Origin of the sequence: Actinomadura rudentiformis (genome assembly GCF_008923185.1) — a bacterium.
GTDB lineage: Bacteria > Actinomycetota > Actinomycetes > Streptosporangiales > Streptosporangiaceae > Spirillospora > Spirillospora rudentiformis.
The window spans coordinates 1-57,671 of sequence record NZ_WBMT01000032.1 but is presented as its reverse complement, the minus strand read 5'-3'; the positions used below and the strand labels follow the sequence as shown (position 1 = coordinate 57,671).

The window sequence follows — 57,671 nt, the reverse complement described above, 5'->3', positions numbered from 1 at the left end:
GACCACACGATGTACGCCGAAGAACGGCAGCAGGCGATCCTCGGGCAGGCGCGCGCCAACGGACGCGTCGACGTGGTCGCCCTCGCCGAGGAGTTCGGCGTGACGACCGAGACGATCCGGCGCGACCTGACCGTGCTCGAGCGCGCCGGGACGGTCCGGCGCGTCCACGGCGGCGCCATCCCGGTGGAACGGCTGGGCTTCGAACCGGCACTGGCGGCCCGCGACGCCGTCCTCACCGAGGAGAAGGAGCGGATCGCCAAGGCCGCGCTGAACGAGCTGCCCGCCGACGGCTCGGTCATCATCGACGCAGGGACGACCACCGCCCGCCTGGTCCAGCTGATGCCCGCCGACCGCGAGCTCACCGTCATCGTCAACTCGCCCCCGCACGCCACCACGCTGGCCACCCGCCCCAACCTGAACGTCATCATGCTGGGCGGCCGGGTCCGCGGCCGCACGCTGGCGACCGTCGACGACTGGGTCCTGCGGCCGCTCGCCGACCTGTGGGTGGACGTCGCGTTCATCGCCACCAACGGCTGCTCGGCGCCGCACGGGCTGACCACGTCCGACCAGGCCGAGGCCGCCGTCAAGCGCGCCATGATCACCTCGTCCCGGCGACGGATCCTGCTCGCCGACCACACCAAGATGGGCAACGACTACCTGGTGCGCTTCGGGACGCTCGACGAGATCGACGTCGTCATCACCGACACCGGTCTGGACACCGAGCTCGCCGCCGGGATCGCCGCCGCGGGCCCGGAGGTCGTCCGGGTCTGATCAGCCGCGGTGCGGGATGCCGTGGAGGATCTGCTCGCGGAGAATGTCGGCATGGCCGCAGTGCTGCGTCAGTTCACGCAGCATGTGGAGGTAGACCCAGCGCAGCGGCAGCGGGCCCCGGCGGTTGCCGTGGACGAGGTCGTCCAGCGCCAGCTCCGCCGTGGCCTGCCGGGACTCCGCGCAGGCCTCCTGGTGGGCGCGCTGGACGGAGGCGATCGTGTCGCCGTCGTCGAGATCGAACGACTCGTCGGGGGTCGCGGGAATGCCGATCTCAGCACGGGACCGGCATCTGATCGCCTCGTCGAACCAGACCCTCTCCACGAACGTGGCGTGCTTGACCAGACCCAGCAGCGTGGTCTTGGACGACACCAGCGACCGGCGCGCCTGCTCCTCTGTCAGCCCGTTGAGGCTGTCGTGCATCGCGGATCGATACTCCTCGAGGAACACCTCGAACTGATCGCGCAGCGCCGCGTTCAGGACGGCGGGCTGCGCCGACGGCGGGATGACCATGACCGCAACGATAGTTGGCCAGGTCTAGATGATCAGGCCCAGGGCGAGGACGAAGACCAGCCCGCTCACGGAGATGATCGTCTCCATGATCGACCAGGTCTTGATGTTCTGCCCGACGCTCAGCCCGAAGTACTCCTTGACCAGCCAGAATCCGGCGTCGTTGACGTGCGAGAAGAACAGCGAGCCCGCACCGATGGCGAGCACCAGCAGCGAGGTCTCGCCGCTGTCGAGAGTGGTGACCAGCGGCGCCATGATGCCCGACGCCGTGACGGTCGCGACGGTCGCCGACCCCGTCGCGAGCCGGATCAGCACCGCGACCACCCAGGCCAGCAGCAGCACCGACATGCCGCTGTCGTCCACCCAGTCGGCGACGAGCTTGCCGATCCCGGTGTCGACCAGTGTCTGCTTGAAGCCGCCGCCCGCGGCCACGATGAGCAGGATGCCGGCGATGGGCGGCAGGGATCGCTCCAGCGACGTCGAGATCTGCCCGCGGTCCATGCCTGATCCGAGGCCGAGGGTGAACGTCGCCACGATGACGGCGATGAGCAGCGCCACCAGCGGAGTGCCCAAGTTGTCGAGCACGGTGCGGACCCTGGCGCCCTCGTCGGCGAAGATGTCGGCCAGCGCCTTGCCCATCATGAGCACGACGGGCAGCAGCACCGTGAGGAGGGTGAGGCGGAACGAGGGCCGGGAACGTTCGGGTGCGTCCGCCGTGGACGCGTCCCCACCCGACGCCTGCGAGTCGGTGTCTCCGGCCTGCGCGGGCACCTTCTCCCTGGTCTCGTACAGCTCCGGCGCGGGCACGTTCACCCAGCGGGCGGCATAACGCGCGAACAGCGGCCCGGACAACGCGATGGTGGGCAGCGCGACCAGCACACCCAGGCCCAGGGTGACGCCGAGGTCGGCTTTGAGCGCGTCGATGGCCACCAGCGGGCCCGGGTGCGGGGGCACCAGCCCGTGCATGGCCGACAGCCCGGCCAGCGCGGGTATCCCGACCTGGATCAGCGACAGCCCGGACCGCCGGGCGACCAGGAAGATCACCGGCATCAGCAGCACCAGGCCGATCTCGAAGAACATCGGCAGGCCGATCAGCGCGCCGACCAGGGCCATCGCCCACGGAAGCGAACGCCGGCCGGCCCGGCCCACGATGGTGTCGACGATCTGGTCGGCGCCGCCGCTGTCGGCCAGCAGTTTCCCGAACATCGCACCGAGCGCGATGAGCGCGCCGACGCTGGCCGCGGTGCTGCCGAACCCGTCGCCGAAGGCGCCGACGGTGTCGGCCATCGGCAGCCCCGCGACGAGGCCGACGGTCAGCGAGCCGAGGGTCAGGCTCAGGAACGGGTGCACCTTGAGCCAGGAGATGAGCGCGACGATCAATCCGATGCCGAGGAGCGCGGCCAGGACGAGCTGGCCGCCGCCGGCGATGGGCTGTTCCGGTGGTGCGAGGGCGAGGAGATTCATTGGCCGGCCTCCGGGATGCCGATGGTGGAGTGCGTCATGGCGAGGTAGGTGTCCGCGAGGTCGTCGGGAGAGGCGTCGAGGTCGAGCACGACCCCGCGCTCGTCGGGTTCGAGGGGTTCGAGGGTCCGGTACTGCGAATCCACCAGCGAGGCGGGCATGAAGTGACCGGGGCGGCTCGCCACACGCCGCCGCACGACGTCACGTTGACCGTGCAGGTGTACGAAGCCGACACCGGGCGCACATTCCCGCAACAGGTCGCGATATGCGCGCTTGAGCGCCGAACAGCCGACCACGCCGCCGCGCCCGGTGTGGTCGGCGAGCCAGGCGCCGATGGCGCGCAGCCAGGGGAGCCGGTCCGTGTCGTCGAGCGGAATGCCGGCCGACATCTTGGCGATGTTGGCCGGGCCGTGGAAGTCGTCGGCGTCGGCGAACGGCACCCGCAACCGCCGCCCGAGCGTGGCGCCGAAGGTCGTCTTGCCGGAGCCCGAGACGCCCATGACGACAAGGAGCGGAGCGGCCGGCGTGGGATGGGGGGTGGGAGACATCACTGAGAGCCCTTCAGATGACGTTTGGGTGAGTGTGACATGAATCATCTTCTCTATACAAGCACCAAGGCCCATTAGTCAGATCTTTCGCTGCGCAATGCCTCGCAAGCTGCCCAAATGTGTGATGATTGGGGACCGTGGCGGACAACGACGGGCTGCACGGCAGCGTCCTCGACCAGCTCGGCCTGCTGATCACCTCGGGAGAGTTCCCGCCGGGCCGGGTGCTGCGGATCGAGCAGCTGGAGTCCCGCTTCGGGGTGTCCCGTTCGGTGATCCGCGAGGCGATCCGGGTGCTGGAGGCCATGGGCATGGTCAGCAGCCGCCGCCGGGTCGGGATCACCGTCGCCCCGCGCGCGGGCTGGAACCTGTTCGACCCCCAGATCATCGGCTGGCGGCTCGAGGGCGAAGGCCGTGACGAGCAACTGCGGTCACTGAGCGAGCTGCGCCGCGGCATCGAGCCCGTCGCCGCCGCCCTCGCCGCCCGCCGCGCGACGCCCGCCCAGTGCGGCATCCTGACCGGCGCGGTCATGCAGATGGCGGTGCACGGCAGGTCGGGGGACCTGGAGGCCTACCTCGACGCCGACATCGTCTTCCACCGCACGCTCCTGGAGGCGTCCGGCAACGAGATGCTGGGGGTGCTGGGCGACGTCGTGGCCTCCGTGCTGACCGGCCGCACCCACCACCATCTGATGCCCTCACGTCCCGAGCCGAAAGCGATCAGCTGGCACGCCGAAGTCGCGCAGGCCGTGCAAGCCGGAGACGCGGCGTCCGCCGAACGCGCCATGCGCGACATCGTCGAAGAAGCGACGCAGGCGATGCTGAGCGGCGACGCCCTGGACACGGGTGGTGAATGAGCACGGGTGGTGAATGAGCACGGGTGGCGCGTGTTCAGCGGCTGCGGCATGCTCGCGACCCCCGGCCCATGTGAACCCAGAGAGGCTGACATTCGTGGTTTCTATGAAGGCGGGGGGTGTCACCGGCTCCTGGAGGGTTCACGACCATGCGCGGTCTCCGTGCGGTTCTTGCCTCGACCACATCCGTTCTCACGCTCCTAGGGATGGCCGATCCCGTCCAAGCGGAACCCGCAGCCGCGGAGCTTCCCACCCCGGCCCAGGCGATGGAGGTGTTCCGCGACCGGTGGGGGCCGTCCGACTTCGCGTTGAAGGGCACGAGCAGCTGGGTCCCGCACTCGATGTGGCACCGGGTCGCACCGCAGTACATCTTCAACCCGGGAACGAACGAGTTCACCACCGAGCCGATCATCAACCGGGAGCCCAAGCCCTTCGATTCCACGCTCTTCCAGCGCACGGTGCACGGACGCACCGAGTACCAGACGGTTCAGACGGCCCACGAGCCGGATGGATCGGCCAGCATCAACTACTTCCCGGTCTTCCACGGAACGCCGAAGGAGTACACGGTCTACGGCTCCGTCGGCGTCCACGCGCCTCCCGAAACCCAGATCGTGACGAACTGCCGCGACCGTGTGAAGGGCGGGCAGCACTTCCAGCTCTGCAGGAACATGCGGCGGGACGGCTTCATCTTCTACCACGTGCAGGTGAGGGACGGGGAGCCCGAGACCGACCTGCCCACCCAGCAGGAACTGCTCGGCGCGCACCGCGACCAATGGGGGCGGGCGGGCTTCGAGCCCACCGGGATCAGCGGCTGGATGCCCGCCGGAACGTGGCGCGCGGAGCTGGCGCTGGTCTTCGCCGATGGCGAGAACGAGCTGACCGGCACCCCCACGCCGCGCACGCCCGGCGAGGGTGGCACGGTGGTGGTCGACTGGCTGTTCCAACGGCGCACCGTGACCGGTAAGCCCGACCAGTACCAGGTCATCCAGCGGGTGAACGACGGCCAGCGGTTCGACTACTTCCCGCCCTTCTTCAGGGGCACGCCTCCCGAGGTGGTCTTCCAGTTCGAGAACCCGCGGACGTACCCCGACCCGCGTACGAACGAGCGTGAGGAGACCCGGATCCTGCACGTGAACGGCACGGACTTCCTGGTCAACCGCGTCGTCCACGCGGGCGGCCGCGTCAACTACTGGGTGGCCCGCCAAACCGCCTGACGCGTCCCGGGTGCGGCGTTCCCACTTTGGCGGTCTTCAGGCGGCGTGCTTCATCGGGTTGCGCATGGACGCCGCGTACACGGAATCGGCTCCAGCGCGCGTTCATGCCCTGCCCGACGTAGAACGGCTCCTCCTCTCCCCATGACTCTGGGGGTCGACTGCGGTAGGTCGTCGTGATCGGTGCCCTGTCGCTCACCTCTCAAAGGGCGCAGTACGGCCGGAAGCGGACATGGCCTTGAGCAACCTCTGATGCGGCAGAGGATTGTGGGTGCCACCGGGTTCCCGTTCAAAGAGAGGGAAGTGCAATGCGCCGTCGCTCCCCGGCCCTCCCCCGCAGCCGTACGAGCGTGATGGTGGTGAGCTTGGCCCTGGCGGCCACCGGGATGGCGCTCCCCAACGCCGCGCAGGCCGACCAGCCCGCCGCGGCTGCGCCCGGCGCCCCCGGCAAGGCAGCGACCTGGGCGGCGGGCGACAAGGACGGCTTCGGTACGGCCAAGAACACCAAGAGCAAGGTCTGGTACACCCTCAACAACGGCGCCCTGACCGAGGTGTTCTTCCCGCGCATCGACACGCCCGCCACCCGCGACACCCAGCTGGTGGTTTCGGACGGCGCCACGTTCACCGATCGGGAGGACCGCGACACGGTGTCCCGGGTACGGCTCATCGACTCGCGCAGCCTGGTCTACCAGCAGGTCAACACGGCCAAGTCCGGCAGATACCGGATCACCAAGACCTACGTGACCGATCCGGGCCGGTCGGCGGTGCTGGCCGACGTCCGGTTCGAGTCGCTCACGGGCCGGCCGTACTCCGTCTACGTCCTGCATGACGCCGGCCTGGGCCTCAACGCCAACGACGACACCGGCCGTACCGGACGCGGTGGTCTGGTGGCCACCGACGGCGTGATCAGCAGCGCGGTCCTCGCGTCCCCTGGCTTCACCAAGACCTCCAGCGGCTATGCCGACCGCAGTGACGGCTGGACGGATCTGCAGGACCACCGCATGGACTGGTCCTACAGCGCAGCCCAACCTGGAAACGTGGTGCAGATGGGCCGGACCCAACTCACCGGCCTGCGCGGGGCGCAACAGCTGACTCTGTCCTTGGGGTTCGATGGCCGACCTGAGACCGCGCTGGCGGCAGCCCGCGCCTCCCTGGGGCGCGGCGTTTCCTCGGCACGGTCGGCCTACTCGGCTGAGTGGCACGAGTACCTTTCCTCCCTCCGCCCCGCCCCCAAGGCGGCCAAGGCCTGGCGTCCGGCTTACCTCGCCTCAGTGATGTTCCTGGCGGCGCACGAGGACAAGACGTTCCGAGGCGGGTTCGTCGCCGCGCCCTCCCGGCCCTGGGCCTGGGCGAACGAGCTGCAACATCTGCCGGTCTACATCGCGGTGTGGTCCCGCGACCAGTACCAGATCGCGACGGCGCTGCTCGCGGCCGGTGACCGGGCCGCCGCCAACCGGGCCCTGGACCACCTGTGGGCCGTGCAGCAGCGTCCGGACGGATCGTTCCCGCAGAACTCGCGGCTCGACGGCGAGCCGGTCTTCGGCGGGCTGCAGATGGACGAGGTGGCCTTCCCCATCGTGCTGTCCCACCAGCTCGGCCGGACCGGGCGAGCCGAGTGGACACGGGTCCGCCGGTCCGCCGGCTTCCTCCTCGCCCGGGGACCCCGTACCGACCAGGAGCGATGGGAGAACATCGGCGGCTACTCGCCCGCCACCATCGCCGCGGAGATCGCAGGGCTGGTCGGCGCGGCCGACATCGCCCGCCGCAACAAGGAACCCGATCTGGCCGCCCGCTATCTGCGCACGGCCGACCAGTGGCAGCGCGACCTCGATCGCTGGACGCTGACGCGCAACGGGCCGCTGGCTCGCGAGCCCTACTACCTGCGGATCACCGACAACGGCGACGCGAACTCCGGCGCGCAGATCCAGATCGCCGACGGCGGCCCTCTGGTCGACCAGCGCAGGGTGGTCGACCCGAGCTTCCTGGAGATGGTCCGCCTGGGAGTCAAGTCCGCCAAGGACCCCGGCGTCCTGTCGACCCTGCGGGTGATCGACGAGCGGCTGATGTACCGGACGCCGAACGGCCCGTTCTGGCACCGGTCGAGCTTCGACGGCTATGGCGAACGGCGGGACGGCACCCAGTGGGAGCCGGTGCCGCCCGGATCCGGGGAAACGATAGGACGAGGCTGGCCGCTGCTGACAGGCGAGCGAGGCGAGTACGCCCTGGCCGCACGCCGGCCGGCCCAGCGCTACCTCGACACCATGGGCCGGGTGGCCAGGGACTCCGGTAGCCAGGTCATCGCCGAGCAGGTGTGGGACCACAACCCACCGGCAGGGCGCTTCACACCGGGCGAGAACACCTTCTCCGCCACCCCACTGGCCTGGTCGCACGCACAGTTCATCCGCCTCGCGCATTCAATCGACGCCGGCCGCCCGGTGGAAACCCCCCGCGTAGTCGCTTGCCGCTACAAGACGACCCTCTGCTGAGACCTGATTCCCTGCCCCTGGCCGAGTGGAAGAGGCGTCTCGGACTCTTGAGGGAGGGACTCTTGTGTGAGCCCGAGACGCCTTGACGGTCAGACCTTCCCGGCGGCGAAGCTGGCGGCTTGGTTGGCGTTATCGCCGTAGCTCAGGTGCGCGAGGATGTTGGCGCCCCCGCCGCAGATGGGATCGCCGTTCGCGCAGATGTCGAGGGTACGGCTCTCGTACGTGCCCGTGATGCGGCGCCCAATGGCCCTGATGGGATTGCCGAAGACCAGGATGGCGGCGACGCGGGGCTGGATCGAGGAGGGGATGGTCTTGGTGATGGGGCCGCCGACGAGGGCGCCGTCGCTGCTGATCCCGATGGAGTTGGCCACCACGTTGGCGCCCTGGGAGTAGCCGACGAGGATGAACCTCTGGTTCGGGCAGGACGAGGCTTGGGCCGTCACGTGGTTGACGAGATCGGTGTTGCCCTGGGAGGCCGAGCCCGGGAGCACGCTGGCCGGGTAGTTCACCGGGTAGCTCGTGAAGCTCCTGTTCCGGATCCTGCTCCTGAGCGCGGAGTAGACGGGGTCGCCGACGATCCAGCCGAGGGTGCCCGGCTCACCGGTGCCGCGGGCGCTGACCACGTCGAGGTCGGTGCACGGGGCGGCGGCCGAGGCGAGCGTCGCAGAGGGGGGCGCGGCAGAGGCGGGGGCGGCCGGGGTGATGACGACGCCGCCGACGGCGACGCAGGTCACGGCGACGAGCTTGGCGGTGAACCGGCGCCGGGTGACGACGCGAGGGGAGAAACGCATGGGGGGCCTTCTTTCTCGCGGACGGCGTCCGCGATCGGGTGCTGTGATGGTCAGCCTTTGCAGAGGCCCCGGAAACGCGCTTTTCTATAAAATTCGGCGGCATTCCACTCAGTCAGGTGATTGGCCCCATAGGCGACTTTATGGCAGCAGAACGGCCGCCACCTGATGGGTGGCGGCTGTTCTCGCGAAAGACCCTATGTGTAGTCGTCGAAGAAAACGGTGACGGTATTGGAATTCGACGGCCAGTTCGGTACGACGATTCTTGCGGTCTGACCGTTCCCGCCTCTTTGCCGGGTCTCCATCGTCACGGTGCCGTTCGGCGGATTCGCGGAGGGCATGAAGATGTCGACGCCGCTCATGAACGGGAGCGCGGGGAACAGCCCGATCGACACCGAGGTATTGGTGGCGCGGTCGGACCTCCAGTCGTAGGCGAAGAGCCCGATCGCCCGCTTGCTGCGCGGGGTGGTGGTCGCGTTCAGCACGCTGGTGCCGTTGATGGTGAGCGTGTCGCCGCCGGCGCCCTGGTCGCCCCACCACTCCTTGTTCCGGTAGGCGAGAAGGGCGACGTGCCGCTGGTTGCGCTCGATGAGCCAGTCCACCAAGCTCCCGGGCTCGCTGGTGAGCAGCCTGATGCCCAGGTCGGTACGGCGGAACGGCTGGAAGTACAGGTGTTGCACCTGGGTGCTGCCGGTCCTGCTGATGAGGAATTCGTAGTGCGCCGTGCCGCTGCCGTTGAACGGGCCGAACGAGCCGTCCCCGGAGAGCTGGTACGTGGCCACCGGCTGGCTGCTGGTGCGGCGCCCGGTGGCCGGATTGACCGTGAACACGTCAAGCCGCGCGTTGGTGGCGCCCACGTTGTACGGGAACAGGACCGCCCGGCCGCCCAGCTGGATCTGCCCGGACTCCGGCACGACATCGGTGGTCTGCGGGTCCGTCCCGGTGAAGAACCTGTAGACCGCCCTGAACGTGGCGACGGAGGACGTCGTCTCCACGTGCGCCTCGTTGGGCTGGTACACGTTGGTCGCACCGGTGATCGAACGGCTCTGGCCGCCCTCTCCCCAGATCGCCATGGTGGGGACGCCGCCGGGCAGGGAGGTGGCGGTCCCGCCGTCGATGTTGACGTAGTGCGCCACGTTCGCCGCGCGTGCCGCCGAGCTGTTCAGGTACTCCTGGGAGATGGCGGTGCCCAGCGAGTGCCCCAGGAGGTCGACCTTGTCGGCGCCGGTGGCGGCCTTCAACCGGGCGATGCGCTGGTCGAGGGCGGTGTGGACCTGCTCTCTGGTGTTGTTGGCGAACGTCGAGTCGTACTCCAGGAACTCGATGTGCGTGGCCGGGTAGCCATTACTCGCAAATCGTTTGGCCTGGGTTTGGAACTGGCTGCCGGAGCCAAAGAAACCGTGTACGAAAATCATCGGGCGCGGTTCGGCCTTGGCATTCGGCGCACCGGACGTGGCCGCTGCGGACGCCGCCGGGAGCATCCCGAACAGCAGGGCCACGGCGGCCAGCAATCCCAATAGTCGTTTCATGAGACGCGTTTCCTCCGATCAGGGAACGGGCAGGACCCGCACCGCATCGGACGGCGTCCCCCACGCGCCGCCGCCACAGCGGCCGGGCGTTCTCATCGCAAGCTACGAGCCGATGACGAGGCCACCTATAGGGCTTTGTATAAAGTCGCGCGCCTTCGCTTTGCGGTGGCCGCATAGCACGCGGGAACGGGCCGCTTGACCTTCTGGCTCGTCGCGGGGCGGCTCGACCGTCTAGCCCGTCGCGGGCGACTCGAGATGGCTTGCGAGGGCGAGCGAGGGTGCCCGCGCGGGCCGGGTCGACATGAGGCCGAACTCCACGGCTGCATGCAGGATGAGCAGGAGTTCCGTCCGGTGCTCCGGATCGTGGATCTCCTCGCCCATCAGTTCCCTGAGCCGGCGGATCCGGTAGCGAACGGTCTGGTCGTGCACCGTCAGCCGTTCGGCCGTGTCGACGGCGTTGTCCCGGCACTTCATGTACTCCAGCAGGGTGCGCGCGAACACGGCCCGCTGGCGCGGTGGCAGCTCGTCCAGCGGGCCGAGCCGCGCGTCCACCGCGAAGGTCAGCAGTTCCTCCCCCTGGGCGACGATGTGCGCGGCGACATGGTCCATGCAGCGCGCGACCCCGCGTTCGGCGATCACCTCGCGGTCGATGAGCGCGAGCGTCCGCCTCGCCCAGCGGAACGAGACCGCGCCCCGGTGCGGCGGCACGGCGGGGCCGATCGCCGCCCGCACGCCCGAGGACAGGGCCAGCACCTCCTCGGTGGCCTCGACGGCGGACGCGGGCACGACCAGGAAGGGCTCGGGACCGTACCATCCGGCCAAAACCGTGGCCGGCAAAGCGGGCACCTCCCGATCCGCCGGCTTCCGCACGGCGACCACGGCGATGGCGGGCGGCACCGGCCATCCTGCGGAGGCGGCCAGCTCGGCGATCGCCTCCCGGCTCCCGGGGGGATCCGACACGAGCACGTCGCACAACCGGCCACGGAGACGTTCGCGTTCGGTGGCGATGCGCTCGTTGGCGTCGGCGAACCCCTGGGAAACGGCTCCGGCGAGCTTCTCCAGCAGCACGAACAGCGACTCGATCAGCTGGCCCAACGTCCAGAACGGCCAGCCGAGCCGTTTGGCGGCCTCGATGAAACGACGGCACGCCACCTGACCGCCCACGCGCATGGCCGTGTGGAGCCGTTCGATGCTCCGGCCCTGCTGCGCCTCGTACATTCCGGTCGCCACGTAGATTTCGGACAGCCGCTTCCAGTCCATCTCCGCATGGCCGAGTGAATCGATGAAAGAACGCGCCGTCTCCGTGACCACCCAGTGCAGCCGACGGCTGAAAGCGCTGTCGGCCGGACGCGCGTACTCGGGCACCACAAACTGAATCTCAAGTGCGATTTCCACAGCGCAGGCCTGCAGGTCGGCCCGCAACTGCTCGGCCACCTCGTCCATGGTCATGGTCGACGACCCGTCGTCATCGCGGAAAGGACCTCTCAGCCATTCTGTCTCCGTTGGAATGGGCCCGCTAGCCTGCTGCCGCGTCGGCGAACGGGGCATCGTCCTGTCGTGTTCCCGCGGGAAGAACGGGGTCCTCGGGTGGGCTGATGCGCACCCAGGAATGGAGCAGGAGCATCAGCTCCGTTCGATGAGCGGAGTCGAACGGCAGATCGCCGAGTATCTCCTCCAGCCGCCGGATGCGGTAGCGCACGGTTTGCTCGTGCACCAGCAGCTGTTCCGCGGCCGCGACGGCGTTGTCCCTGTTCTCCATGTAGACCAGCAGCGTCCGGGCGAGCGGCTCCCGGCGCTGGGGCGGCAGTTCGAGCAGCGGCGCCAGCCGGACGCGCAGCGCGACGTCGATCAGTTCCTCGCACATCGCGCCGGCCAGCGTGGGGATGTGGTCGACGCAGCGGACCGGCTCCTTGGCGGAGAACACCCCGCGTTCGACCAGCGCCAGCGCGTGCCGCGCCCACCGCAGCGACATGCCGGCTCGGGTGACGGCCACCGTCGGGCCGATCGCCGCCATGTGGCCGCGAGCGAGCGAGGCGAGCAGGCGCTCCTGGCCGGGGCCCTCGGGATCGGGAACGATCAGGTAGGGATCGGGGCCGTGCCAGTCCGCGAGGATCTGCGGCGACAACACCGGCACCGGCCGCGTGCCCGTCCGCCGTATCGCCACGAGCGCGAGGGACCGGGGCACCTCCCAGCCCGCCCCGTACGCCAGATCGCTGATCGCCTCCATGCTGGCGTGCGGCTCCATGATCAGCAGGTCCCGCAGCCGGTGCCTGGCCCGCTCGCGCTCGGTGGCCATGGCCTGCTCGGCGCGGGCGTAGCCGTGGCCCGCCGCGCCGGCGACCTTCTCCAGGAACACGAACAGCGAGTCGGTGATCTGCCCGAGCGTCTCCAGGGGCCAGTCCAGGCGCTGGGCGTCCTTGATGAACCGGCGGCACGCGACCTGACCGCCGACGCGGATCGAGGTCTGAAGGCCCTCCAGGCCGCGGCCCTTGCGCGCCTCGTAGGCGCCGATGCCCGCGAAGATGTCGGACACGGCCTCCCACGGCGGGTCGGGCCGGCCGATGGCGTCGATGAACGCGCTCACGCTCTGTTCCGCCGCCCAGCGCATCCGTTGCCCGTACCGGCTGTCCTTGGGACGCGCGTACTCGGGCACCTGTCTCTTGATCTCACGGATGATCTCCGCCGCGGCGGCCTCCAGGTAAGGCCGCAGGGGGACGGCTAGATCGGGCGACACCCGCGACAACGGGACGCTCCCGGCTGCCCTGGCAACGTGCGCAACCACACTGTCCTCCAGAAGCTCGTCCCCCGATACCTACGACTGGCCCTAGCTCCTTAAGCCCTGGCCCTGACTCCCCCTAGCCCTTTCCTTCGTCCTGGCCCTGGCCCCTCAGGCCAGGCCCGGGCTCTCAAGCCCGGCCCTGGCTCCTCAGGGTCGCTGGCTCCTCAGGGTCTGCTTCCGCTCGACACTTTCCTAGCGAGACTCAGACAAAGACTGACCCGCGACTCATCAGCCAGCATCCAAAGTGCGTTCCGCCGCCGAGTCATTTCCCTCGGCGGGCAGCCGCCGGGCCAGTACCCGGTAGGTGTTGGACCGGGGCCCGCGCTTGATCAGCGGTGCCAGCAGCTGGTCCGCCGAAGCCGCCACGAACATGGCGGGGCCCGCGGCCAGGTACACGCCGGTTCGCAGGGCACGCCGCAGCCGGACGTGCCTCTCGGGTTGCCACGGCTTGGCGGGGTCGGGCACGACGCGGTGCGCCAGCATCATCACGATCATGAGGAAGTCCACCGGCTGGTGCGCCGGCCCGCGTTCGACGGCCACGGTCTCCAGACCGCGGTCCGCCAGGGCGGCGACGAGGTTGTCCAGCGGAACGAAGTTCAGATGCTGCGGCTGGAACCAGGCGTGCCACCAGCGCCCGGCCACCCGGCCGATGATCCATTCCGGGTCGGGGACCTCGATGAGCAGGTGCCCGCCCGGCGGCAGCACCGTGGCCGCGGCGTCCAGCTCCGCGTACGGGTCGACGGTGTGCTCCAGATAGTGGTGCATGCTGACCACGTCGTAGGCCCCGGCCAGCTTGTCGGCCAGGTCGGGGAAGAAGCCGAGGTGACCGCCGTCGATCCAGCCTCGTTCCTCGGCCTCCTTGATGCTCACGCTCATGTCGAGCGCGTCGAACCTCGTCTCCGGCCAGACGTCCCGGGCGGCGTTGCAGAAGTGGCCATGGCCTCCGCCGACGTCCAGCCACGCCTCGGGCTTGGCGTGACCGCGGAGCATCCGCGCCCGATCCCGGTAGTGCGGAGCCGCCAGCCGGAACCCGCGTTCGACCTCCGGGCCGCCGGGGCCGTCGTAGAAGTCGCGGTAGTGGAACTCCAGGCCGGCCGAGCTCAGCCGGGGGTTCTGGAAGACGTGCCCGCAGTCCTGGCACTTGTCGAGGATGAAGACACCCGGACGGTGATGCTGGTGATCCCCGCTGGTGACGAGCCGGCGCAGGGACGTGCCGCCACACCAGGGGCAGTCCATGCGGCGCGGCTCAACGAAGCTGTCCGCCTTCTCTGCCAGCTCGGCCGCGTACTCGCGGCGGAGGCGGGGCAGCTCGGGGTCGGGCTCTTCCCTCTCGGCGGCGACGCGGGCCCAGCGGGCCAGCGCCGTCACCGGGCGCGTGAGCGAGAACGCGTGCAGGTCGTGCGGACGGAGCGGTGTCCTGAACGTGGCGAGGAAGGGCTGTGCGCTGGTGGCGGCGAGCACCGCCGCAGCCGCCGCGGCGTCCCCCTTGCGCCGGCTTGCGAACGCCCAGGCGACGCCGCTGCTGAGCAGGGCCAACCCGAGGAGGTTGCCGGTCAGGTATTCGGGCAGGTCGCTCGGCCAGCGCCCGCGCAGGATCGCACGGCGGTCCGCGGGCGGGCAGGCCACCGGAGCGATCCTCTCGGCCACGGCCAGGTCGGTGCCGACGGGCGCAAACGTCTTGAGCTTGACCGAGAGTTCCTCCAGCTCGGCCGCACTGAGGCCGGCGAACCGGTCGACCTTTGCGCGTTCCGCCACGTCCGCCGTCACGAGGATGGCGTGCCCTCCCCCGACGCCGCGCGCCAGCCGGGCGCCGCGGTAGGTGTCGGGCTCCACGCGCCGGGCCAGTTCCATGGCGCGCGCGCAGTCGAGACCGGCGGGGACGAGGTCGAGCACCTGCAACCGCTGGGTGGTGGCGTACGCGCTGGCGGCCCGGCGGGTCTCGTCGTCCAGCACGACGCCGGCGGCGGTGACGAAGTGGTGGTCCTCGGCGACGGGCTTGTCCGAAGGCGGCAGGGGCCGCAGCCGGGCTGCCCGCGTCCGGCGCCACACGGCATCGGCGGTAAGACCGAACGCTGTGGTCAGCAGAATCGATCGAAGTCGCATCAGGATCCCTTCGCAGCGGGGGGCGGGAACCGGATCGGATCCCGAGATCCGCTAGCGATGATCGACTACCGCACCACTTCCGGACACGTCTCCAGCGTCAAATTCCGTCCCGCCCACACTCACCCAACTGAGTAGTCGGCGATCATAGGACCATACGGGGTCGGGAACTTTGCTCGCCGACAAACACACACGGGCAGATTAAGCAATTTCTGCATAGTGCGGTTCACCGTCCGGACGCTCGCTGACCGTGGTAATTCGCTCACAGAAAGAGTCGGCCGGTATAAACAATTCGTTCGCAAAGAATTACGCGGTGCCACATATGTGGTCGCCACCAGGCGCGGTGCGCCTGGTGGCGAAAGAGCTGCGGACTTCCCGTCAGGAGGCGGGGAACTTCTGGGTCAGCCAGGCGCTGAGCTGGGCGCGGGCCGCGGTGAGCTGGGCCGAGGTGGGCGGCGTCCCGGTGCCGGTGTTGACGATCAGTGCGACGTGGACGCCGGAGGACGGCGGGGCGGTGAGCCGCAGCCGCTTCGCCGTCGTGGAGCCGGGCTCGGGCGCGGCCGTGACGGGTCCGGAGCCGGGCAGGCCCGTCACGGTGGCCAGGTCGCTGACGACCGTGGTGGCGGCTGGGGTGAAGGACTGCGGGAGGTGCAGTTCGGTGGGGGCTCCAGACGATCCGCTCCGCCAGACGAGCACGCCGTACTGCCGGTTCTGCACCAGGGCGGAGAGGTCGGGCATCGAGGACGGGGCGATCAGCCACGGCTGCTCGCGTCCCGTTCCGCCGTAGCCGGAGCGGGCCAGGTCCTCGTAGGCGAAGGCCATGGAGTCGCCGCTGACGGCCGCCGGGTAGAGACGGTCGAGGACGCGCTGGTCGAGACGGAGTTTGACGGCGCCCGCGTCATCGGTGGCGACGACGGAGTGGTCCTCGTCGTTCCAGGCGTCGCCTTCGGTCTGCACCTTGTCGGGGTTGCCGTTCATCAGCTCGTGGTGGCGTCCGCTGTAGATGTCCCAGTGCCACTGGGTCGAGGAGAGCACGTCGCCGCTCGACGCGGGCGTGCTCCACCAGTTCTTGCCGGCCACGCCGGCGTCCATCGACTGGTACATGGAGCGGATCATCCACGGCGTGCGGTCACTGCCGCCGCCCGACAGCTTGTGCCCGAACTCCGAGACGAACGGAGCCGTCCTCAGGGAGGCGGCCCGCTGCCGGATCTCGTTCATGGACTCGGCGTAGGTGCCGTCGGTGGCCGGCGAAGGGTCGAGCGTGATGCGCGCGCCGTCGTAGTAGTGCGTGTTGAACACCATCCGGCTGCCGAGCGGCCCGACCGTCGTCATGCCGCCCTCTTCGAAGAACGCGGTGTTCCAGAAGACGAGGGGTTCGACGTACGCGGGCTTGGACGTCCAGCCTGCCCGGTCCATGGCGGACCGGAAGCGCTGGTAGAAGGGCATCAGGTGGGTCTTCTCCCAGTCGACGCCCTTCTTGCCGTCGAGCCCTCCGTCGAACGGCTCGTTCAACGGGTCCATGCCGATGACGGCGTTGAACGACTCCGGGGGAAGCTTCTGCTTGACGTACGTCATCATCGCCTCGGCCTGCTGCAGGTAGGCGCTCTGGACGCCGACGGGCCCGGCCGAGGTCGTCAGGACGCGGTCACGCCAGAAGTCGTACATGGCCTGGCGCACCGCGCCGTTCGTCTGCATGTTCTGGCCCCACAGGATGCAGATCCCGCAGGACTCCTTGGGGTAACCGCCGGCCTGGATCACCCATTTGGGGGCGCCGTCCCCCGTGTACCAGCTCCCCTTGTTGAACAGGTGGGCCGAGTAGAGGTCCTGGTGGTAGTCCAGCAGCACGTTGATGCCGCGGTCGGTGAAGACCTTGATCTGGGCGATGGCCTTGTCGAGGTAGGCGTAGTCGATGCGGTCGGGTGCGGGCTGGACTCCCTCCCAGCTGATGAGGAACCGCACCACGTTGGCGCCGGTCAGGTCGCGCATCGCCTGGGCGGACTTGACGGCGTCGGCGGTGCTGCGGAACGGCAGCAGGCTGTTCTCGTAGAGCTTGGTGCTCCCCGAGACGTTGAAGCCCCGCAGCGTCACCTCCCGGCCCTGGGCGTCGCGGAGCACCCAGGCCTGTTGTTTGGGGGAGACGGTGACGTCCGCGCGAGCGGGGGCGGCGACGAGAGCGGCCGCGACGAGCGAGGCCGCCGCGGCGGTCCGGAGGAACCGGCCAGAGAGTCCTGTCATGGGGGTGGGTCTCTCTTCCAGAACGCAAGAATCTTCTTGCACCACAGGGGGGCTTCAGTATGCAAGAACCTTCTTGCACTGGCAATGGCTACGTTTCTCAGGTGGCATCCCCTACGCGCGAGCGCATCCTCGACGCGACCCTGGCGCTGGTCCAGGAACGCGGTTTCGGCGGCACCACGGTCACGGACATCGAGGAGCTCGCCGGCCTCTCTCCCGGCAGCGGCAGTTTCTATCGCCATTTCCGCTCCAAGGAGGAGGCGGTGCGCGAGGTCTACGAACGCGAGCTGGAACGTGCGCAGCGGCACCGCGAGACGTTCGAACGCGGCCCCGTCGACGACCCGCCGCAGGCCCTCACCCGCCGCATCACCGAGCAACTGGACTACATGGAGCGGATCAAGCCGCTGATCACCCTGCTGGCCCGCGAGCACGGCAGGTTCCCCGATCTGGAGGCGAAGATCGGCCGATCCCTGCTCGACCAGGGCATCACCGAGGAGGCCGACCACCTCACCCGGGACCTGCACGACCATCCCGCCCACGGCGACCCGCGCGCCCTCCTGGCCGTCGTCATCTCTGCGATCACCGGCTATCACCTGGCCAGGACGTTCTTCGGCCGCTCCCCCGCCGACGTCACCCCGGAACGGTTCGCCTCAACCCTGGCCGAGCTGATCATCACCGCAACCCTCGACCCCCCGGACACGCCGGGCGACAAGACCCCCTAGCGGCCCAAGGCGGTGCGTTCGGCGAGCACGGGGCCAGGCCAGGGCCGGCCCCTCAGGCGCCGGTCACCGCAGCCAGCTTGGGGAAGGTGACTCCGGTCAGTTCCTCGGACACGGTCCACAGGCGCCGGGCGGACGCCGGGTCGCTCGCCGCCGCCGAGCGGGCGACGAGGGTCGGGGCGCCGCGCACCTCACCCAAGCCGTCAGGGCCGACATAGCTGGCGCCGGGCAGGTCCTGAACGGCGGCATAAACGGTGGGGAGGGCCCCCGCCCGGTTGTCCTGGGCGATGAACCTGTTGCCGACCCGCATGAGGACCCGCCGGATGGCGTTGACGTCATGCCCCTGGAGGTTGGTGGCGGCCCAGCCCGGGTGCGCGGCCGTGGCGCGTACGGGCGAGCCCGCTTCGGCGAGGCGCCGCTGGAGCTCCAGCGTGAACAGCAGATTGGCCAGCTTGGACTGGCTGTAGGCCTTGATGGGCGTGTACTCACCGGCCAGGTCGAGATTGTCGAAGTGGATGCGCGGACTGCCCGGCATCCGGTGGGCGCCGGACGACACGGTGACCACGCGGTCGGTGATGTGGGGCAGCAGCAGGTTGGTCAAGGCGAAGTGCCCCAGGTGATTGGTGCCGAACTGCATCTCGAAGCCGTCCCTGGTGCGGGCCTCGGGGACGTTCATGACACCGGCGTTGTTGATGAGCAGATCCAGATCGCCTTGCCACCCGGCGGCGAACTCGCGTACGGACGCGAGGTCGGCCAGGTCGAGCCGGCGCACCTCCACGCTCCCCCGCACGGTCGCCGCGGCCGCCTCGCCGCGCTTGAGATCCCGTACGGCGAGCACCACATGGGCGCCCGCGCCCGCCAGCGCCTCGACGGTGGCGATGCCGAGCCCGCTGTTGGCGCCGGTGACGACCGCGGTGCGGCCTGACTGGTCGGGGATGTCGGTGGTGTTCCACTTGCTGGATGACTGAGCCATGACTCCAATGTAGGCATCGACAACAATGATGTCAATGACAACAATGTTGACGTTGATCACATCCCGGTACACTGGCGCCCATGCCGACCCGCCCTCGCCCCTACCACCACGGAGACCTGCGCGCCGCGCTGCTGACCCGCGCCGAGGAGACGCTCAGGGAAAAGGGGCCGACCGCCCTGTCGCTGCGCGAGCTCGCCCGTGACCTGGGGGTCAGCCATGCCGCGCCGAGCCGTCATTTCAAGGACAAGCAGGCCCTGCTGGACGCGCTGGCCCTGGCCGGCTTCGAGCGGCTCGGCGAGATCATGGCGGCCTCCCAGGAGGGGATCGGTGAGTCGTTCGCCGAACGGCTGGACGCCATGGTCCGCGCCTATGTGGGATTCGCCACGGCCAACGCCGCCCTGCTGGACCTGATGTACTCGGTCAAGCACGACCCGGAGGCGTCGGAGGCGCTGAGCGCCTCCGTCCAGCGATGGTCCGCGCAGACCGTCGAGCTGATCGCCGAGGGCCAGCGCCGCGGCGAGGTGCGCGAGGGGCCGGTGGAACGCATCGGCCTGCCGGTCTTCACCACCCTGCACGGCTACGCCGACCTGGCGACGAGCGGGATGTTGCCACCGGAGGCGACCGAGCACGGACTGGACGACGTGATCGCGTACATCCTGCGAGGAAGCGCCCCGGACTGAGGCGTGTCTCAGGGGACGATCATCGTGACGCCCGGGGTGTTCATCGAGGTGAGGGCGGCGGGGGCCTCACTCAGGCCGATCGTGCGGCTCACCAGGAGGTCGGGGCGGAGCGTGCCCGCGCGCACCATCTCCATCATCGGGCCGTAGGCGTGGGCGGCCATTCCGTGGCTGCCCAGGATCTCCAACTCATGGGCGATGACCAGGTCCATGGGGAGGTCGGCTTGCCCGGCGGCCGGTGGGAGCAGTCCTACTTGGACGTGCCGGCCGCGGCGCCGGAGACCGGCGACCGACGCGCGTGCGGTCGCCGGGCTGCCCAGGGCGTCCAACGAGACCTGGACGCCGCCCCCGCTGATGTCCCGCACCGCCGTGGCCGCGTCCGCTGCGGAGGCGTCGACGGTGGCGGCGGCGCCAAAACGGGCGGCCAGCTCCAGCGCGGCCGCCGAGATGTCCACCGCGACGACCCGGGCGCCGATGGCCGTCGCGATCATCACCGCCGACAGGCCGAGGCCTCCGCATCCGTGGACGGCGACCCATTCCCCCGGCGCGACGCGCCCCTGGGCGATGACCGCGCGGAACGCGGTGGCGAACCGGCATCCCAGGCCGGCCGCCGTCGTGAACTCCATCTCGTCCGGCATCCCGACGAGGTTGACGTCGGCATTCTCGATCACGACGTAGTCCGCGAACGAACCCCAGTGGGTGAAGCCCGGCTGGGTCTGGTTCTCGCAGATCTGCTGGTCGCCGTTCAGGCACGGCCGGCAGCGCCCGCACGCGCACACGAACGGCACCGTCACCCGGGCGCCGGGCTTCCACCCGGTGACGCCCGGCCCGATCTCGGCCACGGTCCCTGCGAGCTCGTGCCCGGGCACGTGCGGGAAGACCTGGATGTCCGCGTCATGGCCCTGCCACCCGTGCCAGTCGCTGCGGCACAGGCCGGTCGCCTCGACACCGATCACCACCCCGCCCGGCGGGGCCACGGGGTCCGGTGCCTCGCGGACTTCGAGAGGCGCACCGAACGCCTCGTACATCACGGCCTGCATCCGCCCTCCTCACGTGATCGGCTCTGAGCCTATTCGGCCATCGGCCCTGCGCAGGGCGACGGCGGTGGCGAGGGTGACCAGGAGACCGCCCGTTCCGGCGGCGATGAAGGCGGTGCGCGGGCTGGTGAGGTCGAGCAGCAGGCCGCCACCCAGATAGGAGAGCGCGGCGGCGACGCCGACGGCGCCGTAGAGGGAGCCGAAGATACGGCCGAGCAGTGGGGCGGGGACGTTGCGCTGGATGAGGGTGTTGGTGGCGACGTCCATCGCGGCAAGGCCGATGCCGCGGGTGGCCTGGACGGCGAAGGCTGCGCCCACCGCCCAGGCGAAGCCGGTGAGGAGGTTGCCCGCGCTGCTGATCGCGAAGCCCGCCAGGAGGAGTACGGGGAGGGCCAGGCGAGGGCGGGCGAGCAGGGCGTAGCCCGCGAAGAGGCCGAGCCCGACGGCGGCCAGCAGGAGGCCGACGGCCGAGTCGCCGCCGTGGAGGGTGTCCTTGGTCAGGAAGACCAGCGCGACGTCGTCGATCCCGTTGCAGGCCACCACGGCGATGAAGCCGAGGCCGATGGCGCGCAGCAGCGGAGTGGCCACGATGTGCCGGAGCCCGGTGATCGCGTCGTTCAGGATCGTGGTGGGCTCGTCCGGGGCGGATGGCCGGGCGGCGGGCAGGAACGCCAGGAGGGCGGCGGAGAGAAGGAAGCTCGCCGCGTCGATCAGCAGGACGCCGCGTACGTCGAGCAGGGGCAGCAGCAGGGCGGCGAGCAGGGGCCCGAGCGCCTCGCCGCCGTTCGTGCCGAAGCCGATCGCCGCGTTCGCCCCCTCAAGATCACGGTCGCGGACGAGGGCGGGCACGACGGCGCGCGACGCGGGCTGGAAGATATGCCCGGCGATCGACCGGAGCGCGACCAGGGCGAGGATCAGCGGCAGCGGGAACACGGTGATGCCGAGCGCGATCACCGCGATCAGGGCGGCCTGCGCCAGCTCAGAGACGATCATGACCCGCCGCAGCTCGAACCGGTCGGCGATCACGCCGGTCAGCGGGCCGAGCAGGGCGGGCGCGAAGTCGCCGACGAGCAGCAGGAGCGCGACCGCGAGCGCCTGGCCTGTGGTGTCGGCCACGTACACCATCAGGGCCACGAGGCTGAGCGAGTCGCCGAGGAAGGAGATCGACCGGGCGGTCCAGAGCCGGCGGAACGGCGGTACGGAGCGGATCAGGCGCAGCGCACCCATACCCTCCTCGTCAGTGACCATGAAAGGGAGTTTTCCGCATGTTGGGACGTCCGTGTCGGTGATCTCCGATACGGTGGCGCATTCCCCGCCGGAACCACCGGCGCCGGGTGTTCGTTTTCTCACCACCGCCGACCCTCGGGGGCCGAGACCAGGAGAGACAATCCGCGAACTCAACGAAAGGGCCACATCCGCGCAGGTCACAGAGTTGCACTATCCGGCCGGATCGCTGGTGCTCGTCGCCGGGCTGCCCGGCGCGGGGAAGAGCACCCTGCTCGACCGGCTGTACGGCCTGCGGGGCGACGAGACCCTGCCGGTGATCTCCGGCGGCACCCGGGTGATCGACTCACGGCAGTCCCGTAGCTGGTGGGCTCGCTTCCTGGGTCCCCTGCCGCACCGGGCCCGTGTCCCCCTCGTGCAGGCCAACCATGTCTGGCGGATCGCCCGGGCGATGTCCCAGGGCCACGCCGTCGTCGCTCACACGCGCGGCACCTGGCCGCACATCCTGCGCGGCTTCGCCTGGATGGCGCGGCGGCGCGGCGGCGAGGTGCACCTGATCCTGCTCGACGTGGACGCGCGCACCGCGCGCCAAGGTCAGGTCGCCCGGGGCCGCGTCGTCACGACCTCGGTCTTCGCGCGGCACGTCCGCCGCTGGCGGCCGCTGATGGAACGCGCCCGCAGCGGCAACGTCCCGCCGGCCGACGGCGTCACGATACTGGACCGTGCCGCCGCCGACCGTCTGAAGGCCATCCGCTTCGACGGGGTGCCGGACGCCGAAGGGCCTGCTCCGGAAGCCCGCTGACACGGCCGGACCAGGGCCTGCGCAGGTTCTACTTCGAAAGCCCGCTGAACCAGCGGACGACGCGGGCGGTGCCCGCCACGTTGGCGCCCAGGTGCCGGAAGTCCCCGTAGGTGTGGTCGCCGAGGTCCACGACCGGCACGTTCACGCCGCGGGCGCTCAGTGAGATCCGGCAGTGGTCGGTGTTGAGCGTCGACGCCTGCTCGTCCTTGCTCACCTTGTAGAGCCGCATCGGGACGCGCGGCGTCCAGGCCTTGCACACCTCGCCGTCCACATCCAGCGCCCGGGCGAACGAGCCGCCCGGCTTGCGCAGCAGCTCGAACCCGCGCGGCGTGAGCAGCTCGTCGATCGTGTCGGGCAGGCCCTGGAGCATCTCCTGCCCTGGCGTGGTGCCGTCGAAGTACTTCTCGACCTTGCTCGCGTACGGCTCCTGGAAGACCTCGGTGGGCTTCTTGTAGAGGCCGTGCAGGCGGTTCCAGGAAGTGAGGAGGTACGAGCTGTACGCGACCGACAGCTTCGGGTGCAGTTCGCCGCGGAGCATGGCCGGGATCTGGGCGCCCTTGAAGTCGTACCCGCCCGCGATCGGAGCGACCGCTCGCACACGGAACCAGGGATCCTGGCCCTCCTGCAGCGCCCGCGCGAGCCCCAGGGCAGCCGAGGCTCCCTGGGAGAACCCGGTGGTGAACACCTGGCGTTCCAGCGTCCGGCCCGTACGCGGCACGAACTGCTTGGCCGCGCGCAACATGTCCAGCGAGGCGGTCGTCTCGGACGGCACGTCCTTCCACGGGTGCACGCCCGGTCCGAGCCCGAGGCCGAGATAGTCGGGCACGACAGCGGCGAATCCGGCGGCTGCGAAGGTCACGCCGGGCGCGGAGCCCCAGACATCCGGCGCCACGGAGGGCGCATCGTCCTTGTAGCTCGTGGTGCCGTGGCCGTACGAGACGGTCCGCAGTCTCCGGGCGTCATTGCGGGGCAGCACGACAAGGCCGCTGGCGGTCGTCATCCGGTTACGGGTGTCAACGGTGCGGTAGACCAACCTGTACGCGTCCACTCCATAGCGGACGGCCTTGGCGTCGAATCCGTCGCTGGCCAGCCACGTGCGCGCACCTTGGGCCGTCATGCCGCGGAGGTGTTCGGCGGAGACGAGCTCGCCTCTGGCAGGCGCGGTCGCGGCAGGCTTGCCGCCGGCGGGATCCGAGGTGGAATCCGAGGCGGCGGCAACGGCGCCGCCTGCCAGCGTGACACCGGTGGAAGCAATCAGTGCGGTGGCGGTGAAACGGGTCATGGGGTGGGCCATGTCGGTCCCTCTCAGTCGATCCCTCTCAAGGGGTCGTGGTCGATGTGCCTCAAGCGTGTTGCGCGGCACACCGGACCCGCATCGCCCGCCCTAGTGATCTAGTTCGTGCTACCTGAGAGCGAGCCGTTCCCGACCCCGCCACGTTGATCGAGGATCTTCCTGGGATTGGAACGTTCCCGAGCGTGCCGGTCGATAGGGTCGGAGGGCATGGTCCACGGAATATGGTCCACGGCATGAGGACGGGAGCGGCTATGGCGCAGCAGGTACGCGGAGTCATCGCACCGGGCAAAGGCGAGCCGGTGCGGATCGAGACCATCACGATTCCCGATCCCGGGCCGGGCGAGGCCGTCGTGCAGGTCCAGGCCTGCGGGGTCTGCCACACGGACCTGCACTACCGGGAGGGCGGCATCAACGACGAGTTCCCGTTCCTGCTCGGGCACGAGGCCGCCGGAATCGTCGAGTCGGTGGGCGCGGGCGTCACCGAGGTGGCGCCGGGCGACTTCGTGATCCTCAACTGGCGCGCGGTGTGCGGGCAGTGCCGGGCCTGCACGCGCGGACGTCCCTGGTACTGCTTCAACACCCATAACGCCGAGCGGAAGATGACGCTGGCCGACGGCACCGAGCTCTCCCCCGCGCTGGGCATCGGCGCGTTCGCCGACAAGACCCTGGTGGCCGCCGGGCAGTGCACCAAGGTCGACCCGGCCGCCTCCCCCGCCGCCGCCGGGCTGCTGGGCTGCGGCGTCATGGCAGGGATCGGCGCCGCCATCAACACCGGCAACGTGGGCCGCGGAGACAGCGTGGCGGTCATCGGCTGCGGCGGGGTCGGCTCGGCCGCCGTCCTCGGCGCCCGCCTCGCCGGCGCCGCGAAGATCATCGCCATCGACCTGGACGAGCGCAAGCTCGCCGCCGCCTCAGGACTGGGCGCCACGCACACCGTCAACGCCAAGGACACCGATGTCGCCGAGGCCGTCCAGAAGCTGACCGGCGGGTTCGGCGCCGACGTCGTCATCGAGGCGGTCGGCCGTCCCGAGACCTACAAGCAGGCCTTCTACGCCCGCGACCTGGCCGGCACGGTCGTGCTGGTCGGCGTGCCCACGCCCGAGATGAAGCTGGAGCTGCCGCTGCTCGACGTCTTCGGCCGCGGCGGCTCGCTCAAGTCCTCCTGGTACGGCGACTGCCTGCCCAGCCGCGACTTCCCCATGCTCATCGACCTCTACCTCCAAGGGCGCCTCGACCTGGACGCGTTCGTGTCCGAGACGATCCCGCTGGACGGCGTCGAGGCCGCCTTCGAAAAGATGCACCACGGCGACGTGCTGCGCTCGGTGGTGGTCCTGTGACGGCGTCGAACGCGCGCATCGAGCATCTCGTCACGTCCGGCACGTTCTCCCTGGACGGCGGCACGTGGGAGGTCGACAACAACGTCTGGATCGTCGGCGACGACACCGAGGCGATCGTCATCGACGCCGCGCACGACGCCGACGCCATCGCCGCGGCGGTGGGCGGCCGCGAGCTGCTGGCGATCGTCTCCACCCACGGCCACGACGACCACATCGACGCGGCGCCCGCGCTCGCGGCCCGCACCGGCGCGCCGGTGCTCCTGCACCCCGACGACCTCATGCTCTGGAAGCAGCGGCACCCCGATGTGAGCCCGAACGGCGAGCTGGCCGACGGGCAGGTCATCACGGTCGCCGGGACGGAGCTCAGAGTCCTGCACACACCCGGCCACAGTCCGGGGGCGGTGTGCCTCTACGCGGCGGACCTGGGCACGGTCTTCTCCGGCGACACCCTCTTCCAGGGAGGACCCGGCGCGACCGGCCGGTCGTTCTCCGACTTCCCCACGATCATCACGTCCATCCGGGAACGGCTGCTGAGCCTTCCGGCTCAGACCGTGGTCCGCACCGGGCACGGCGACAGCACCACCATCGGCGACGAGGCCCCGCATCTGGAGGAATGGATCTCACGCGGGCACTGAGCCATCTGTCGCGCCCGTCTCCGGCATCGCCGAACCGGACACATCGGACGCATCGACGGGATAGAGTCCACACTCGATGCCTGGGGCATGGATGTGAGCCGCTGAGACGGGAGATGCGATGCGGGGCAGAGCACGGCCCGTTCCGGCCGCCCTGCTCGCATCCTGTGCCCTTGCGACGGCGGGCTGCGGTTCCGGCTCCTCCGCCTCGGCGGATGCGCCGCCGGTCGCCGTCCCGCCGCTGGTCACCGACCAGCCCGCGCCCTTGGTGACCCCGTCCGCGCCCGTCGCCGATCCGCGGCGCGCGAGCGCACCTCCGCGGCCGCTCTCGCCCGGACCCGGCGGCAAGCCGGTGGGCAAGCCCGGACGCTGGCGGATCACGGTCTACTACACGCTGGTCGAACGGTTCCACGGCGGCAAGCCCAAGGCCGTGCGGGGTTGCACCGAGTTCCACTGCAAGTGGGGGAAGGCGCCGCTCGGCTCGTACCCCGAGGACTTCATCAAGGCAGTGAAGATCGAGGGCAGCGGCCGGATCACCACGGGACCGCAACGCGGGCGCTACCTCAACTGGTCGTCCAGCGTCGGCTGGTGGCTGGACGACACGACCCGCGACTCGGCGGGCCGGCCGCTGCGCCCGTGGAGCACGGCCGCCGCCGACCGGGACGTGCTCACCCGGGGCAGCAGGTTCCTCATCACCGACTGCGGGAAGAACGGCGCCGGACGGCGGATCAAGGCGACGACATGCGCGAAGTTCCGTTCCCATGAGTGGACGGTGACCGACGTCTTCCGGCCTGGATGGGGCGGCGACCACCACGCCGACATCTACATCGGCGAGGAGACCGGCCCCGGCTTCACCAAGTCGCCGTTCTACACCGAACTCCACGGAGCCACGCTCTACACGCGCTGAACGGGCAGACACGCGCCGAGCGCCAGACACGCGATGAACGTTCAGGCCTCCTTGCGCGGCTCGGCCAGGCGCGTCGCGGCCGCCCGGCCGCGCAGGGTGACCTCCTCGCCGAGCCACCACCGCGCCGCCTCGTCGGGGTCGGCCGACTCGACGACCGCGCCGGCGGCGAGAACGCGGCCGGCCGTCGACTTGGCGAGGTCGGTCAGCCGGGCCGCCTCGTTCACGGGGTCGCCGATCACGGTGTACTCGAACCGTTCCTCGGCACCGATGTGCCCCGCCACGGCCTCCCCCGCCGAGACCCCGACGCCCGCCTCCACGCCGGGCATCTCGGCCCGCAGCCGCTCGGCCAGCTCGCGCGCCGCGGCCAGTGCCCGGGTCTCCGCGCCGTCCAGATCCAGCGGCGCACCGAAGATCGCCAGAGCGGCGTCACCCTCGAACTTGTTGATCCACCCGCCATGGCGGCCGATCACCTCGACCACGACGGCGAAGAAGTCGTTGAGCAGCTTGACCACCTCGGTGGGCGGCCGGTCGGCGGCCAGCCGGGTGGAGCCGACGATGTCCACGAAGATCACCGCGACCTCGCGCAGCTCGCCGCCGAGGTCGATGCCGCGCTCCAGCGCGACCCGCGCGACGTCCTCCCCCACTTGCCGGCCGAAAAGATCCTGGAGCCGGGCGTGCTCGCGCAGTCCCGACGCCATGTGGTTGAACCCCGCCTGGAGCAGGCCGACCTCGCTGGCGTCGTAGACGGGCACCTCCACGTCCAGGTCGCCGCGTTCGACCTTGGCCAGGCCCAGCCGTACCGACTCGACCGGGTCGGCGATGGCCCGGGCCGCGCCGTAGGTGACGCCGAGGCCGACGACGAGCGCGATGCCGCCGAGAGCCAGGACCGCCAGCGCGAAGTCCCGGACGGTCACCCTGGCGATCAGGAACGAGCCGACCGCGAGCACGATCAGGCCGAGAATGGGCACGGCCGTGCCCAGCGCCCAGGCCAGCACGGACCTGGCCACCACGCCCGGCAGCCCGGTGTGCTGCGGCATGCCGGTGCGCAGCGCGGTGGTCACCGCCCGCCGCAGCAAGCGCTCGGTGAGCAGGTAGACGACGGTGCAGGTGGTCAGGCCGCCCAGCAGGCTCGTCAGGCCGAGCTTGACCGCCAGCAGGCCGTGGAACGGGGCGTTGATCACGACCCACCCGACCGTGCCGATGCCCCACAGCGTCAGGTGGACGGCCATCAGGCGCAACGGCCCGTACAGCAGCAGGAGGCGCTCGCGTTTGTCGGGCGCGCGGTCGGTCTCCACCAGCCGCCGGACGCGCCGGAAGAAGCGCTCGCCCAGCATCAGGCCGACCGGCACGGCCAGGATGACGTACGCGCCGAACACCACGAAGTTGATCAGGCGCAGCCGGTCCGAGACCAGTCCGTCGGGGTTGGGGACGATGACGGTGAACAGCAGCACGACCAGGGCGCCGACCAGGTTGGCCAGGCCGGTGGTGACGGTCACCAGCAGCCGGGCGCGGCGGACGATCTGGCTGCGCGAGTCTTCGGGGCGCCCGTCGAACAGCCGCCACAGGGGGCCGAACAGGCTTCGCCGCGGGCGCACCGCCGCGGCGTCCACCTCTTCGAGCTCCATGAGGGTGGAGATTATCCCGTTATTTCCGTGTTCCGGCCCGCCGGGGCCTCACGGATCTCGCCTGGACGGCATGGATCGCCGGCGGCGTCGCGACTATCGTCGGCCTGTGGGGAACCACCCGGGCACGCGGCGCCGCCGCGGCCTGAACGAAGGCCCCGAGGTGGTCCCCGGCGCGTGCGCGCCCGGGGCCACGACCCTTTTCAGGAGGCGCCGACCATGAGGGCCTCGAAGAAGGACGACGAGGTCGATGCCCGTACCCGCATCCTGGACGCGGCCGAGACCCTGTTCGCCGAGCGCGGTTACGACGCCAGCTCGACGGCGCGCATCGCCAGGCTCGCCCATGTCCCCAAGGGCCTGGTCTTCCACTACTTCCCGCAGAAGATCGACGTCCTGGTCGCCCTGATCGACGAGCGCACGTTCATCGAGGAGCTGCCCGAGGAGGCCGTGGAGGCCCTGCCCGGCGACCCCGCGGGCACGCTCTCCCGGCTGGCCCGCCGTTTCCCGTTGCGCGCCTCCCCGGCCATGCGCCGGATCCTCTTCCGGGAGGCCGACACCCACACGTCCGTCGGCGAACGGCTCGGGCGCCTCAACAGTGAGGTCTTCGGCCGGGCCCGGCGCGCGCTCGAGCTCGCCCTGCCCGGCTCCCGCGGCGACCAGGCCCGCCTGGAGGCCGCCGCCGCCACGTTCGCCGCCGTCCTCATCTACCAGGAGAACCTCTCCCAGCTCACCGGCCAGGCCGTCGACCCCGACGCCGTCGCCGACCTCATCGCCCGGGCCCTGGGCGCGTCCTGACGCCCAGTTCCTAGGCGAGTTCCTCGATGAATTCGGCGAGCTGCGTCAGGTTGCGGCATTCGTACATCGGCAGGAGCTCGCCGTACCGGGAGGCGGCCGAGTCGCCGGTGTCCCACTGGGAGCGGGGCTCGGGATTGAGCCAGTACGCGTGCCGGGCCTGATCGACCATGCGGCGCAGGATCGGCAGGGAGAGCTCGCCGTAGTTGGAACGGGCGTCGCCGAGGACGAGGAGCGAGGTCTTGGGCGTGATGGCGTCCGCGTACTTCTCGTCGAACACCTTGATCGCATGGCCGTAGTTGCTGCGCCCGGTGATCCAGACCAGATCGGCCTCGGCGGCCATCCGCGTCATCGCGTCGACGACGTCGGTGCCGGGCGCGAAGTACTTGGTGATCTCATCGGTCGCGTCGATGAAGGCGAACGCCCGGACCTTGCTGAACTGCTCGCGCAGCGCGAACGTCAGCAGGAGCGTGAAATGGGCGAACGCCGAGACCGAGTCGCTGGCGTCGCACAGGATCACCAGCTCGGGCTTGTGCGGGCGGCGGGGCCGGTGGTGGGTGGTGAGCGGCACTCCCCCGGTCGCCAGCGACGCGCGCACCGTCCGGCGGAAGTCGAGGCGGCCCCGGTGTCCGAGCCGGTGCTTCTGGGTGAGCCGCGAGGCCAGGCGCCGGGCCAGCGGGTAGACCTCACGGCGCAGCGCGGTCAGGTCGGCGCGGCTCGCGGAGGCGAAGTCGAGCCGTTCCAGGGGCGGGCGGACGGCCAGGCGGGCGGTGCGTTCCACCCCGGTGTCCTCGGCGATCCGCCGCCGGACCTCGGTCGCGACCAGGTCTTCGAAGCGCGAGATCCGGTCGCGGAACGTGCGGCGCGCGACCTGCTCGGCCATGCCACCACGGTCCTGGCCGGTCAGCACGGAGTTGAGCAGCCGGGCCATCAACGTCTCGGCCGACATGGCGCGGAGTACACCGGAGGAGAACCACGACTCCTGGCCGGGCGTCTGCCCGTACTCCGCCACGGCCGTCCGCGCGAACTGCCGCAGGCCCGGGTCGTCACCGGAGAGCAGCAGCTCGAAGAGCTCCTCGCGCCGGGCCTGGACCTCGGGGTCGAGCGCGGGCGGCACGCGGCGTTCCCCGGATTCGCGCCGCCGGATCGGCCGGTCCGGCGGGACCGCGCCGTCGCCCAGCGCCGCGGGGAACCAGAGGTCGAAGAGCGTGTCGAAGGTCTGCCGGTGCGCGGGCCGCTTGACGAGCGTGGCGGCGTACGCGGCGCGCAGCGTCTCCCGCTCGCCCAGGTCGATGACCTGCATCGCGCGGACCGCGTCCAGGCCCTCGGCGACCGACACCGGCAGGCCCGCCTCGCGGAGGGCCGCGACGAAGGCGGTGTGCCGGTCGACGAGCGAGCGCCGCGCGCCAGTGGGGGCCGTCATCGTCAGCTCTTGAGGCTCGGTTTTCCGAGGCCCAGTTCCTTGGCGGCGCGCTCCTGGTCGGAGACGTGCTTGAGGACGACGCCGAGCGTGCGGGCGACGGCGGCCTCGTCGAGCTCGTCCAGCCCGAGGGCGAGCAGCGTCCGGGCCCAGTCGATGGTCTCGGCGATCGACGGCGCCTTCTTGATCTCCAGGGCGCGGAGCGTCCCCACGGTCCGGACCAGCTGCTCGGCCAGCTCGGCCTCGATGCCCGGGACCTGCGCGAGCACGATGTCGCGCTCGCGGTCCGGCTGGGGGTAGTCCAGGTGCAGATAGAGGCAGCGGCGCTTGAGCGCCTCCGACAGCTCGCGGGCGGCGTTGGAGGTGAGGACCACGAACGGCCTGCGCACCGCCTTGACCGTGCCGAGCTCCGGGATGGTCACCTGGAAGTCGGAGAGCACCTCCAGCAGCAGACCCTCCACCTCGACGTCGGCCTTGTCGGTCTCGTCGATGAGCAGGACCGTGGCGCCGCTGCGCCGGATGGCGGCCAGCAACGGGCGTTCGAGGAGGAACTCGTCGGTGAAGATGTCGTCGTGCGTGGAGTCCCAGGCCTGGCCGTCCGGCGCCGCCTGGATGCGCAGCAGCTGCTTCTTGTAGTTCCACTCGTACAGCGCGCGGGCCTCGTCCAGGCCCTCGTAGCACTGCAACCGGATCAGCTCGGCGTCACCGGCCTGGGCCACCGCCTTGGCCAGCTCGGTCTTGCCCACCCCGGCCGGCCCCTCCACCAGCAGCGGCTTGCCGAGCGCCTGCGCCAGGAACACGGTGGTGGCGATCGAGTCGTCGGCGAGATACCCCGCTCGGGCGAGTTCCCGCTCGACGTCGGCGGGCGAGATGAAGAAGGAGTCGGGATTCAGGCTCATGCCTTCGCTTTCGTGTAGATCTGGTTCGTGCCGGCGAAGGTCATCTTCTTGCCGTCCGCGCTGACTTCCGCGCCCCAGTACGAGGCGTTCTTCGGGTCACCGCCCTGCCATGAGAAGCGGAACTTGCCCTTGCTCTCCGGAATGGCCTGGCCGCTCCAGAGCGTGTTCTTGTCCTTCATCCAGACACCCTTGCCGTCCGGTTTGAAGAGGAAGTAGTCCTGCCGGGTGCCGACCCAGCGGCCGACGAGCGGCTTCACCTCGGCGGGCGCGACCTTGGGCAGCGGGGCGAGGTTCGCGGGCGCCGCGGAGTCGGCCTTGCCCGGGGTGTCGGCTTTCTTGTCGTCGCCGCCGCAGCCGGTGAGGACGAGAGCGGCGGCCACCGCCACGCCGGCCAGGGACAGGGTCGAACGGGTCCGCACGCTCACGTGGACCTCCGGGAGGAGATAAGGGAGGAAGGACGAAGAAGTCGGCAGTTTACCGGCGCGTAGCTCCCCGGCCCCCTCATCCCTGGGAGGTACTGGACGTTTCGCTCCCAGGAGGGAAGCCACCGGGCGGATCGGCGGCCTATAACCGAAGAATGACGACTCCACGCCTGCCCCGGGACGACCTCGCCGCGGCACTCGCCGCCCGGCGCGAGCTGGGTCCCGAGTACGACGACGCCTTCATCGAGTCGGTCGTCGACCGGATCGAGCAGACGTTCGACGCGCGCATGGCCGGTCATCCGCGCCCCGCGCCGGCGCCCGCGTACGCGCCGCCCCCGCCGCGGCGGACGGGCACCGGCGGCGGCGCCGACCTCGCGCTCGCCATCGTCTCCCTGGTGGCGGCCATCCCGCTGAGCGCCATCGCGGTGGTGAACGAGGGGATGGGCGCCCTGTGCATCGTGTGGTTCTCGATAGTGGCGATCAACGTCGCGCACGCGCTGCGTCCCCGGCGCGGCTGAGCCCACCGGCCGGGGCGCCGCCACCCGGGCCCTACTTCCCGGGCTCGGGGTCACGGGGCAGGCCGAGCAGCCGCTCACCGATGATGTTGAGCTGCACCTCGGTCGTCCCGCCGTAGATGGTCATCGCCCTGCTGAACAACATCGCGCGGGCGACGATGCCGGTTTCGGCCATCGGCACCTGGGTCGCCGCCGCCTCGCCCTGCGCCGCCCAGCAGTAGTCGGCCACGTCCTGGTTGAACTGCACGCCGAGGAGCTTGCGGACGCTCGCCTCCGCGCCGGGCTCCACCCCGTTCAGCTGCTTGAGCGTCGTGCGCAGGCCGAGCAGGTCGATGGACTGGCCTTGGGCGACGAGCTTGCCGACCTCGGCCGTGGCGACCGCGTCCAGCTCCCTGTCCTTGAAGAAGGCCAGCAGCTCCGGCACGCCCATGCCCATGCCGCCGCCCGTGGACAGCGACACGCGCTCGTTGCTGAGGGTGTTGCGGGTGACCTGCCAGCCCTGGTTGACCTCGCCCACGACACAGTCGTCCGGGACGAAGACGCCGTCGAGGAACACCTCGTTGAAGAGGGACTCGCCGGTGAGCTCCTTGAGCGGCCGTACGTCGACGCCCTCGGACTTCATGTCGACCAGGAAGTAGGTGATGCCGTCGTGCTTGGGCGCGTCCGGATCCGTACGGGCGATGCAGAAGCCCCACTGGGCGAACTGCGCGACCGACGTCCAGATCTTCTGCCCGGTGAGCCTCCAGCCGCCCTCGACGCGCTCGGCCTTCATCGAGAGGGACGCGAGGTCGGAGCCGGCGCCCGGCTCGCTGAACAGCTGGCACCAGACCATCTCGCCGCGCAGCGTCGGCCGCAGGAACCGTTCCTTCTGCTCGTCGCTGCCGTAGCGCACCAGCGACGGCACCAGCCAGGCACCGATCACCAGGTTGGGGGCCTTGACCTTGGCGGCCTTGAGCTCCTGCTGGATGAGGATCTGCTCGACCGGGCCGGCGCCGCGTCCCCACGGTTCGGGAAAGTGCGGCACGGTCCAGCCGTTGTCGCCCATCGCGGCGTTGCGCTCGTTCTTGTCAGTGATCGCGGCGAGCTCGGCGATCTCGGCGCGGATGCGCTCGCGCAGCGGCTGGGTGTCGTCGTCCAGCTCCAGCTCGACGGGACGGCGCCCGCCCGCCAGGGCGAGCTCGGCGACCTTGGCCGCCCAGCCCTTGGAGCCGCCGAGCAGCGCCCGCAGGGTCAGCGCCCGGCGCAGGTAGATGTGCGCATCATGCTCCCAGGTGAAGCCGATGCCGCCGAGGATCTGGATGGCGTCGCGAGCGGTCTGCACACCGGCGTCGGCGGAGATGACGGCGGCCACGGCGGCGGCGAAGCCGGCTTCCTCGGCGCCCTCGTCCAGCGCGCGGGCGGCGTCCCAGGCGGCGGCGCGGGCCTGCTCGGACGCGATCAGCATCCGGGCGGCCTTGTGCTTGACGCCCTGGAACTGGCCGATCGGCCGGCCGAACTGCTCGCGCACCTTGGCGTACTCGGCCGCGGTCGTGACCAGCCAGCCGGTCAGGCCCGCGGCCTCGGCGCCGAACAGCGCCGCCGCGAGATCGCGGACCTGCGCGGTGGTGACGCCGTCCAGGACGCGGTCGGCGGCCAGGGCGATCTCGGCCACGTCCACTTTGGCGACGCGGCGCACCTTGTCGAGGCTCTCCACCGGCGTGACGGTCACGTCGGCGGCGTCGACCGCCACCCACTGCTCGCCGTCGCCGGTCGCCACCGGCAGCACGATCACGTCGGCGAGCGAGGCGCCGAGCACCGTGGCGGCGCTCCCGCCGACCACCAGCGCGTCTCCGTCGCGGCGGCCGGTGAGCGAGCCCGACAGCGCGACCGCGGCGGTCTTCTCGCCCTCGGCGAGCAGGGGGAGCAGCTCGCCGCGCGCCTTGGCGTTGCTGGAGACGTTCACCACGGCGCTCGCGAGCACCGTGGGCAGGAACGGGCCGGGCGCGGCGGCCCGGCCCAGCTCCTCCACGACCACGGCCAGTTCGAGCAGCCCGAAGCCCTGCCCGCCGTGCTCCTCTTCCAGGTGCAGGCCCAGCAGGCCCTGTTCGGCCAGGGCCGGCCAGAACGACGGCCTGGTCTCCTCGTCCGCCTCCAGTGCGGCGCGCACCACGGTCGCCGGAATGTTGCGCTCGGCGAACCCCCGAACAGAATCGGCGAGCGCCTCGTGCTCCTCGGTCAGCCCGATGGCCATTCGTCACCTTCTCCCAGACCCGCTTGCCGTTCCAGAACCAGGGCAGCTCCGCGAACGCTGTTGACCCCAATTCTAGAACAGCGTTCTGGTCCCCTGCGGGAGTGACCTTACTCTCACACCGAATCCGACTCCAGGGCCGGGGCCCGCTTGCCGGCCGTGTCGTCCACGGCGCCCTTGGCCGGGCGCTTCGGGGAGACGAGGCTGGCGACCGTCACCGCGACGAGGGTGCCGCCGATCACGCCGAGGGACAGCCAGATCGGGATCTCCGGCGCCCAGGACACGCCGTACTCGTGCATCGCGTGGAAGACCAGCTTGACGCCGATGAAGCCGAGGATGAACGCCAGTCCGTGGCTGAGATAGACCAGGCGCTCGGCGAGCCCGCCGAGCAGGAAGTAGAGCTGCACCAGTCCCATCAGGGCGAACGCGTTGGCGGTGAAGACCAGGTAGGGCTCGGTGGTCAGGCCGAAGATCGCGGGAATCGAGTCCAGCGCGAACAGCACGTCGGTGGAGCCGATCGCGATCATCACGATGAGCAGCGGCGTGACCATGCGGCGGCCGTCCCGCTTGGTGACGATCTTGTCGCCCTCGTAGGCGTCGGTCGTGGGGATGAACCGCTTGGCCATCAGGAGCAGGCGGTTCTCCTTGAACTCGTCCTCGTCGTCGCCGCGCACCAGGCCGATGGCGGTCCAGATCAGGATGCCGCCGAAGATGAAGAAGACCCAGGTGAACTGGGAGATGGCCGCCGCGCCGACGGCGATGAAGATGCCCCTCAGCACCAGCGCGATCACGATGCCGACCATGAGCACCTTGTGCTGCGCCTGCTTGGGCACGGCGAACCTCGCGAGGATCACCATGAAGACGAAGAGATTGTCGACGCTGAGGCTCTTCTCGGTGACGAAGCCGCCGAAGTACTCGGCCGCGTAGCGACCGCCCGAGAAGATCCAGACGCCGATGCCGAACACGACGGCCAGGCCGATGTAGACGACCGACCAGAAGGCGGCCCTGCGAGTGGTGAACTCCTTGGTCTCGTCCCTGTTGATGACGAACAGGTCGACCGTGATGATGGCGAGGATCCCGATCAGGGTCAGGGCCCACACCCATGGCGATACGTTCAACGTGACACCTCCGGCGGCATGGTGAAGCGCCGGAGGTCTCTCCCGCCTGGGCTGGCAGGCCGACGGCCCCGGGTCGATATGGATCGACCGTGTTGACGAGACCGCCGCGCAGGGATACTCCCCTCCACTACTCCTCTCCAACGCGGATCGCGATCTTTCCGTTCCCGGCTGCGGGAACTTTTTCCGAAAAACCCGAAACTCGCCGTGGAAGGCGCGAACTCTGCCCGCGTTGGTGTCGTCTAAGGGGCTTTGGCGTGGAGTTCGAGATAGAGGCCGGTGAGCTGGTCGACGGCGTCGGCCTCGGTCGGGAGCGCCGTCGCCCGCTGGGCCGCCGCCGCCCCGAGCCGTACGGCCAGAGCGGGATCGTCCAGGATGCGGCTGACGGCCCGTTCCAGCGCCTGGGCGTCCCCCGGCGGCACCAGCAGCGCGGCGTCGCTCTCAGGCCCGTGCAGCAACGGCTCACCGGATCCCGGACCGCCCGCCGCCGGCCCTTCCGCCCCGACCATCGTCGGGATCCCGCCGACACGGGTTGCGACCAGCGGCCGTCCTGCGCGGAGGATCTCCTGGACGATCAGCGGCTGGCCCTCCCAGACGCTCGGCACCACGGCGACGTCGGAGGCGGCGAGGAGGTCCGGAACGTCCGAACGCCGGCCCACGAGCCGCACCGGGAGGTCGTCGGCCTCGATCCGGGCCTGGAGCTCGGCTTCGAGCGGGCCGTCACCGGCGATCACGACCAGCGGGGCAGGCGCGCGGCGTCCCCAGGCCGCGGCGGCGTCCAGCAGCGTGGGAAGCCCCTTCTGGTCCGCGAGCCGTGCCACCGTGAGGATCAGAGGCCGCTCCCCCACGCCGAGCTCCGCTCGCACGTCCGCCCGCGCGGCGGGGCCGGGCTGCGTCCGGGGAGGCGGCGCGGGTACGAGCGCGTGCCCGACCGACCGCGCCCCGAGGGCTCGCATCCGGTCTTCGAGATCCGGCGACACGCCCAGCACCACGTCCGCGCCGCGCGCGACGACCCGTTCGAGCGCGCCATAGACCGCGGCGGTCCTGCCACCGGCGATGACCGCGTTGTGGAGGGTCACGACCAGCGGAGGCCCGCCCTTGGAGAACCGCAAGGGGCCTGGCGCGATCCGGGCGCTCGCGGCGACCGCCAGCGCCCCGGCGCGCAGGCCGTGCGCGTGGACGACGTCGGCATCGCGCAGCAGCGTGCGCAGTCTCCGAACCGCCTTGGCGTCGTTCAGCGGGCGCGGGCGATCGGCGAGATCGACCTCGGCGAACCGGGCGCCCACCCCGGTGAACGAGAACAGCTCCTCGGTCGCGGCGGGCCCGCACACCAGGACGCGGGCCCCTGCCGCGACCATCCCGGCGGCCGTGGACAGCACGTGGCGCCCCACCCCGCCGGCGCTGGTCCCCAGCACGAGCGCGACCCGCAGGCCGGTCAGCCCCTTCCCGGCCCTCGCTTGCTCGGACAGCGGACGGTCGGACATTTCGCGGTCAGGCATTGCGCGCCACCTTCCGGGTGAGTACGGCCCGCAGATCCCGGCCGTCGATCATGAATGCGACCACCAGGAACACCACCGCCGCGACCAGGCCCGCCAGCGCTCCGACCCCGGCGTTCACGACCTGGCCCCCGGTGCCGAGCGCCGCCGCGGTCGCGTGTCCCGCCGCACCGCCCGCGCCGCCTCCGGCCAGACCGGCGGCCAGCGCGCGCGGCACGCCCTGCACCGCCGCCCGGCCCCTGGCCCGCACGAGCGTTCCCAGCAGCAGTGTCCCGGCCACGGTCATCCCCGCCGCGTTGCCGAAGCCGAGCGCGGCGACGACCCACTTCTCGTCCACGGAAAGGACGAGCACGAGGTCGGCGGCCATCACCACCAGCCATCCCACGACGATGGCGAGCGAGCCCATCCTGCCCCTGTGGCACGCGAACAGCACACGGCCGAGGTGGGCGACCAGGCCGTAGCCGAGCAGCCCCGGCGCGAACGCGTACACCGCGCGGCTGAGGACCTCCTGCTGGAGCGGCTGACCGGGGTTGAACAACGCGGCGACCGGCAGTGCCACCGCGACGAGAGCGGCGGCGCCCGCGCAGGAGACCAGGACGACGGCGCGGGTGGTCGCGGCCGTGATCTGGTCGAAGCGGCCGGTGTCGCCCTCGCTCTCGCGGGCGGACAGCATCGGGAACGCGCTGGTCGCGATGGGCACCGCGAGGATCGCCCACGGCAGCAGATAGATCGCCCAGGCGTACTGGTAGTTGGCGAGGGCGCCGCCCGTGCCCTCATAGCTCAGGCGGACGACCAGCAGCGCCGAGAGTTGCTGCGCCGCCACCGTGGCGAGCCCGGCGACGGCGAGCCGCCGCACCCGGCCGGCGACGCCGTCGGGAAAGCTCAGCGTCGGCCGGAGCCCCAAGCGCAGCCGCCACGCCGCGATACCCGCCGTGACCGCCATCGCGACGCCGCCCATCGCGGTGCCGATCGACAACACCAGCTCGGCGGAGAGCGGCAAGTGCTCAAGGTCGTTCTCGAAACCGCGCCCGAGCGGCGCGAAGACCAGGTAGGCGCCGATCACGACGAGGCTGGACATCAGCGGCGCGAGCGCGGGCGCCACGAAACGGCGGTGCGACTGCAGGACGCCGTACAGCACCACCGACAGCCCGTACATCACCATCTGCGGCGCCATGATCGCCAGCATGTCGGTGCCGACGGAGACGATCCCCGAACGGGAGCAGCCGCTCAGGTCGCCGCCGACCATCAGCCGCATGACCGGGCCGGCGAGCAGCGCCATCAGCAGCGACAGCGGCACCATCAGCACGACGATCCAGGTCAGCAGCGCCGAGGTGATGCGCCGCACCGCCTCGCGGTCACCGCGTTCGGCCGGGCCCGCGAGCACGGGAACGACCATGCTGGCCAGCGCGCCGCCCGCCACGATCTCGTAGACGATGCTCGGGAACTGCGTCGCGGTGAAGTAGGCCTGGCTCAGGCACGACGTCGTGACCGTCTGGGAGAAGGCGTACGTACGGCCGAAACCCGCCAGCCGGGACAGCACGGTGATGATCCCGATGACGACGGCGGCCCCGGCGATGCCGCGCGTGAGGCCGCCGCTGAGACGACGGAGACGTGGTGACAAGGTGCCGCGACCGTCAGACCGTGGGATCTCCCGCACGCGGGTCGCCAGGGCGCGGGTCGCTCAGGCGCGGGTCGCCCGCGGGCTCCACCAGCCGCAGCCGCGCGGGTTCGCCGGCCGCAGGCTCCGTGGCCGCTGGCTCCGCATCTGCGGGCCCGGCGGACGCAGGCTCGGCACCAGCGGGCCCGGCGGACGCAGGCTCGGCACCAGCGGGCCCGGCGGACGCGGGCTCGGCAGCGGGCACCGGCTCAGGCTCGGAGACGGCGGCCACCGGGGCGGCGGTGGCTTCGGCGGCGGGGGCGGGCGGCGGCTCGGCCGGGCGGCGGCCGAGCATGTCGATCCAGTCCAGCGCCGGGGTCTGCTTGATCACCTTGGTGAAGCTGACGAACTCGCTGGCGCCGTTGAGGCCGACGAGACCGGCGAGCACCGCCAGGCGCGGGCCGCGGCCCAGCCGGGTCGCGGCGAGGCCGAGCAGCGCACCCAGGGCGTTCGAGCCGGTGTCGCCGAGCATCGCCCGCTCGCCCAGGTCCTCCGGGAGCAGCGCGGCGGCCGCGCCCAGCGGCGCGGCGACCACTGCGGCACCGGACGAGGTCAGCGCCAGCGGCGTGCCGGTGAGCAGCCCGACCTTGATCGCCCGGCCTGGGCGCAGGTCGAAGAGGTTCATGAGGTTGGCGCCGCCCGCCACGATCGCGCCGTTCACCAGGGTGTCGAGCACGCGGCCGGGACGGCTGGGGGCGCCGGACCCGGCGATCGCAGCGGCCGCCAAACCGGTGGCGCCGATGCCGAGGATCTTCACGGCGCCGCTGGTGACCTCGCCGCGGGCGAGCGCGGCCAGGTGCCCCTTGAAGCCACGGGACGACGTCGTGCCCGCGAGATCGTCATAGCCGCCGAGAAGACCCGACCCGGCGCCCGCGAGCAGGACGGCCGCGCGCATCCGGCCGCCGAGCCCTGGGGTGAGCAGGCCGCCCGCCGCCGCTCCGGCGACGAACGCGGGCCCCTCCAGCAGGGTGACGGGTTCACCGCGATGGTTCGTACGGCCCCACACCTCGTCGCCGGGCAGCCCGTTCATGCCGGGAGGGCGCCGCGTCAGCGCAAGGTAGGCCGCGCGGCCCGCGGCCGCGCCGAGGGCGGTCCCGATGAGCAGTCGCCGCACCGCCGTCACCCGCTCTTCCCCGCGACGGGCGCGGGCGAGGGCAGGTAGCCGCTCGCGTCCGGCCCGACGCCGTACTGGCCGGCCTTGCCCGCCAGTTCCTCCTGGAGCGCCAGGATCATCACGACCCGGCCCGAGGGCTGGTCGGTGACGTCGACGGAGGAGACGTTCTTCTCTGCGTCGGAGCCGCGCAGTGCGGCGATCAGGCCGCCGCCCTTCTGGGCCGCGGTGTTGGGACCGCCGAGGGCGGTCCCCCGGTCGGCGGCGTCGAGCGCGGTGGTGAGGGAGAGCAACGCCTGGTTGTCGGTCTCCCCGCCGGTGCCCGTGTACGGGGTGGAGGGTGCCATCACGACGGCGAGTGTCGCATGCTGACCGGGCTTCCCGCTGGTGGTCACGTAACCCAGCTGCTTGAAGCCGTTGAGGATCGCCCCTCCGGAGGTGTCCTCCCGGCCCGCCTTGGCCGCGTCCTTGGTCACGATCGCGCTGGCCAGGACCGCACCGGCCTTGTCATAGGCGTCGGCCTCCGCCGCGAATGTGACCCCCTCGGGCTTCAGCTGGTTGGAGAGCTCCTCGACCTGGGTCTGCTGGTTGTCGTCGAGGAACTTCGTCTGGAGCGTCACCCGGCCGGTCACCGAGGCGCCCGCCTTCTGCACGAGGTCGCTGAGCTGCTCGATCGCGTCGCTGGCGGCGCCGGGCGTCTCGACGAAGACCACCGACTGGCCCCTGAGCCGCTCGGCGACGGTCTGCGGGCCGAGTGCCTGGGCGAACTGCCCGTCCCCCTTGATCTGCCTGCTCAGCTGCGTGTTCTCGGCGCGGAGCCGATCGCCGCGCTCCTTGGCGTCGTTGGCCTGGTTGCGCAGGCCGTCGGCGACCGACTGAGAGAGCGTCGTCGAGCCCAGGATGATGCCGAGGGCCAGCGCGAGGAAGATCGCGACAATGGAGACGAGGTGATAACGGAAATCGATCACGTGAAGAGTCCGGTCAGCCAGAAGAGGAAGGCGTGCCAGCGGTCGGCCAGCAGCGGGCGCAGAACGTCCCCGGCCGGCGACATGATCACGGCGGTGGTCATGGCGATGAACGCGCCGAGCACCAGGAAGAGCAACGACCAGGTGGAGATGCGGCTGCGGTAGAGGCGGCTCACACCCTTGGCGTCGACGAGCTTGCTGCCCAGCCGGAGCCGGGTGAGGAACGTGCTCGCCATGCCCGCCCGGCCCTTGTCGAGGAACTCGACCATGTTGGCGTGCGTACCGACCGCGACGACGAGCGTGGCGCCCTTGTCGTCGGCGAGCAACATCGCGATGTCCTCGCTGGTCGCGGTCGCGGGGAAGGTGACGGCCTTCTGGCCGAGGTCCTCCACCCGTTTGAGCCCCGGCGCCCGGCCGTCCCGGTAGGCGTGTACGACGAGCTCCGCGCCCGAGGTCAGCGCGTCGTCGGAGACCGAGTCCATGTCGCCGACGATCATGTGAGGCTTGTAACCCGCCTCCATGAGCGCGTCCGCGCCGCCGTCCACGCCGATGAGCACGGGCCGGTATTCGCGGATGTACGGGCGGAGGGCGGCGATGTCCTCGCGGTAGTGGTAGCCGCGCACGACGATCAGCACGTGCCGGCCCTCGATGCGGGTGTCGACCTCGGGCACGCCGACGCCGTCGATGAGCAGGTCGCGCTCGCGCTTGACGTACTCCATCGTGTTGGCGACGAACGCCTCGAGCTGGTGGGACAGGCCCGCCTTGGCCTCGGTCAGCGCCTCCTCGACCGTCTCGGGCGTCTGCACGGTGCCCTTGGCGATCACGTCGTCGCCGCGGTAGACGGTCTCGTCCTCGATCCGGACGAGGTCGCCCTCCTTGAGCTTGGCGAAGATCTCCGGGCCGACGTCGTCCAGCAGCGGGATGCCCGCCTCGACCAGGATCTGGGGCCCCAGGTTGGGGTAGCGGCCGGAGATGCTCGGCGCGACGTTGACCACGGCGGCCACCTGGCACGACACCAGCGCCTCGGCGCTCACGCGGTCCAGGTCGACATGGTCGATCACGGCCACCTCGCCCGCGCCCAGGCGCTTGGTGAGGTTCTTGGTGCGCCGGTCGAGCCGCGCCGTGGCGCAGATCCCCTGCTGGCCGTCCTCCCGGCCACGGCCCAGTGCGCGCACGCGGCGCTGGAGCCTCGGCGAGATCCGCACGCGACGCTCGGTGATGGGAGACGGGTCGTTCATCGATTGACATCCTGCCAGAGCGCGAGAGGGGAGACCTGTAACGACGAGCGGCAAGGCGTGTTCGTTCGTGTACTCTCGGTGGCTTTGGACCGTTCGGCCGCTACCGGGCCTTGCGGACTGTGCTCCTTGCGCATCAACGAGTGCCGCCGCCCGGGCGTTCCGTTGGGGCCGGTCCCGGTCGGTGTTCCCAGATCAGTGTTCCTGGATCAGTGTTCCCAGATTATTGATCCTGGATCATTGTCCCGGATCAGCGTCCGCTCGTGTCGTGGATCAGCGTTCCTCGCGTGGGTCAAGGTTCCTCGCGTGGGTCAGCGTTCCTCGGCGGCGAGCTGGAGAAGCTCCTCCGCGTGGGCCCGGCCGAGCTCGGAGTCCTCCAGGCCGGCGAGCATGCGCGACAGCTCGCGCAGCCTGCCCTCGCGGTCGAGTGCGGTGACGCCGCTGCTGGTGACGAGGCCGTCGTCGGACTTCTCGACCAGCAGGTGCTGGTCGGCGAACGCGGCCACCTGCGGCAGGTGTGTGACGACGATCACTTGGGCGTTGCGGGCGAGCCGGGCCAGCCGCCGGCCGATCTCGACCGCGGCCTTGCCTCCCACGCCGGCGTCCACCTCGTCGAACACGAACGTCGGCACCGGGTCGGCACCGGCGAACACGACCTCGATCGCCAGCATGACGCGCGACAGCTCACCGCCGGACGCGCCCTTGTGCAGCGGCAGCGGCTGGGAGCCCGGGTGGGGCGCGAGCCGTACCTCGACCTCGTCGGCACCGTGCGGCCCGTACTCCGGCGTCCGGGTGACCGAGACGACCACGCGGGCGTGCGGCATCGCGAGTGCCGTGAGCTCCTGGGTGACCGCCTCGGAGAAGCGCTCGGCGGCGCGCGTGCGCACCTCCGTCAGCTCCGCCGCCTCGGCGGCCAGCCGTTCGATGAGCTCGGCCTCCTCGGCCTGCAGGGCCTCGATGCGGTCGTCGTCGCCCTCCAGCTCGATGAGCCGCGCGGCGGACTTGCGCGCCCATTCGAGGACCTGGTCGAGGGTCTCGCCGTACTTGCGGGTGAGCCCGGTCAGCTCCGCGCGGCGCTCCTGGACGGCTGCCAGCCGGGCGGGGTCGGCCTCGACGGACTCGGCGTACGCGGCCAGCTCCGTGCCGACGTCGGACACCAGGTAACCGGCCTCCGCCAGGCGGTCGGCGAGGGCGGCGAGCGCGGGGTCGTGGTCGCGCACGGCGTCCAGCGCGTGGCGGGCCGAGCCGAGCAGGCCCACGACGTTCGCGGCCTCCAGCGCCGCCGCCGGGTCGCCGAGCAGCGCCTCGTGCGACGTCGTCGCGGCGTTGCGCAGGGCGTCGGCGTGACCGAGCCGCTCTTCCTCGGCGGCCAGCTCGGCGTCCTCACCCGGCTTGGGATCGACCTTCTCGATCTCCTCCAGGCCGAAGCGGAGCATGTCCGCCTCCTGCGCGCGTTCACGCGCCCGGGTGGTCAGCTCCTCCAGCAGCGCGGTGACCTGCCGGTGCCGCTGGTAGGCGGTGGTGTACGCGCGCATCGGCTTGGTGAGGGCGCTCCCGGCGTACCGGTCGAGCGCGCCGCGCTGCCGGCCCGCCTGCAGCAGCCGCTGCTGGTCGGACTGCCCGTGCACGGCCACCAGGTCGTCGGCGAGGTTGATCAGCAGGCTGACCGGCACCGACCGGCCGCCCAGGAACGCGCGCGAACGGCCCTCCGCGGACACCGAGCGGGTGATGATCAGCGTGCCCTCGTCCAGCTCGCCGCCGGCCTCCTCGACCCGGTCGATCACCCGGCCGCCGGGATCGACCACGATCCGCCCCTCGACGGTCGCGCGCTCCGCGCCCGGCCGCACTCGCTGCGGATCGGCACGGCCGCCGAACATCAGCCCCAGGCTGGTGACCACCATGGTCTTGCCCGCGCCGGTCTCGCCGGTCACGACGTTGAACCCCGGTGACAGGTCCAGCACGGCCTCGTCGATCACGCCGAGGCCCTGGATCCGCACCTCATCGACCATCGGACGCACCAGCGTCAACCCCTCGCAAACAGTTCCCGGTTCCGCGCCTCGCTGCCTCGCTGTGTCGCTGGTGAGATTATCGCTCTTGTCCACGTCCGGGTTCCTTGCCCACGGCAGGGGTTTCGTCACAGACGGACGGCACACCCCCTGCGCCGTTGGTCGCGGCGGCGTCGGTGACGGCATGGGCGGCCTCGGCGGCGGCCTGGCGGACCCGGCCGCGCCAGCCGGTGACCGGCAGGCCGAACTTGGTGACCAGACGGTCGGTGAACGGGGTCAGATGCAGGCGTGCGAGCCGTACCGGCTCGGCGCCCCGGCGCACCTCGATCCGCGCGCCGGGCGGCACGTCGAGCGTGCGGCGGCCGTCACACCACAGCACGGCGCGCGGCGTGCCCGGCAGCACCTCCATCGCCACCACCGAACGCGGCGACACGACCATCGGCCGGGCGAACAGCGCGTGGGCGCTGATCGGCACGACGAGCATCGCCTCGACCTCGGGCCAGACGATCGGGCCCCCGGCGGAGAAGGCGTAGGCGGTGGATCCGGTCGGCGTGGCGCACACGACGCCGTCGCACCCCCAGTGGGACAGGGGCCGCCCGTCGATCTCAACGACGACCTCCAGCATGCGCTCGCGTTCGGCCTTCTCCACGGTGGCCTCGTTGAGCGCCCAGGTGGTGCCCGTGACCGATCCGTTGCGGCGCACCACGACGTCGATGGTCATGCGTTCCTCGACGTCGTAGCGCTTGGTGACGACGCGTTCGACCGTGGCGGTGAGGTCCTCGCGTTCGGCCTCGGCGAGGAAGCCGACATGGCCGAGGTTGACGCCGAGCAGCGGCGTGCCCGCCGGCTTGGCGATGTCGGCGGCGCGCAGCAGCGTGCCGTCGCCGCCGAGCACCATGACGACCTCCGCGTCCGCGGCGGCCGCCGCGGAGGGGGGCATGACCTGCACGCCTGCGCAGCCGATGTCCTCGGCCTCGCCGACCAGAACGCGAACGCCGATCCCGGCGGCGGTGAGCCGCTCGATCACCAGCTGCGCGCTGCGTACCGCCTCGCGCCGCCCCGTGTGGGCGACGACCAGCACCGACCTTGTGCTCACTGGGGCCCCTCCGTGATGGCCTTCTTCAGCTCGGGCTCGTCCAGGGGCGGCGCGCCCGCGCGCAGCCACAGGAAGTACTCCACATTGCCCGATGGACCGGGCAATGGGCTGGCGGTCACGCCTTTGACACCCAAACCGAGGGTCCGCGCGTGCGCCGCCACGTCCCGTACGGCCTCGGCACGCAGCTCGGGATCCCGGACGACACCGCCGGCACCGACCCGTTCCTTGCCCACCTCGAACTGCGGCTTGACCATGAGCGCGTAGTCGGCGCCGGGGGCCACGCAGGCCTTGATCGGTCCGAGGACGAGCTTGAGGGAGATGAACGACAGATCGCCGACCACCAGGTCCGGCGGCGCGTCGTCGGGCTGCCCCAGCTGTTCGGGGGTCAGGTCACGGATGTTGACGCGTTCGAGGACGCTGACACGTTCGTCCGTGCGAAGGGACCAGGCGATCTGGCCGTAGCCGACGTCGACCGCGTACACGTGCGCCGCACCCGCACGGAGCAGCACGTCGGTGAAGCCGCCGGTCGACGCCCCGGCGTCAAGGCAGACCCGCCCCTCAACTCCGAGGTCGGAGAACGCCTCCAACGCGCCGGCGAGCTTGTGCCCGCCGCGCGACACGTACTCCGGCCCGCTCTTGGCCGTGTCGACCACGATCGCCGCGGCGGTCTCGACCTGCGTGGCCGCCTTGGCCGCGGTCTGCCCGCCGACCTTGACCAGCCCGTCGGCGATGAGCTGCCCGGCGTGCTCCCGCGACCGGGCCAGCCCGCGCCGGACCAGCTCGGCATCCAGCCGTCGCCGGCTCATCGCCCGAAGCCGCCCGGCGGCGCGATGCCCGCCCCAGGCGGCTGGGGAACGGGCGGCCCGGGCTCCTCCTCGTCGGCGGAGACCAGCAGCTCCTGCAGCCGCTGGTGAACGCCCTCGAAGATCTCGACGTGGTCGGCCACCTGCGTACCGCCAAGCTCGCCCAGAGGTGCGAGCGCCGCGTCCACACGCGCGTCGCCTGTCGGCTCCGGCGGCGGACCTGGGCGGAACGGAGGCACCACATAGGGCCCCGGCAGGTCCCGGGCAGCCGTGTGGGGCAGGTCTGGCGCAGCCGGCGGCCCCTCAGCCGCCACGGAATCCGCCTCCGGACCGGCGCTCTGCGGCACGACGGAGTCGATTTCGCCGTCGCCCAGCTCCCCCGGAGCCTCGCCAGACATCACGTTTACCTCCAAGAAGACCCTCGATCGCATGCCGCGGGTCGCTTCGGGCTCAGTTAGAACGCTACCGTCCCTTCACGACATCGTTGTCGACAGAACGGGGAACGGCCTGACCATGGCGAACGAGGAGGACTGCCGCACCGCCCTCATCCGGGTGGCGGAGCGGCTCGCCGACGTGGATCCGGACAAGCTCGCCGAGCACGTCGTCGAACGGACGATCAGCTGCCGGATCCCCGACCTGGGCGTGGCGTATCTGACCAGGATCCACGCGGGCGGGCTGGACGAGTTCGAGTCCACGTCGGACCCCAAGGCCGCCCAGGTCAGGTTGACGGTGAACAGCGACGACCTGGTCGCGCTCGCGAACGACGAGCTCAATCCGGCCAAGGCCTGGGCCTCCGGCCGCCTCAAGATCGAGGCGAGCATCTTCGACCTGCTACGACTCCGCAAGCTGCTCTGACCGCGAAAGCCCCGCCAGAGCAGGGCTTTCACGTTCGCGCATCAACGTACATGGTAGCGCCGAGGCAGCTTGAAACCGCGTTCGGCCATCAGCACTCGCAGCCGGTCGGGGTAGTCGGTGATGATCCCGTCGACCCCGTCGTCGATCAGCTTGCTCATGGTGGCCGTGTCGTCCACCGTCCACGGGATCACCTTGATCCGCATCCGGTGTGCCTGGTCGACCATGGCCTTGGTGACGTAGGGCCGGTAGCCGGGGTCGGTGACCTTGCCGTTCTGCGGGAACCCGTGCACCGGCGAGAACGCCGCCGCGCCGAACGTCTTGATCGCCTTCAGCGGATCGCCGCCGAAATCGTCGATGTCGATGCCTCCGAGCCACGGTGATCTGCCAGGCTGCCCGACCTGCAAGAAGTCAAAGTTCGTCAACGCCACCAGCGGCAACCGGCGTTCGATCTGACGCATCCGCATCAGCGCGCCCCAGTCGAAGCTCTGGATCGTGACCTGCCGCAGGAGCCGCGCCCGGCGCACCTCCCTGGCCGTCACCTGCACGAACTGCTCACGCGGCGCGGTCTCGCTCGGTGCGCCCGCTTCGACCTTGGTCTCCACGTTCAGCTTGACCCCGTACGCCCGGTACCGGTGCACCAGTGCGAAAACCTCGCGCAACAGCGGCATCTTGGCCCCGGGGACCGCCCGCTGGCCAGGGAACTCCGCCAACGTCTGCGATCCGCAGTCCATCGTCCGGACCTGCTTCAACGTCAGCGTGTTGATGTACTTGCCCACATACGGGAACTCCGGATCGCCCGCAGTGGCCGGGGCGGTGTCCTTGCACTTCCTGGGACTGATCCGCCGGTCATGGGTGACGACCGCCTGCCCGTCCTCGGTGATCTGGACGTCCAGCTCCAGCGTGCTCACGCCGAGTTCCAGGGCGTTGGCGAACGTGGGCAGCGTGCTCTCGACCACCAGCCCCAGCCCGCCCCGATGCGCCTGCAGGTCGAAGCCGCGTCCCGCCGAAGCAGGCTGTCCCACCCCCACGGCCAGGACGCATCCAAGAACCACAACCCCAACGCGGCGCCGATTGGCCATCCGAGTGCCCCTTCCGTCTCCCCCACGGTCTGGCACGCGCCCGACCACCAGATGATTCCAAGGAAAACGATCAGTGACGCCCAGGTGCCGATCTCGGCCAGACCGATCCCGGCCCACGCGGCGCGGGGTGGGGTGTCCACACGGCGGTGACTTGGCGCCGATGGTTGGTCAGCGAGTGGGGTGGAGGTTTAGGTCGTTCAGGGCGGGGGTGACCGCCTCGCGGGGGGCGGGGTCTTCGGTACGCCATGCGGCGGCGGCCAGGGCGCGTAGACCGTCGTAGGGGTCGCCCTCGCCGGCGAGCGTGATGCGGTCGTTGTGCCATCGTGCTGTCCAGCCGACGCAGTGGTGGCCGTTGTCGTCCGTGCGTATGGCGGGGTGGGGGACGAGCAGGCCGGTCAGGTCGGGGGCCAGGTAGGTCGGGCGGTGGTGGGGTTCGGCGGTGAGGGCGGTGAGGGGGTCGGTCACACCGGTGAAGACGAGCAGGCTGTCGGCGTCTCCGTTGTGGGCACCCTCGATGTCGGTGTCCAGGCGGTCGCCGACGACGAGGGGGCGCTGGGCGCCGGTGCGGATGATGGACTCGCGGTGGAGCGGCCGCTCGGGCTTGCCCGTGACAATCGGGTCGACGCCGGTGGCGGTACGGATGACCTGCAGCAAGGAGCCGTTGCCTGGCTTGGGCGGGCCGTCGCGGCCCGGGATCGTGAAGTCGCCGTTGGAGCCCAGGAAGAGCGCTCCCTCGCTCACGGCCTTGGCGCCTTCGGCGATGAGCCCGTAGGACAGGGTGGGGTCGTAGCCCTGGACGACGGCTGCGGGCCGTTCGGACGCCGTGGAGACGGGCCGCAGCCCGCGGGCGTAGAGCGCCTGGCGCAACCCCATGCCACCCACGACCAGCACCTTGGATCCGGCGGGCAGGCGTTCGGCCAGGAGGCGGGCGGCGGCCTGGGCCGAGGTGACGACGTCCTCGGCGGTGGCGGGGACCCCCACCTGGGTCAGGAGCGCCGCGACCGCGCTCGGCGTACGGGACGCGTTGTTGGTGACGAACGCGAGCCGCTGACCTGCCGCGCGTGCCTTGGCGAGGGACTCGGCGGCGGCCGGCACCGGATGGTTGCCCACGTAGACGACACCGTCGAGGTCGAGCAGCGCGACGTCGTACGCCTCGCTCAACGGCCGGTCGCTGCCCTTCATCGTGTCGTGACCCATGCCCTGATCGTACGAGGAGGTCATTTGCGGGCTGCCAAGGTGGCCCTGACATGCCGCAGCGCCTTGGAATAGTCCTTGTTGTCGGGCCGCATCGCGACCGCGAGCGCGAGGTGCTCGACCGCCGCCTCGAACTCGCCCATCCGGCTCAGCGACAACCCCAGCCCGAACAGCGCGTAGTCCTCGGCCGGGTCGGCCTCGACGATCCAGCGGAAGCTCGCCGCCGCCTCGTCGAACAGCCGCGCCCCGTACTGGGCTCGGGCCAGCGCCTCCCGGACGCTGCGGGAGGTCGGCTCGGCCTCGGCCGCGCGGGTCAGCAACTGGACGGCGGCGGCGGGGCTGCCGGATCTGAGGAGCTCCAGGCCCCTCGTATACCACTCGTAGACCCCGCCGTCAGGTGCGGCGGGACCTGGATTCTCGCCCGGGGAATCCTCTGACCGTCCCGGCCCTTGAACACTCACGTGGACCTCCCCTTCGACCCTCACGACGGTACCCGGGCGCGGCGCGAGCCCCCGCCCCCGGTTAGCATGCCCACAGTGAACGACGATCTCCCTTCCGGGCTGGATCCCGAGGCGTTCAGCGCGTGGATCTTCGGCGCCCCCGGGCCGGCCGCGGCCGCCGGGCTGGAGCTGGCCCCGTTCCGGGGGGTGCGCTTCGCGCCCGAGGTCGTCGGGGATCTGGCCACCGTGACCTCGCCGCCGTACGACCTGATCGATGACGATGACGTGGCCCGGCTCATGGCCAGCGACAGGCGCAACATCGTCCGCCTGATCCTTCCCCCGACCGCCGAGGAGGGCGCGGCGACCCTTCGGCGCTGGCTCGCCGACGGCGCGCTGGTCGTCGACCCCGAACCCGCCCTGTACGTCTACGAGGCGGCCTCGGGTGACCTCCCCGTTCAGCGCGGCCTCATCGGTGCCCTGGGCCTGCGCGCCGAAGGCGACGGGGTCGTCCTTCCGCACGAGAACGTCTATCCGGGGCCGGTCCGCAATCGCCTGGACCTGATGACGGCCACGCACGCCAATCCCGAGCCGATCTTCCTGGTCTACGAAGGCGACGGTGACGCCGCGGAGATCATCGACGAGATCACCGGCACGCCCCCGCTGGTGGAGTTCCGGTCCGATGACGGCCTGGTCCACCGGTTGTGGCGCACCGCCGATCCCGATCATCACGCTCGCGTGGCGGCGGACCTCGGCCCCCGTCAGGCGTTGATCGCCGACGGGCATCACCGGTACGCCACGTACCGCGCGCTGCAGGCTCGCCACCACACTGCGGGGGACGGCCACGGCCCCTGGGACTACGGGCTCGCCCTCCTGGTCGACTCCACCCGGTATCCCCCGCATCTGGGCGCGATCCACCGCGTACTGCCCGGCCTCCCGCCGGGCACGGCCGTGTCGCGCGCCGCCAAGATCTTCCAGATCACCGACCTCCCCGACCTTCCTGCCGCTCTGGAGGCACTCGCTGCCGCCGAGGGCCCCGCGTTCGTCCTGGGAGGCGCCGGATTCCACCTCCTCACCGCCCCTGACCCACTCCGCCTGCTCGACACAATGCCCACCGGCCATTCGGAACGCTGGCGCCGCCTGGACACCGCAGTCCTGGACACCCTCCTCATCGAGGGCGTCTGGGACCTCCCCGAGAACGAGCGCAGCGTCGAAGTCGTCCACGACGACCCCGCCGCCGCAATCGAACGAGCCCGCCGGACAGGCGGAACCGCCGTGATCCTCAACCCGCTCAAGGTCGAGGACGTCCTGGCCGTGGCAGGGCAAGGCGAACGAGTCCCTCGCAAATCCACCTCGTTCGGCCCCAAGCCCCGCACCGGCCTAGTGCTCCGCCTCCTGGACCGCACCTAACAGCCACTGCCCCGCCATCGTCGCCAAAACGCCTCTCGACGGCTTGCGGGCTCCGGCTATGGCCTGGCGCCTCCGGTTAGCGGCTGGCGCCTCGGGCTATGGCCTGGCGCCTCTGGTTAGGGATGTGGCGGCTTCTAGTGGGCTGGGGGCGGCTGGGGGCGGGGGCGACGGCTACCAGGGTGGCCTCGTAGACCTCCACTTCGTAGCGGCCTATGCCTAGCTCGTCTGGGCGCCAGAAGCGGCGGCGGAGGGAGCCGTGGACTTCGATGAGGTCGCCGGTGCGCCAGGTGGGGGTCTGGTCGATCACGGCCGGCTCGTACGTGGCGCAGGCTAGGGCGTCGACCACGCGGCGGCCGGGGCTCTTGCGGGGACGGTCGACGATCAGGCGCCAGGCCACGACGAGGCCGCTCGGTAAGGCGCGGCGGACGGGGTCCTCGGCGAGCTTGCCGAGCAGGGTCACATCGTTGACGTGTGGACAGGTCACGAAAACTCCTCTCTGCTACCGCGCGGTCGCGGCCGGAAGTTCAGGCTGGACCACGCGCCGTCACGAACGGAAGACCAGGCCGAAACTGTGGATAACCAGGCCACGGCGGAGCGATGATCTACCAATGGACACCGAGACCACGGTCACGCCGCTCGGCGGTGACGTCTACGAGATCGATACGCGGATGGCGGGCTATGCCGGCATCACCGCCGGTTACCTGATCCTGTCTGACCGGCCATGCCTGGTGGAGCCGGGCACGGCCGGATCCGCGCCCGTGGTCCAGCGTGCGCTGACGGAGCTGGGCGTGGGACCGGCGGACCTGGCGAGCGTGGTCGTCACGCACATCCATCTCGACCACGCGGGCGGGGTCGGCGACATCGCCGAAATGTATCCGCAGGCCGAGGTGGTCGTGCACGAGAAGGGCGCGCGGCATCTGGCGGCTCCTGAACGCCTCATGCGCAGCGCACGCATGGTGTACGGGGACGTCCTCGACACACTTTTCGGCGAGCTCAAGCCAACGGACGCGGCAAGGATCCGCGCTGTGCAGGACACTGGCGCGATCGACCTGGGCGGAGGGCGGCGCCTTGAGTCGTACTACTCCCCGGGGCACGCCAAGCACCATGTGGGGCTGATGGACTCGCAGACCGGTGATCTGTACGTGGGTGACGCGGCGGGGATCTACGTTCCCGAGACCGCGGACGTACGGCCCGCGACACCGCCGCCGGACTTCGACCTCGAGACGGCGCTGCGGTCGCTCGCCAAGTTCCAGTCCCTACAGCCTCAACGCCTGCTGTTCGCGCACTATGGCCCGGTGTCGGAGGTGACCGACACGCTGGAACGGTCGGCCGAGGAGCTGCGGGTCTGGGTCGACGCCGTGAAGGACGCCCGCGACGAGGGACTTGACCTGGACCACGCGGCCGCGATGGTGCAGGAACGCACCAAGGACCGCTACCGCATGACCAAAGAGATCACCGACCCGGAGGCCATCGAGAAGTACGAAATCCTCAACGGCACGGTGAGCAACGTCGCAGGCATCATGCACGCTTTGGACCGGCACGCCTGACCACGCGCGCTGAACGGGTCGTTCAGCGGAGCGGACAGGCCCCGGCAGGCAGCATGGCGAGTTTCAGGAGCGATCGAACGGCGGCGTGGCCTCCGCAGCGGTCCGAGCCGTTCAGCAGTGGTCGGGCGGCAGACGGCAAGTCAATGACGAGCCGCGGCGGATGCTTCGGTCAGCGGCGGAAGGGGCCGGTCACCTCGAACGTGTAGCCGTCCGTACCGGCGGCGAAGCCGCTCTTGCCGCGCTGAGACGAGAAGTAGAGCCGGGTGCCGTCCGGTGAGAACGCGGGACCGGTGATCTCGGACTTGTCATGACCGAGGATGCGGAGGAACGGGGTCACCACGTCGTCGGGCGTGATGAGGTTGATCTCCATGTTGTCGCCGTCCTCGGCGATGTAGAGGTCACCGGAGGCCGCGCTGGTGATGTTGTCGACGCCGCGCAGCGGGGCGGCCCCGCCGGTCACGAGGTCGTCGTCGTACGCCAGGTCGAGCCGTTCGTTGACCGCGTCGTACGCCCAGACGCGGTTGTCGCCCTTCGTGGTGAAGTAGCAGACCCCGCCCGCGTAGTGGCAGCCCTCGCCGCCGTCGAAACGCATGGCGCCCGCGACCTGGTCGCGGGTGGGGGTGAGCCAGATCTCGGGATTGGGGACCCGTGCCCAGCTCACGGCGCCGACGCCCGTGCCGATCAGCACTTCGAGCGTGCCGCTGGAAAGGTCGCCCCACGTTGTGGGCCGGAAGCGGTAGAAGCAGCCGTTCCCCTGGTCCTCGGTGAGGTACACGACTTTCCGCACCGGGTCGCTGGCCGCAGCTTCGTGCTTGAAGCGCCCCATGGCCGGACGCGACTTCGCCGACTTCTGCCCGTACGGGTCGGTCTCGTACACCAGGCCGTAGTCGTGCTCCTCGCATGACAGCCAGGTGTTCCAGGGAGTGGCGCCGCCGGCGCAGTTGAGCGTGGTGCCGTTCAAGATGCGGTACGCAGAGATGATTTTGCCTGTCGCGTCAAAACGTACGGCTGAGGCACCGCCCACCAGGGGCACCTCGGAATTGCTCACGTAGATCCACCCGTCGCCGTCGCGGTAACAGGCACCGCCGTCCGGCGCCGCGTGCCAGGTGTGGCGCGTTCCCTCGACGCGCTGCAACGACCGCGCCACGATCCGGCTGGTGAACCCGGCCGGCAACTGGACACCGTTGCCGTCGGCCGCCAGCAAAGGACCGTACGGGCCGGGTCCCGGCTGGGCGGGCCCGGCGAAAGCCTGCTGCCACAAGGCACCCGCGAAGGCGGTCGTGCCACCGGCGACGGCGGTGGCACGCAGGAACGTACGACGATTCAGGGCGATGGGCATGGCGCTCCTCACAGGCTCCACACGACCAATGGAGTCCATAACCACCGGATGACTCCGATGGCCCCCGAACGACACGATCATGCGAATATCCGGTGAAATGCCGCACCCGTCAAGGCCCCTGCAACAAACCCCGCAACGCGGCCGTCAACCCGACCGGCCAAGATCAGCCCGATGGCCAACGGGCGTGCTCGAACGACAACAGCCCGCTCCGCCCGGCGTATGAACGCGGCCGACCGTGCCAGACACAAACGATCCGCTACCCGGCACAAAGCTCCGAGCGACCCCACAGATAGGTGCGCCGAACAGCACCGGAGGACTCATCAGCTCCCGCCGGTGAACGCGGCCATCCGGCGCCGGAGCACCAATCTGCACCATCGGCGGACCCGGCGAAGCCAGCTGACCGGCAACGGATCCCGAGATGTTCCACCGGAAGGCATGGCCGACCGCAAACCCGATCAACACGGACAACTGATCCTGGAGCAGCTACCCATGATGCTGGACGAGCCACCTAGCCCCACGGCAAGCCCAGCCAGCCGACGCTGGAGTCACGATCCGTCCTGCGGACGTGCACGGTCGGCTGGCCGGCAACGGCGTTCCATCTACTCCGCCGGTGGGCGTGGCTCCTGGCCCGGGTCGTCGGTCGTCTTGGGTTCGAGGAAGACCACCGAAGGCTCCGGCGCGTCTTCGCTTTGTTCCGACCCGGCGCCAGGGACCTCTGCGTCCTCGGCGGGTTGGAACGCGATGGCCGTGGGGTCGGCGATCTCAGGCACTCCGATCTCAACGGCATCGGGCGTCGGCGCCTCGGGCTCTTCAGCAGAGGGCTCCTCACCCTCCGAAGGCCCCTCCGCCTCCGAAGGCTCCTCATCCCCCGAGCCCTCCACATCCGGCGTCTCCGGCTCCGGAAGGATCACAACGTCCTCGGTCTCCGGCAGCTCGGCGTCGCCGATCAGTTCCTCGGCCTCCTCGGTGTCGAAGATGTCGAGGCCTTCGATCTCGGCGTAGCGTTCGGCGGCGTCGGTCTCGTCGTCGCGGTCAGCGGCGGCGGCCCTGGCGAACCAGTCGCTCGCATCCTCCATACGACCGGCGTCGGCGAGCGCGTCGGCGTACGCGTAGAACAGCCGCGCCGACCACGGGCGCAGCCGCCGGTCCTTGAGCTCAGGGACCTGCAGCGTGACCACTGCGGCATCGGCCTGCCCCAGGTCGCGGCGAGCCCCGGACTCGACGATGCGCAACTCGATGCGTCCCGCCTGGTCCAGCTTCTTGGCCTCCGGCGACTTGATCAGATCGAGCGCCCGCTCGGGTCGTCCCAGACCGCGTTCACAGTCGGCCATCACCGGCAGGTAGGCGTCATCGCCGGTGCTCAGGCGACGTGCGGCGCGCAGCTCGGCCAGGGCCTCCGCCCATTCGCCCGCGCGGTACGCGGCCAGCCCGGCCGCTTCCCGTACGAGCCCGACACGCGAAGCCAGCCGCCGTGCTTCCCGGGCATGCTTGTAGGCCGCCTCGGGGTCCTCCTCGGCAAGCCTCCCGGCCATCACGAGGTGGCGCGCCACCCGTCCAGCGAGGTCCTTCGGCAGGGTACGCAGCTCGACACGCGCGTCCGCGTCCAGCTCCTCACCGGTGACGTCCTCGGGCAGGACCGGGATGTCATGCGGAGGGGCCTGTCCTTCACGATCGCGCTGGCTCCCGCGGTCGCGCGGCGGCCCATAGGACCGGCCGTCGTCCTCACGAGGACGGCGCGGGCCACGGTCGCGGTCACCGAACGGCTTGCCCCGGCCTCCGGCACCGCCACGCGGCCTGTCACGGTCGCCGAACGGTTTGCCCGGACGCGAGCCACGCCGGTCGTCCCGATCGCCATACGGACGCGAGCCGCCACCACGGGGCTTGTCGCGGTCACCGTACGACTTCGGTCCGCGCCTGTCGTCACGGTCACCGTAGGACCGGCCCGGCCTTGCGCCACCCCTGTCGTCGCGATCGCCGTACGGGCGGGAGCCACCAGACTTACCCCGGTCCTCGAACGAACGGCCACGCCGCTCGTCTCGATCACCGAACGGCTTACCCTGCCGGGAGCCACCGCGATCGTCATAAGCCCCACGACCACGCTTATCGTCGCGTTCCCCATAGGACTTGGGGCCGCGCTTATCGTCACGGTCGCCGTAAGACCTGGGACCACGCTTATCATCGCGATCGCTGGAGCCCCCCGGACCACGCCTGTCGCGATCACCATAGGAACCAGGACCACGCTTGTCATCGCGGTCGCCGTAAGACCTGGGACCGCGCTTGTCGTCACGGTCGCCATAAGACTTGGGACCGCGCTTATCGTCACGGTCGCCGTAAGACCTGGGACCGCGCTTGTCGTCACGGTCGCCATAAGACCTGGGACCGCGCTTATCATCGCGGTCGCCATAAGACCTGGGACCGCGCTTATCATCGCGATCGCTGGAGCCCCCAGGGCCACGCCTGTCGCGATCACCGTAGGCCCTCGGACCACGCTTATCGTCGCGATCTACATAGGGCCTGGAGCCACGCTTGTCGTCACGGTCGCCGTATGGGCGGGAGCCGGCACCACGAGGCCTGTCGCGATCGCCGAAGGGCTTGCCGCGGTCGCCAGGACGCCTGTCGTCGAAACGACGCTCGCCCCCGCGCTGACCGGCGTCACGATCCTTCCGGAACCCGCCGGACCGCTGCTCTCCTTCGCGGCCGCGCCCCGGTCCACGGAAATCCCGATCCTTCGGACGTCCCTGGAAGCCACCCTCGCCTCGCGGACCTCGCGGAGCCTCACCCCGGCGTTCCTCACTGCCCGAGCGACGGTCATCAGAACGCTTGAACGGACGCCCAGGCCGCTCACCTCGGTCATCACGCTGACCGCCAGGCTTGCCGGGACGTCCCTTCCAGCCGCCACCGGAGGACGAACGGTCCCGGGAACCGCCGGCGCCGCCGTCCCGCTCGCCCGACGGCCGATAGCCACCGGGGCGACCCGAGCCCTGAGCACCACCCCGAGGCACGCTGCCGCGTGGCCCACCGCCCTTGCGGGGACCCTGTCCGCCGGATGCGCCGCGGGGTTTGCCCCCTCGATGGGCAGGCTTGCCACGACCCCCGTCGTCGCCCCGCCGGTCGTCCTTGCGGCCGTCCTCTTCCGCGCTCATCACGTCCGTCACTGTTCTAGGTTGCTTCATGGACCTGAATCCCATTTTGCCAGGTCCAAGACATGCGTCGAGGGCCGCCCCGGCTAACCGGGGCGACCCTCGACCAAAAAGTGTCCGGCGGTGTCCTACTCTCCCACACAGTCTCCCGTGCAGTACCATCGGCGCTGAAGGGCTTAACTTCCGGGTTCGGGATGGGACCGGGTGTTTCCCCTTCGCCATAACCACCGAACGACCAACGCACAACCCGTGAAACCACCGGGCTGGGCAAGCTTTGTCGTCCGAGCCAAGGCTCAGAAATATCGTGTTGTGTTGTTGCGGTTCCCGAATTTGTTTTCTGGGAACCACACAGGGACGCGAACACTTCTCACAGCAGAGTGTGTCTTGTTTCGATTGGTTTGAACGTTGTGTGTGTTCAAGCCAC

48 protein-coding genes, 1 rRNA gene and 2 pseudogenes are annotated in these 57,671 nt (G+C 70.6%); 15 read left to right on the top strand and 36 right to left on the bottom strand.

What is annotated here, in order from left to right; translation table 11 throughout:
- The first annotated feature begins 9 nt into the window (after positions 1–9).
- Positions 10–771, top strand: coding sequence for a DeoR/GlpR family DNA-binding transcription regulator (locus F8566_RS46340; RefSeq protein ID WP_151570247.1), 762 nt, complete (start codon positions 10–12; stop codon positions 769–771).
- On the opposite strand, the gene F8566_RS46335 is transcribed toward F8566_RS46340, so the two are convergent.
- From F8566_RS46335 to F8566_RS46325, 3 genes are read right to left on the bottom strand one after another with little or no spacing between them, the layout of a single operon-like run.
- Positions 772–1,281 carry a DinB family protein gene (locus F8566_RS46335; RefSeq protein WP_151570245.1) on the bottom strand — a complete coding sequence of 170 codons (510 nt, stop codon included), beginning with the start codon at positions 1,279–1,281 and terminating at the stop codon, positions 772–774.
- A 24-nt stretch (positions 1,282–1,305) separates the two neighbouring features.
- Positions 1,306–2,742, bottom strand: a complete 1,437-nt coding sequence (locus F8566_RS46330; RefSeq protein WP_151570243.1) for a GntP family permease — start codon at positions 2,740–2,742, stop codon at positions 1,306–1,308.
- A complete protein-coding gene (locus F8566_RS46325) occupies positions 2,739–3,287 on the bottom strand; it encodes a gluconokinase (protein ID WP_225994152.1) in 549 nt (182 codons plus the stop codon). Before F8566_RS46325 ends, F8566_RS46330 begins: the two co-directional genes overlap by 4 nt.
- Before the next feature lie 137 nt (positions 3,288–3,424).
- Here F8566_RS46325 and F8566_RS46320 point away from each other — a divergent pair, with 137 nt between their 5' ends.
- The 3 genes from F8566_RS46320 to F8566_RS46310 all read left to right on the top strand — a co-directional run bounded on the left by F8566_RS46320 (position 3,425) and on the right by F8566_RS46310 (position 7,835).
- Complete coding sequence (locus F8566_RS46320) at positions 3,425–4,141, top strand: FadR/GntR family transcriptional regulator (protein ID WP_225994151.1); 717 nt, start codon at positions 3,425–3,427, stop codon at positions 4,139–4,141.
- A gap of 203 nt (positions 4,142–4,344) precedes the next feature.
- The gene (locus F8566_RS46315; RefSeq protein WP_151570241.1) at positions 4,345–5,352 is read left to right on the top strand and encodes a hypothetical protein; all 1,008 of its coding nucleotides are present in this window, start codon (positions 4,345–4,347) and stop codon (positions 5,350–5,352) included.
- A gap of 305 nt (positions 5,353–5,657) precedes the next feature.
- Positions 5,658–7,835 (top strand): glycoside hydrolase family 15 protein, encoded by a 2,178-nt coding sequence (locus tag F8566_RS46310; protein WP_225994150.1) that lies wholly within the window; start codon positions 5,658–5,660, stop codon positions 7,833–7,835.
- An 89-nt stretch (positions 7,836–7,924) separates the two neighbouring features.
- On the opposite strand, the gene F8566_RS46305 is transcribed toward F8566_RS46310, so the two are convergent.
- The 6 genes from F8566_RS46305 to F8566_RS46280 form a co-directional block, all read right to left on the bottom strand.
- Entirely contained in the window at positions 7,925–8,626 is a 702-nt protein-coding gene (locus F8566_RS46305) for a cutinase family protein (RefSeq protein WP_151570239.1), read from the bottom strand.
- A gap of 194 nt (positions 8,627–8,820) precedes the next feature.
- Complete coding sequence (locus F8566_RS46300) at positions 8,821–10,152, bottom strand: alpha/beta fold hydrolase (RefSeq protein WP_151570237.1); 1,332 nt, start codon at positions 10,150–10,152, stop codon at positions 8,821–8,823.
- Between the two features lie 231 nt (positions 10,153–10,383).
- On the bottom strand, positions 10,384–11,601 hold the full coding sequence (locus tag F8566_RS46295; RefSeq protein WP_151570233.1) for a PucR family transcriptional regulator: 1,218 nt from the start codon (positions 11,599–11,601) through the stop codon (positions 10,384–10,386).
- Positions 11,602–11,668: 67 nt separating this feature from the next.
- Positions 11,669–12,934, bottom strand: coding sequence for a PucR family transcriptional regulator (locus F8566_RS46290; protein ID WP_151570231.1), 1,266 nt, complete (start codon positions 12,932–12,934; stop codon positions 11,669–11,671).
- Positions 12,935–13,159: 225 nt separating this feature from the next.
- Positions 13,160–15,034 (bottom strand): class I SAM-dependent methyltransferase, encoded by a 1,875-nt coding sequence (locus F8566_RS46285; RefSeq protein ID WP_151570229.1) that lies wholly within the window; start codon positions 15,032–15,034, stop codon positions 13,160–13,162.
- A 375-nt stretch (positions 15,035–15,409) separates the two neighbouring features.
- Positions 15,410–17,266, bottom strand: coding sequence for a cellulase family glycosylhydrolase (locus F8566_RS46280; protein ID WP_151570227.1), 1,857 nt, complete (start codon positions 17,264–17,266; stop codon positions 15,410–15,412).
- A 101-nt stretch (positions 17,267–17,367) separates the two neighbouring features.
- On the opposite strand from F8566_RS46280, the gene F8566_RS46275 reads away from it, so the two are divergent.
- Positions 17,368–17,985: a TetR/AcrR family transcriptional regulator gene (locus F8566_RS46275; RefSeq protein WP_192810237.1), complete on the top strand. Its 618-nt coding sequence runs from the start codon at positions 17,368–17,370 to the stop codon at positions 17,983–17,985.
- A gap of 52 nt (positions 17,986–18,037) precedes the next feature.
- Here the strand turns inward: F8566_RS46275 and F8566_RS46270 are convergent, their stop codons facing one another.
- Positions 18,038–18,955 carry an oxidoreductase gene (locus F8566_RS46270; protein WP_151570223.1) on the bottom strand — a complete coding sequence of 306 codons (918 nt, stop codon included), beginning with the start codon at positions 18,953–18,955 and terminating at the stop codon, positions 18,038–18,040.
- 80 nt (positions 18,956–19,035) lie between these two features.
- On the opposite strand from F8566_RS46270, the gene F8566_RS46265 reads away from it, so the two are divergent.
- Positions 19,036–19,635, top strand: coding sequence for a TetR/AcrR family transcriptional regulator (locus tag F8566_RS46265; protein ID WP_151570221.1), 600 nt, complete (start codon positions 19,036–19,038; stop codon positions 19,633–19,635).
- A gap of 8 nt (positions 19,636–19,643) precedes the next feature.
- On the opposite strand, the gene F8566_RS46260 is transcribed toward F8566_RS46265, so the two are convergent.
- Positions 19,644–20,672 carry a zinc-dependent alcohol dehydrogenase family protein gene (locus tag F8566_RS46260; RefSeq protein WP_151570219.1) on the bottom strand — a complete coding sequence of 343 codons (1,029 nt, stop codon included), beginning with the start codon at positions 20,670–20,672 and terminating at the stop codon, positions 19,644–19,646.
- Between the two features lie 9 nt (positions 20,673–20,681).
- Entirely contained in the window at positions 20,682–21,917 is a 1,236-nt protein-coding gene (locus F8566_RS46255; protein WP_225994149.1) for an MFS transporter, read from the bottom strand.
- A 184-nt stretch (positions 21,918–22,101) separates the two neighbouring features.
- Between F8566_RS46255 and F8566_RS46250 the strand changes: the two genes are divergently transcribed.
- Positions 22,102–22,695 carry an AAA family ATPase gene (locus F8566_RS46250; protein WP_225994148.1) on the top strand — a complete coding sequence of 198 codons (594 nt, stop codon included), beginning with the start codon at positions 22,102–22,104 and terminating at the stop codon, positions 22,693–22,695.
- A 28-nt stretch (positions 22,696–22,723) separates the two neighbouring features.
- Here F8566_RS46250 and F8566_RS46245 read toward each other — a convergent pair whose 3' ends face one another.
- Positions 22,724–23,977, bottom strand: a complete 1,254-nt coding sequence (locus F8566_RS46245) for a hypothetical protein (protein ID WP_225994147.1) — start codon at positions 23,975–23,977, stop codon at positions 22,724–22,726.
- Between the two features lie 263 nt (positions 23,978–24,240).
- On the opposite strand from F8566_RS46245, the gene F8566_RS46240 reads away from it, so the two are divergent.
- From F8566_RS46240 to F8566_RS46230, 3 genes are all read left to right on the top strand, one after another.
- Positions 24,241–25,326: an S-(hydroxymethyl)mycothiol dehydrogenase gene (locus F8566_RS46240; protein WP_151570357.1), complete on the top strand. Its 1,086-nt coding sequence runs from the start codon at positions 24,241–24,243 to the stop codon at positions 25,324–25,326.
- The gene (locus tag F8566_RS46235) at positions 25,323–25,961 is read left to right on the top strand and encodes an MBL fold metallo-hydrolase (RefSeq protein ID WP_151570217.1); all 639 of its coding nucleotides are present in this window, start codon (positions 25,323–25,325) and stop codon (positions 25,959–25,961) included. The genes F8566_RS46240 and F8566_RS46235 overlap by 4 nt, the downstream gene beginning before the upstream one ends.
- 118 nt (positions 25,962–26,079) lie before the next feature.
- The gene (locus tag F8566_RS46230; protein WP_151570215.1) at positions 26,080–26,865 is read left to right on the top strand and encodes an RlpA-like double-psi beta-barrel domain-containing protein; all 786 of its coding nucleotides are present in this window, start codon (positions 26,080–26,082) and stop codon (positions 26,863–26,865) included.
- A 41-nt stretch (positions 26,866–26,906) separates the two neighbouring features.
- Here the strand turns inward: F8566_RS46230 and F8566_RS46225 are convergent, their stop codons facing one another.
- A complete protein-coding gene (locus F8566_RS46225; protein WP_151570213.1) occupies positions 26,907–28,490 on the bottom strand; it encodes an adenylate/guanylate cyclase domain-containing protein in 1,584 nt (527 codons plus the stop codon).
- Between the two features lie 216 nt (positions 28,491–28,706).
- Here F8566_RS46225 and F8566_RS46220 point away from each other — a divergent pair, with 216 nt between their 5' ends.
- Positions 28,707–29,282, top strand: a complete 576-nt coding sequence (locus tag F8566_RS46220) for a TetR/AcrR family transcriptional regulator (protein WP_151570211.1) — start codon at positions 28,707–28,709, stop codon at positions 29,280–29,282.
- 10 nt (positions 29,283–29,292) lie between these two features.
- Here F8566_RS46220 and F8566_RS46215 read toward each other — a convergent pair whose 3' ends face one another.
- Genes F8566_RS46215 through F8566_RS46205 form a run of 3 tightly spaced genes read right to left on the bottom strand, consistent with a single transcriptional unit; the run spans position 29,293 to position 32,023 of the window.
- On the bottom strand, positions 29,293–30,702 hold the full coding sequence (locus F8566_RS46215) for a vWA domain-containing protein (RefSeq protein WP_151570209.1): 1,410 nt from the start codon (positions 30,700–30,702) through the stop codon (positions 29,293–29,295).
- 2 nt (positions 30,703–30,704) lie between these two features.
- The gene (locus F8566_RS46210; RefSeq protein ID WP_151570207.1) at positions 30,705–31,598 is read right to left on the bottom strand and encodes an AAA family ATPase; all 894 of its coding nucleotides are present in this window, start codon (positions 31,596–31,598) and stop codon (positions 30,705–30,707) included.
- The gene (locus tag F8566_RS46205) at positions 31,595–32,023 is read right to left on the bottom strand and encodes a hypothetical protein (RefSeq protein ID WP_225994146.1); all 429 of its coding nucleotides are present in this window, start codon (positions 32,021–32,023) and stop codon (positions 31,595–31,597) included. The genes F8566_RS46210 and F8566_RS46205 overlap by 4 nt, the downstream gene beginning before the upstream one ends.
- Before the next feature lie 152 nt (positions 32,024–32,175).
- Between F8566_RS46205 and F8566_RS46200 the strand changes: the two genes are divergently transcribed.
- Complete coding sequence (locus tag F8566_RS46200) at positions 32,176–32,538, top strand: hypothetical protein (protein WP_151570205.1); 363 nt, start codon at positions 32,176–32,178, stop codon at positions 32,536–32,538.
- Positions 32,539–32,569: 31 nt separating this feature from the next.
- On the opposite strand, the gene F8566_RS46195 is transcribed toward F8566_RS46200, so the two are convergent.
- The 11 genes and pseudogenes from F8566_RS46195 to F8566_RS46145 form a co-directional block, all read right to left on the bottom strand.
- Positions 32,570–34,765, bottom strand: coding sequence for an acyl-CoA dehydrogenase (locus F8566_RS46195; RefSeq protein WP_151570203.1), 2,196 nt, complete (start codon positions 34,763–34,765; stop codon positions 32,570–32,572).
- Positions 34,766–34,878: 113 nt separating this feature from the next.
- Positions 34,879–35,880, bottom strand: coding sequence for a TerC family protein (locus tag F8566_RS46190; RefSeq protein WP_151570201.1), 1,002 nt, complete (start codon positions 35,878–35,880; stop codon positions 34,879–34,881).
- 239 nt (positions 35,881–36,119) lie between these two features.
- Positions 36,120–37,376, bottom strand: coding sequence for a glycosyltransferase family 4 protein (locus F8566_RS46185; RefSeq protein WP_225994145.1), 1,257 nt, complete (start codon positions 37,374–37,376; stop codon positions 36,120–36,122).
- The gene (gene murJ / locus F8566_RS46180; protein ID WP_151570199.1) at positions 37,369–38,994 is read right to left on the bottom strand and encodes a murein biosynthesis integral membrane protein MurJ; all 1,626 of its coding nucleotides are present in this window, start codon (positions 38,992–38,994) and stop codon (positions 37,369–37,371) included. Before murJ ends, F8566_RS46185 begins: the two co-directional genes overlap by 8 nt.
- Positions 38,995–39,277: 283 nt before the next feature.
- Positions 39,278–40,153: pseudogene (locus F8566_RS46175) on the bottom strand (hypothetical protein); the annotation flags it as partial.
- Positions 40,150–41,109 (bottom strand): copper transporter, encoded by a 960-nt coding sequence (locus F8566_RS46170; protein WP_151570197.1) that lies wholly within the window; start codon positions 41,107–41,109, stop codon positions 40,150–40,152. The pseudogene F8566_RS46175 and the gene F8566_RS46170, both read right to left, overlap by 4 nt.
- Positions 41,106–42,344 carry a putative cytokinetic ring protein SteA gene (gene steA, locus F8566_RS46165; protein WP_151570195.1) on the bottom strand — a complete coding sequence of 413 codons (1,239 nt, stop codon included), beginning with the start codon at positions 42,342–42,344 and terminating at the stop codon, positions 41,106–41,108. Before steA ends, F8566_RS46170 begins: the two co-directional genes overlap by 4 nt.
- 308 nt (positions 42,345–42,652) lie before the next feature.
- The gene (gene recN / locus F8566_RS46160) at positions 42,653–44,350 is read right to left on the bottom strand and encodes a DNA repair protein RecN (protein ID WP_151570193.1); all 1,698 of its coding nucleotides are present in this window, start codon (positions 44,348–44,350) and stop codon (positions 42,653–42,655) included.
- A gap of 76 nt (positions 44,351–44,426) precedes the next feature.
- The gene (locus F8566_RS46155; protein ID WP_151570191.1) at positions 44,427–45,443 is read right to left on the bottom strand and encodes an NAD kinase; all 1,017 of its coding nucleotides are present in this window, start codon (positions 45,441–45,443) and stop codon (positions 44,427–44,429) included.
- The gene (locus F8566_RS46150) at positions 45,440–46,249 is read right to left on the bottom strand and encodes a TlyA family RNA methyltransferase (protein ID WP_151570189.1); all 810 of its coding nucleotides are present in this window, start codon (positions 46,247–46,249) and stop codon (positions 45,440–45,442) included. Before F8566_RS46150 ends, F8566_RS46155 begins: the two co-directional genes overlap by 4 nt.
- Entirely contained in the window at positions 46,246–46,644 is a 399-nt protein-coding gene (locus F8566_RS46145) for a hypothetical protein (RefSeq protein WP_151570187.1), read from the bottom strand. Before F8566_RS46145 ends, F8566_RS46150 begins: the two co-directional genes overlap by 4 nt.
- Before the next feature lie 115 nt (positions 46,645–46,759).
- On the opposite strand from F8566_RS46145, the gene F8566_RS46140 reads away from it, so the two are divergent.
- The gene (locus F8566_RS46140; RefSeq protein WP_151570185.1) at positions 46,760–47,101 is read left to right on the top strand and encodes an SCP2 sterol-binding domain-containing protein; all 342 of its coding nucleotides are present in this window, start codon (positions 46,760–46,762) and stop codon (positions 47,099–47,101) included.
- A gap of 41 nt (positions 47,102–47,142) precedes the next feature.
- Here F8566_RS46140 and F8566_RS46135 read toward each other — a convergent pair whose 3' ends face one another.
- The 3 genes from F8566_RS46135 to F8566_RS46125 form a co-directional block, all read right to left on the bottom strand.
- Entirely contained in the window at positions 47,143–48,129 is a 987-nt protein-coding gene (locus F8566_RS46135; RefSeq protein WP_225994144.1) for a glycerophosphodiester phosphodiesterase family protein, read from the bottom strand.
- Between the two features lie 219 nt (positions 48,130–48,348).
- Entirely contained in the window at positions 48,349–49,362 is a 1,014-nt protein-coding gene (locus F8566_RS46130; protein WP_151570351.1) for an HAD-IIA family hydrolase, read from the bottom strand.
- 35 nt (positions 49,363–49,397) lie between these two features.
- Complete coding sequence (locus F8566_RS46125; RefSeq protein ID WP_151570181.1) at positions 49,398–49,835, bottom strand: tetratricopeptide repeat protein; 438 nt, start codon at positions 49,833–49,835, stop codon at positions 49,398–49,400.
- A gap of 66 nt (positions 49,836–49,901) precedes the next feature.
- Between F8566_RS46125 and F8566_RS46120 the strand changes: the two genes are divergently transcribed.
- The gene (locus F8566_RS46120; protein ID WP_151570179.1) at positions 49,902–51,221 is read left to right on the top strand and encodes a DUF1015 family protein; all 1,320 of its coding nucleotides are present in this window, start codon (positions 49,902–49,904) and stop codon (positions 51,219–51,221) included.
- 76 nt (positions 51,222–51,297) lie between these two features.
- Here the strand turns inward: F8566_RS46120 and F8566_RS46115 are convergent, their stop codons facing one another.
- Positions 51,298–51,705: a single-stranded DNA-binding protein gene (locus tag F8566_RS46115; protein WP_151570177.1), complete on the bottom strand. Its 408-nt coding sequence runs from the start codon at positions 51,703–51,705 to the stop codon at positions 51,298–51,300.
- 124 nt (positions 51,706–51,829) lie between these two features.
- On the opposite strand from F8566_RS46115, the gene F8566_RS46110 reads away from it, so the two are divergent.
- Positions 51,830–52,768, top strand: coding sequence for an MBL fold metallo-hydrolase (locus F8566_RS46110; RefSeq protein ID WP_151570175.1), 939 nt, complete (start codon positions 51,830–51,832; stop codon positions 52,766–52,768).
- A gap of 169 nt (positions 52,769–52,937) precedes the next feature.
- Here the strand turns inward: F8566_RS46110 and F8566_RS46105 are convergent, their stop codons facing one another.
- The 4 genes and pseudogenes from F8566_RS46105 to rrf all read right to left on the bottom strand — a co-directional run bounded on the left by F8566_RS46105 (position 52,938) and on the right by rrf (position 57,479).
- The gene (locus F8566_RS46105; RefSeq protein WP_225994143.1) at positions 52,938–54,107 is read right to left on the bottom strand and encodes an alkaline phosphatase PhoX; all 1,170 of its coding nucleotides are present in this window, start codon (positions 54,105–54,107) and stop codon (positions 52,938–52,940) included.
- 599 nt (positions 54,108–54,706) lie between these two features.
- Positions 54,707–55,657 carry a hypothetical protein gene (locus tag F8566_RS46100; RefSeq protein ID WP_225994142.1) on the bottom strand — a complete coding sequence of 317 codons (951 nt, stop codon included), beginning with the start codon at positions 55,655–55,657 and terminating at the stop codon, positions 54,707–54,709.
- 294 nt (positions 55,658–55,951) lie between these two features.
- A pseudogene (locus F8566_RS53290) lies at positions 55,952–57,250 on the bottom strand (hypothetical protein); the annotation flags it as partial.
- Between the two features lie 112 nt (positions 57,251–57,362).
- Positions 57,363–57,479, bottom strand: a 5S ribosomal RNA gene (gene rrf, locus F8566_RS46095).
- Between the last annotated feature and the right edge of the window lie 192 nt (positions 57,480–57,671).

Coding starts and splice junctions, on each gene's coding strand:
- F8566_RS46210 (WP_151570207.1), bottom strand. CDS start 31,598: ATGAGCCTGAATCCCGACTCCTTCTTCATCTCGCCCGCCGACGTCGAG.
- F8566_RS46120 (WP_151570179.1), top strand. CDS start 49,902: ATGCCCACAGTGAACGACGATCTCCCTTCCGGGCTGGATCCCGAGGCG.
- F8566_RS46225 (WP_151570213.1), bottom strand. CDS start 28,490: ATGGAGCTCGAAGAGGTGGACGCCGCGGCGGTGCGCCCGCGGCGAAGC.
- F8566_RS46150 (WP_151570189.1), bottom strand. CDS start 46,249: ATGAGCCGGCGACGGCTGGATGCCGAGCTGGTCCGGCGCGGGCTGGCC.
- F8566_RS46265 (WP_151570221.1), top strand. CDS start 19,036: ATGCCGACCCGCCCTCGCCCCTACCACCACGGAGACCTGCGCGCCGCG.
- F8566_RS46300 (WP_151570237.1), bottom strand. CDS start 10,152: ATGAAACGACTATTGGGATTGCTGGCCGCCGTGGCCCTGCTGTTCGGG.
- F8566_RS46310 (WP_225994150.1), top strand. CDS start 5,658: ATGCGCCGTCGCTCCCCGGCCCTCCCCCGCAGCCGTACGAGCGTGATG.
- F8566_RS46110 (WP_151570175.1), top strand. CDS start 51,830: ATGGACACCGAGACCACGGTCACGCCGCTCGGCGGTGACGTCTACGAG.
- F8566_RS46260 (WP_151570219.1), bottom strand. CDS start 20,672: ATGCAGGCCGTGATGTACGAGGCGTTCGGTGCGCCTCTCGAAGTCCGC.
- F8566_RS46200 (WP_151570205.1), top strand. CDS start 32,176: ATGACGACTCCACGCCTGCCCCGGGACGACCTCGCCGCGGCACTCGCC.
- F8566_RS46340 (WP_151570247.1), top strand. CDS start 10: ATGTACGCCGAAGAACGGCAGCAGGCGATCCTCGGGCAGGCGCGCGCC.
- F8566_RS46105 (WP_225994143.1), bottom strand. CDS start 54,107: ATGCCCATCGCCCTGAATCGTCGTACGTTCCTGCGTGCCACCGCCGTC.
- F8566_RS46245 (WP_225994147.1), bottom strand. CDS start 23,977: ATGACCCGTTTCACCGCCACCGCACTGATTGCTTCCACCGGTGTCACG.
- F8566_RS46335 (WP_151570245.1), bottom strand. CDS start 1,281: ATGGTCATCCCGCCGTCGGCGCAGCCCGCCGTCCTGAACGCGGCGCTG.
- F8566_RS46145 (WP_151570187.1), bottom strand. CDS start 46,644: ATGTCTGGCGAGGCTCCGGGGGAGCTGGGCGACGGCGAAATCGACTCC.
- F8566_RS46195 (WP_151570203.1), bottom strand. CDS start 34,765: ATGGCCATCGGGCTGACCGAGGAGCACGAGGCGCTCGCCGATTCTGTT.
- F8566_RS46130 (WP_151570351.1), bottom strand. CDS start 49,362: ATGAAGGGCAGCGACCGGCCGTTGAGCGAGGCGTACGACGTCGCGCTG.
- F8566_RS46330 (WP_151570243.1), bottom strand. CDS start 2,742: ATGAATCTCCTCGCCCTCGCACCACCGGAACAGCCCATCGCCGGCGGC.
- F8566_RS46240 (WP_151570357.1), top strand. CDS start 24,241: ATGGCGCAGCAGGTACGCGGAGTCATCGCACCGGGCAAAGGCGAGCCG.
- F8566_RS46325 (WP_225994152.1), bottom strand. CDS start 3,287: ATGTCTCCCACCCCCCATCCCACGCCGGCCGCTCCGCTCCTTGTCGTC.
- F8566_RS46295 (WP_151570233.1), bottom strand. CDS start 11,601: ATGACCATGGACGAGGTGGCCGAGCAGTTGCGGGCCGACCTGCAGGCC.
- F8566_RS46230 (WP_151570215.1), top strand. CDS start 26,080: ATGCGGGGCAGAGCACGGCCCGTTCCGGCCGCCCTGCTCGCATCCTGT.
- recN (WP_151570193.1), bottom strand. CDS start 44,350: ATGGTCGATGAGGTGCGGATCCAGGGCCTCGGCGTGATCGACGAGGCC.
- F8566_RS46255 (WP_225994149.1), bottom strand. CDS start 21,917: ATGGTCACTGACGAGGAGGGTATGGGTGCGCTGCGCCTGATCCGCTCC.
- F8566_RS46305 (WP_151570239.1), bottom strand. CDS start 8,626: ATGCGTTTCTCCCCTCGCGTCGTCACCCGGCGCCGGTTCACCGCCAAG.
- F8566_RS46270 (WP_151570223.1), bottom strand. CDS start 18,955: ATGGCTCAGTCATCCAGCAAGTGGAACACCACCGACATCCCCGACCAG.
- F8566_RS46185 (WP_225994145.1), bottom strand. CDS start 37,376: ATGCCTGACCGCGAAATGTCCGACCGTCCGCTGTCCGAGCAAGCGAGG.
- F8566_RS46140 (WP_151570185.1), top strand. CDS start 46,760: ATGGCGAACGAGGAGGACTGCCGCACCGCCCTCATCCGGGTGGCGGAG.
- F8566_RS46315 (WP_151570241.1), top strand. CDS start 4,345: ATGGCCGATCCCGTCCAAGCGGAACCCGCAGCCGCGGAGCTTCCCACC.
- F8566_RS46280 (WP_151570227.1), bottom strand. CDS start 17,266: ATGACAGGACTCTCTGGCCGGTTCCTCCGGACCGCCGCGGCGGCCTCG.
- F8566_RS46215 (WP_151570209.1), bottom strand. CDS start 30,702: ATGACGGCCCCCACTGGCGCGCGGCGCTCGCTCGTCGACCGGCACACC.
- steA (WP_151570195.1), bottom strand. CDS start 42,344: ATGAACGACCCGTCTCCCATCACCGAGCGTCGCGTGCGGATCTCGCCG.
- F8566_RS46220 (WP_151570211.1), top strand. CDS start 28,707: ATGAGGGCCTCGAAGAAGGACGACGAGGTCGATGCCCGTACCCGCATC.
- F8566_RS46285 (WP_151570229.1), bottom strand. CDS start 15,034: ATGCGACTTCGATCGATTCTGCTGACCACAGCGTTCGGTCTTACCGCC.